Below are 57,671 nucleotides of genomic sequence, written 5' to 3' on the forward strand. Positions count from 1 at the left end.
CCGGTACAGATGGCCGCCGATATTGCTGCCAAATTAGTCGTAGAAGCACCGAATGGCGCGCTCAGTACAGAAAAAGGCCGGTCACACCGATCAATGGGGCCGGTTCTGGCTCGTAACCGGAAGCGCGCAACACAGCCAGACCGGAAAGGTTTTGCGAAGCCATGGTGACGAGGTAAAGCGGCACCGCAAGACCGGCAATGGCGCTCAGTGTGAATTCGGGCGTGATCAGGGTAAGGGTCGAAAGCTCGGGCGCGGGCAAACCGCCGACCCGCCCGGTCGCAAATGCGGCAATACCGCCGCCGATAAGCACGGCAAGAACCGACATGGCCGGATTGACCAGCCGCAACACGAAAAATGCCGCGATCAGCGGCACGATCAGCCACGGATCGATGGGAATAGTCTTCACCGCGCCGATGGCAAACGTCACGACAATGCCAGCCAGCATTCCCGAAGCGACAGAGGCCGGTATTCTGGCGATAAGACGCATTAGCGGCTTGAAAAGCGCGGTGGCAACCAATAGCAGACCGGTGACAAGAAACGCACCCACTGCTTCATTCATCGAGAAGCCGGAACTGGCCGCGATTAAAGCGGCGCCGGGTGTCGACCACGCCGTAATTACCGGCATTTTCGTGCGCCAGGAGAGCCATCCTGTCTCAACTGCCATGGCCAGGCAAATGGCTGTAACCCAGCTTGCCGTCTGCAACTGCGTGGCGCCGACCGCAGCGGCTGCCGCGATGATAATGGCGAGCGTGCCGCCGAAGCCGACGATTGCGGCAACGAAAGCGGAAATGGGGATCGAGAGGCGCATATTCACTCTACCGTGCCCGTTCAGTCATGGTAGCGACGGCATGCAGCATCAGATCGAGGTCTTGCGGCCGCGATAGACGGTGATCGCCATCTGGAATAAGCGACAATGTCACGTCATCGACGCTCAAGAAATTCGCAAGTTTCAAGGCATGGCTTACCGGTACGTCCTCATCCGAGCGGCCTTGCAGGATATGCACAGGGCAGTGCGTCGTCAGGGCTTTCGTCATCACCAGATTGCGACGGCCATCCTCGATCAGCGCGCGCGTATAGATGTAAGGTTCATCGGAATAGTCGGATGGTTCCTCAAAAAATCCGCGTTGTTCAAGCGATTGCTTTTGCGCATTGGTCAGTTCCGGCTCAATGAGTTCGGCTGTGAAATCAGGGGCCGGTGCCAGCAATACGAGCCCGGCGACGCGCCCGGCATTCGCCCTGTTCAATTCCTGCGCCATGCGCAGTGCAATCCAAGCGCCCATGGACGAGCCGACAAGGATCTGCCGGCCTTGCGTGAAATTTTCGAAAACGGCGAGGCTCTGGCTCAACCATGACGAGATGGTGCCGTCGGCAAAATCACCGCCCGATTCACCGTGACCGGAGTAGTCATGGCGCAGGAAGGCATGCTGTTGCCCGTTCGCCCACGCCGCCAATGTCTCGGCCTTGGTGCCAAGCATATCGGATTTGTAACCGCCCAGCCACATGACCCCCGGCGTTGCACCTGTTGTGGCACGGTAAGCTATCGAAACCCCATCGACATCAAGGAAATCTGGCTTTGCGATGCTCATGATTGGGTTCCCACAGACCTGATTTCTTGCGAAGTGCGTCTTGTCGCATAAGCGTGACAGGTCGAACAGTCCCGCAATCAACCTTCAATTGGCTCAGCGCAAAGAGTGTTGATTGGCTTGGCGTGGCGGTCTTGAAGTTCGCTTCATTTGATTTCGACGACACTGATACGAACTTCAAACCCCAAAACCACATTGGAATCATAGATTTGCCAGTGTGGTTTTGGAATTTGAAAGTCGTACAGCGTCCCTCGAACAATGAGGCGATTTTCGGATTCCGGTCACTAGTGGTTCAATTCCGACATTTGCATCCGCCTCGTGGACACGCCCGAGCAAATGTCTGAATCAAAGAAACCACTAGCAACTTATTGACTCTCGTGGAACTTTTGAATTTGGCATTTGAACGAGAGGCTGATGGAAGTAGGGCGCAAATGTCAAATTCGTTCCACTAGGGTGATTTTCTGCATGTGCTATGCTATTGACTCGCGTCGCGCCTTCCCCACATTGCGCGCCACGTAGATGAACCCACAACCCTGTCTATCAATAGATCGAGGAGATCACGACCATTCGCAGACCATTCAAAGCGACCGCCCCCGTCAAGGAAGGCCCACGCGCAAACACTGACATTCGTGTCCCACGAGTCCAGCTCATTGATGCCGAAGGCGAAAACCGCGGCGAAGTTTCCATTAACGACGCATTGCTGCTCGCCGAAGAGGCAGGGCTCGATCTCGTTGAGATTTCTCCGAACGCTAACCCGCCTGTCGCAAAAATTCTTGATCTCGGCAAATTGAAATATGCCAGCCAGAAAAAGGCTGCCGAGGCACGCAAAAACCAGAAAGTCGTTGAGATCAAAGAGATCAAGATGCGGCCGAATATCGACAGCCATGACTATGAAGTCAAAATGCGCGCCGTGCACCGCTTCTTTGAAGAGGGCGACAAGGTGAAGCTGACGCTTCGGTTCCGTGGCCGTGAAATGGCGCATATGGAGCTGGGTATGAAGCTCCTTAACAAAGTGCGCGAGGAAGTGGCTCTGATCGCCAAGGTAGAGGCCGAACCTAAACTCGAAGGCCGGCAGATGATGATGGTGCTGGCTCCCCGCTAGCGCCATCCGGACCAGTCAGTCAAAACCGATCAGATGTTCCTCCTTCTGGTAGGGTACTTTGGTGTGGATAAACGTGATGTTCGATCGACGCCAAAGTGAGATATTGCGCGATGATAGAGGTTATTCATGGATGTTGAGACCGTGACCCAGCAGGCTAAGCCCAATTTGAGCAACTACCAGCACATGCGCCGCATGATGTTGGCAGCACTCATCATCGTGATGTTTGCTTTGCTTCTGTTCGGGCAATCGACATTCGCGCCGACATCGATGGTTCATGAGACCATCGAGATGGTGGGCATACTGATGATATTTCTGGGTATCATCGGGCGCTTGTGGTCAACGCTCTATATTGGCGGACGAAAATCGGAAGAAATTGTCACCGGCGGCCCTTATTCGATCACGCGAAACCCGCTTTATGTATTCTCGACGCTGGCGGCTGCCGGCGTCGGCGCGCAAATGGGGTCTTTCACTGCCACAATTGGCTTCGCCCTGTTGTGCGCGCTTGCATTTCATATCGTCATTTTGCGCGAAGAGCGGTTCCTCAACGAAATACTCGGCCCCCTTTCAGGGCCTATGCCGCGCGCGTCCCGCGCTTCATCCCAAAACTTTCGCTTTATGCGGAGGGCGATACCGGTAGCTTCCGGCCGCGCCTCTTGCTCAACACCTTGCTCGACGGCTTGGTTTTTCTCGTCGCTCTTCCTGTATTCGAATTGATCGACGGGGCGCAGACATCAGGCATATTGCCTGTGTTGTTCAGATTGCCGTAACGCACCTGCGCACACACGACCTTTGGTCCCTCGCGCCAAGCAGAAAATCCTGAGCGTTTACGCGATTTGTTAAGTCGAGAGGCTCTACATATTCGCTGGATACCAGTATTTTGCATCATCGGCACTGCGGCCGATGATGACAAAATTGTTGGCGAAAACCCGATAGGGCGCGCTCCAGTCTCCATCCGGCCATTTTACCCGAATTTCGGCACGCTCGGCCGTGCCGACGCCGACATGAATGAAACCGGAGTGGCCCGATGCCTGTCCGCCGCCGACCTGGACGCTGCGAACATAGGTCTTGGTTCCCGACTTCACATAGATCAGCGCACCGACGGCATTTGGGTTCGCGCCTTTCTGTTGAAGTTCTATCTCGACAAAATTCCCCATTGGCCGGGGTCGGCTATCCGTAACCTGTCCATTGGCCATCGCACCCAGATTGCGAAACAGACTTGCCTTCTGGCTTCGGTTGATGACCAGAAGATCAAGCATCCCGTCCATGTTGAAATCCTCGACGATTGCGCCGCGCCCCTTGGTCGGCAAGGCGATGCCCGCAACGTCGCCGCCCTCGGCAAAAGTTCCGTCCCACTGGCCAAGCAGCAGATTGTCGGGGTCGTTAGACGCGAAATCGGGCATTTGCTCTACATTTCCTTTGGCGATGTAAAGGTCGAGCAATCCGTCATTGTTGAAGTCGGCAAACTCTGAATGCCAACCGGTCGAAGGTTTTAGATCTCCGCCCGTATAGGGTCGATAGGCCGTAGCACCCTTGTCATAGGCGATATCTGAGTAAACGGGCCGGTCCTCGCCTTCTTCGTTGTCGAGTTTCTGAAGTTTGGTATCGCCCATCGACGTTAGCGCATATTCGGGGATGCCGTCACCGTCGATGTCGCCTTCGGCAATGCCCATTCCCCATATCGACAGATGTTGCCAACCATCTGCTTTGCCGTAGATCTTTGCCGGCTTACCGGGGTCTATCTTCCATAATTGCTCTTCGCCGCCGCGATAATATTGCCGGTCATTGGTAATTCTGAGCGATGGTGTTCCAGAGCGGTTCCAGTCCGTGAACAGCATCGATAGTGCGCAATAGCCGGGCTTCAACGCCGAAGGGTTGGTGTAGTCGGGTTTGTCGTCAGATTGCGGGCGGGCAAGCACATTGTCCTCACATGTACCCCAAGGCGAACCGGGGCCGCGCGGTCAACGTAATTGCCGAAGGCCAGCGTCGGAAATGTGTTGCCCTGTTCCCACGTCGCGGCGAATGACGTTGTCCATGCGCGCCCGCCATCCAGCGTGAAGAGCTTGTTTGCCTTGGAGAACTTGCAATCCGGCGCGCCGCGCAAGATGATATTCTCGCCAAGGCGCAACAGCACCAGATCGCGGTGGCCGTCATTGTCTATATCGAGTGCATAGGCGCCAAGAACATTTGTCAGGTCTTTCTCGCTGATGTCGATAGCTGTCTGGACGAAGTGCAATTTACCGCCTGGGCGGCTTTCATTGACATAGAGCGTCGAAGCGCCTTTGCCGCCCGCAAGGAACACATCCGGCAACCGGTCGCCATTGCAGTCAAGCGAGGCACCGCCACCACCGACAAAGAACTCCCAGGGACCGGTATAGGAGTGGTCAATACCGGCGGCGAGCGCCTCCTCATGCATTTTGGGAATATCGTTGATCGGCTTTTTCGGCACCGCCTCGTTGGCACTGGCGTTCGCAACGGCAAATGCTCCAAGGCAGGTAAGCCAGATAGCCGTAATAAATGAAACCCGGCTCATTGCGTCACCTTATCGGGGTTGATGACCAGTGTTTTCAAAAATGCGATGATGTTGCTGCGTTCCTCGTCGGGCAAGGCGATATAGGCGTCGCGTGCCGCGCGACCCTCACCGCCGTGAGCGCGAATAACGGCGTCAAGCGAGGTCAGGTCGTTACGATGCCCGTAGGGGCCGGTGGAGCCCACGCCCCATAGACGGGCAGTCAGGAAAACATTGCGTTCGACAAAGCGTTGCGCCAGCAACTCGTTACCAAGCGTCGCCACCTGCTGGTCGGCAATCGTGTGGCGTTTGAGATCGCCGAACAGCGGAACCATGACCTCCCCCTTGTCATTTCGGGGCAAGGCTTTTGCCCAATCATAAAGCCCAATATCGTATATGGCCGGTTCCGCCACATCATCGTCACGCAATGTGCCGGCCATATCCGATGGTCCGGGGTCTTCAAACTTCAGCGACTTCAATGGCAATGACGGCTTGTGGCAGGCCTCACAACCGATGGCGGCAAAGCTGTGGCTGCCCTTGTCTGCCGCCACCTGCCATGCGCGGTCGGCGGGCTTCATCACGGTTGGAACCGGCAGCGTCGCCTGCCAGGCAACCAAAGCAGACACGTCGCCCTCAAGAATCTCGTCTTCATGACCATCACCGTCATGATCGCGGGTGCCGGTCCAGCGGACGCCAAAGCGCTCTTCCGGTTGCATGCCGTGATGCTGGTTCAGTGCGTTGATGGTGAATTGACGCAATGATGTCATCACACCTTTCTGGCTGAATGGGCGAACGACCAGATCGTCATCGACGCCTTGCACGCCATCGAGATCAACGACCCCGTCGGCTGCAGCGGTAATCTTGCCATAATCGATCCCCTTGCTGATCAATGGCGCGGTCACCGGCTTTCCCGTCAGATGTGCCGTGGCGATCGCCTGCTTGCGGATAGCCTTAAGATCGGCGGTCATCTCTCGCGCCAGAAGTTCAATAAGACCGGCACCGAAAATGTGATTGGTGCCGCGCTCGTTGGAAAATTGCGGATCGAGACTGTCGAACTCGGCGCTTTCAAAGCCTTCGGACACAAACACATTGGTGACGAAATCTCCCGCCCCGCCAGCTACGGGTTCATTGTGGCATGCAAAACAGGAATTTGCCTCCATACCATGCGTGCGGCTAAAGGGGTTTTCCGGCGGATGCTTGCGCTTGGTCGGAATGATCGCCTGGGTGGCGAAGGGCCGGCCGACACCATCTGCCTCGGTAAATTGTCCGGTAAACAGATGCTCGCCCTGCTGGCGCAACGCGTTCAACTCGGTCAGATCAAGCACGCCCTTGATTTGCGCCTGATCTACATGCTTGTCGATGACGCGCTCCGACCAGGGATTGGCCTGCCCTTCACCCACCTGGCTGATGCTGATACACGCCGCAACAAGTGCGAAACGCAGAAATATCCCTGTATTGTTGCGCATCAGATACGGCTCCCGCAGTGGTGGGCGTTTGTCGTCCAGACTTGTGCCTCGACGAATTTGTGCAGCTTTTGGGATATTTGTGCAAAACACAATGCGGTTTGAAAATGGAAGCGGCAAACGACCGATTATTCCCCGGTCTGGCCTGTCTCCTCGACGCTTCTACCCGCGCCGTGCTTTATACTATCATCGTGATTTAAGCGCTTCCATAGAGCGGTACCAATGTACCGCTGACCGCTTGATTTGCTGGAGAAACGAGGTAGGCGACAGCTTCGGCAGCGGCCTCCAGGCTCACCCATCTGGTGAAATCGGCCTTCGGCATGCTGGTTCGATTCGCCGGTGTGTCGAGTGTTGAAGGGGCAATAGCATTGACCAGAATGCCCTTGCCTTTCAGTTCTTCGGCAAGCGCCACAGTCATTGCCGCAACGGCGGCCTTGCTGGCCGTATAGGCAACCTTGCCGGCCCCGTATCGCGGGTCGAGGCCGGGTCGAGCCGAGACATTGACGATACGTCCCGCCGTTTCCGATGTCAGCATCGAGCGAACAGCAGCGCGGCAGCAAAGAAAGGCTGTGTGGACATTGGTGTCCATCATTTCGGCAAATGCAGCTGCTTCCGTTTTTTCGACAGGCGCCATGCCAAAGCCGCCGGCAAGATGGATTGACGCCCAGAGATCAGGGATGGTTGCATAGTAAGCGTCAACGGTGTCCGCATCGGCGAGATAGACATTATTCGTAAGCAGGACGCGACTGTCTTGCGCGAACGGAAAGTGTGGCGGGGCAGCGGCATGGCTGTTTGGAACGTGGCAAATCGCACCGGCATCGAGTAATTTGGCAACCACTGCGCTGCCGAGCGCGCCGGTTCCGCCGGTCACGACTATCTGCTTTCCGGTAAGTGTACCTGTCATCGTCAATGAATCTCGCTGTTGAGGTCAAGCTTAAATAGTTGCTGGCAAAGCGTCGCGCCTTTCGCGCGCTCACTCAACCAAAATCTCGATCAGGTAAGGTTGTTTCGTATTTCGCGCGCATTTAAGCGCCTCGGCAAGAGCGCCGATATCGTCGATTGTCTCCGAGGCTAACCCATAGGCATCGGCCAATTTGCCAAAATCTGGCGGTGCCGGCGACACGCCGACAGGCTCGACGCCGACGTCAAGCATCGAGGTTTCAATCTCGCGATATCCTCGATTGTTCCAGATGACAAAGATGACTGCAGCACCAATATCAATTGCGGCTGCGATCTCTGGCAGCGTGAACTGAAAGCCGCCGTCGCCCGTCAGGCACACAACAGGCGTATCAGGTTCAGCCAGTGCGGCACCGATTGCGGCGGGCGGGCCGTATCCCAATGCCCCGAATCCCGTGGCAGCATTTAGCCAGCCGCCTGCCCGGTCGTGATCATAGTAGAGATTGGCTGCATAGATGGGCTGTGTAGAATCTCCAACGATAATTGAGCCGGGCAAAGTGTCGCGGATCGTTTCCACGACATTTATCTGTGCCTGCATCGCAGGTCCGATTTCGGCCAAAGCAGCTTGTCTTGCCGCGCCAGCGCGCGCCACACCATCTGCTCCACGGCAATCGCCAAGCTCGCGCACCAGCGATTCGAGCGCAGTTGCGCAATCAGCGCGTATGGAAATCGTCGCAGCACGCCGCTCAAGCTGGGCGGCATCAATATCGATGCGAATGAGGTTATGCGGCATCGCAAACCCACCGTTTCCATACATGTCGAAATCAGTCGGCCCAAATTCCGTGCCGGCGGCAACAACCAGGTCTGAAACGGCAATCAGTTCACGCACTGCATTCAGGCTGGGGCTCGCCGGCACGCCCAACTCATGGCCGTGCATGAGGCCGCGCGCATTGGTGGTTTGGACAACGGGGGCGGAGATAAGTTCGGCAAGCCGTGCGAGCGGACGGGCAGCAGCTTTCGCGCCACCGCCGACAAGAATGAGCGGACGCCGCGCTTCAGTGATAAGCATCGCCGCTTTCGTGATCGCAGTCACGTCGGGTGTCGGCGCACTTTTGGTTGCGGGTGATGGTGCCATACTCCCGGCCGGCTTGACCATGACATCGGTTGGAATTTCGATATGGACCGGGCCGCGCCGCGATGAAGAGAACAATGAGAATGCGCGAGCGAGGACGCGCGGCAACTGCTCGGCTTGCGTGATGCGCTCTGAAAACAGCGCCACAGTTTCCATCATGGCGTGTTGATCGGGAAGCTCGTGAAGATATCCAAGGCCGCGCCCCAGCGTCGGCATGGCATTGACGCCCGAGATCACCAGCATCGGCACTGAATCGGCGCGCGCCTGTGCCATTGCCGTTATCGTGTTGGTCAGGCCTGGCCCGGTGATGACAAAAGCCACGCCGGGTTTCCCGCTGATACGCGCATAGCCATCGGCCATAAAACCCGCACCTTGCTCGTGGCGCGGGGTTACATGGCGAATTTTTGAGCGCGCCAAACCCCGGTAGAGTTCAACCGTATGCACGCCCGGTATGCCGAAAACGGTGTCGACATGATGCGCCTCGAGCAGGCCGATCAAAGCCTCGCCAATTGTGGTCATGCAAACCTACCTTTTGTTCAAAAGCAGGAGTCTCGGGGTCGGCGACACGCCGTCAACCCCGCAACACCGGTCGTGTCAGGCAAGTCGGCCCGCCTTCGCAAGCGACGCAAAGTGCGTCCGCCTCGAATGCCGAGACCGTACAGCCCGCGGCTTCCATCGCCGCAATGGTCTTGGGAAAGCCGGAAATGGCGATGACCTGGCGCGGCGAAGTTGGCAAGACATTGAGATTGAGGCCGTTCGATGCGGCGAACTCGCCAGCATCACCTTCGACCAGCCTGATGCCCCGCGCTTTCAACATCTGATAAAACGGTGCAGGCAGCAGTGGTGCATGAACCAGCGCCAGATCATCAGCGAGAGGGCTGATGACGGACATCAGATGCAGGCAGGCATCTTCACCGTGCCAAAGTGGCAGGTCGAAGCCGTGAACCGAAATTCCCTTCGGCGACAGCATGTTAGTAAGCTGTTCAATGCCTTGTTGATTGGTGCGCACACCACGCCCAACGGCAAGAGTATCGGCATCAACCCACACACAATCACCACCTTCCACCGTTCCCGGTGCCTCGATACGTCCCAATATCGGGACACCCATGCGCTCATAAGCAATTTCATGCAGCTTCGGTTCGGGTTCGCGCAACGCCTTGCCCATTGAAAGCAGAATTGCGCCATGGTCGCTCACCAGCGAGGGGTCGTGAGTAAAGACCGAATCGGCAAGGCCGTCGTCAGCATCGGTCAGCCATTCGATCTGCGCGCCTGACGCAGAGATGAGCGCGGCAAGAGCGTCATGCTGGGTTGCGGCTTTGCCCGCATCGAAGCCAGGTCCGTAGTGCCATTGTTGAGCTTGCGCGTGGCGCATGGCACTGGAGGCCGAGCGCATCAGCACCAGTTTAAGCGGCGCGGCCATGGATTGCGAACCGTATGATCTGCTCAAATTTCTCTCCCGGGAGATTTTGTTTCGTCCAATAACCACCGGATCAAGCCGAGATCAATGGCTCACAATCACGCGGGTTGACGGCGGTGGCAAGAACGGTCCATCTTGAGTAAGGGATAGTCGCACAGTGATGGGTAATGGGTAGTATTCTCCGACACCTACAAGATCAGTTGCCTTGCGGGGTAGCAAGGCAATGAATACTGAAAACGTTTCATTGGCAAACGACAAGACGACACAAGATGGTGCCGCCGAAGCCATTCATGTCGAGAACCTTCACAAGAAATTTGGTGAATTGCATGTGCTGAAAGGCGTATCGCTGTCGGCGCGGGACGGCGATGTCATTGCCATAATTGGCGGCAGTGGTTCCGGCAAATCGACATTGTTGCGCTGTATCAACTGCCTGGAGAACCCAACCAGCGGCATCATCCGTGTCAATGGCGAGGAGATTCGTCTCAAATCGGACAACCACGGCAATACCCATCCCGCTGACCGCAGGCAGATTGAACGCATTCGTTCGCGACTTGGTATGGTGTTCCAGAGTTTCAATCTTTGGAGCCACATGACGCTGATCGAGAATGTCATAGAGGTTCCAATCCATGTGCTTGGCATCAAGCGCGCAGATGCGATTGTCGAGGCCGAGCGATTGCTGGCGCGCGTCGGCCTGGCGGAGAAACGCGACGTCTACCCAGCCTTTCTGTCCGGCGGGCAACAGCAGCGCGCAGCCATAGCGCGCGCACTGGCGATCCAGCCACAAGTCATGCTGTTTGACGAACCGACGTCTGCGCTCGATCCCGAACTGGTCGGCGAAGTCCTCAAGGTGATTGGCGATCTGGCTCAGGAAGGGCGCACCATGGTGCTGGTTACCCACGAGATGAAGTTTGCTCGTGAGGTCGCCTCCCATGTTGTCTATCTTTACAACGGCCTCGTTGAGGAGGAAGGCCCGCCATCCGAACTGTTTGGTGCACCCAAATCCGACCGCTTGAAGCAGTTTCTGCAAAATGTAGGGTGATCCGGGCGAACAGGAAAACAGTCTACATGTAACGAAAAACATCAGGGAGAAGCGAACATGAGAACATTTTTCAAGGCGGCCGTCGCCGCAGCAGTCATATCGATGGCGGGCGCATATTCTGCGAGCGCCGAGCAGATCAAGGTCGGCTTTTCACCAGAAGCTTATCCGCCTTTTTACACTCAGGATGCATCCGGCAAGTGGGCTGGCTGGGAAGTCGAAATTTCCCAGGCTATCTGCGATGCGGCCAAGCTTGAATGCGAGCTGACGCCGATCCCTTGGGATGGCCTGATCCCGGCGCTGAAAACCAAGAAGATCGACGCCATCATGAATTCCATGTCGATTACGGCGGAGCGCAAGAAGGAAATTGACTTCTCCGACAAATACTACAACACGCCAACCGCCGTGATCGGAGCCAAGGGCGAGACATTCGATGCGACGCCGGAAGGCCTCAAGGGCAAAATTCTCGGCGTTCAGGTCTCCACGGTTCATGCCGCCTACGCCAAGAAGCACTTTGCGGATAGCGTAGCCGAGATCAAGGAATACCAGACGCAGGACGAAGCCAATCAGGATCTCGTCGCGGGCCGTATCGATGCCACGCAAGCCGACTCGATTGCACTGGACGCTTTTCTGAAATCGGATCAGGGTAAGGCTTGCTGTGATCTCAAGGGCTATGTCGCTCCTGATCTGGAAGTGCTTGGCCCAGGTGTCGGCGCTGGCGTTCGCCAGGGTGACACGGAGTTGAAGGACAAGCTCAACGCGGCCATCAAGGAAATCCGCGACGATGGCAAATATGCCGAAATCACCAAGAAGTATTTCGACTTCGACATTTTCGGTGACGACTCGCAGTCAAACTGAGCCAGATAAATATGCGCAAACCATACGCGGTGTCCGTTGCGACACCGCGCATGGTTGACGACGAACCGGCGGCCATTTCCTTCAAGAGCCAACACCGCCGTAAGATCGGGGTTAAGCTGATAGACGCACTCATTCCAGCCGCAGCAAGCGGTGTGGTAGAATTGCTGTCCTACAATCCCCCAGGCTGGGGCGGCAATCTGCTGCGGGGCTTGGTGAGTTCGGTGGAGATTGCGCTTGGAGCATTCGGCCTTGGCTTGCTGATCGGCATTGGCGGAGCCTATGGCAAGCTTTACGGTGGCCCGGTGGTGCGCGACCTGTTTGGTATTTATACTACGGTGGTGCGCGCCGTTCCTGAACTCGTCCTCATTTTGATGCTCTATTTTGCCGGCACGGATCTAATCAATCGCTTGCTGGTCGTCTTTGGCCATTCGCCCATTGATATCAACGGATTGATCGCAGGTATCGGCGTTCTCGGCGTCGTGCAGGGTGCCTATTCAACCGAGGTTCTACGCGGTGCAATCCTTGCAATTCCGCAAGGTCAGATCGAAGCGGCGCGGGCCTACGGCATGTCGCCGCGTTTGCTGATGCGGCGCATCACTTTGCCGGCTATGCTCCCCTTTGCCATACCGGGTCTGGCTAATCTGTGGTTGATCGCCACCAAGGATACGGCCCTTCTGGCCATTGTCGGCTTCAACGAGCTGACCCAGACAACGCGGTTGGCGGCAGGAGCTACCAAGGCGTATTTCACATTTTTCCTGGCTGCCGGCGTGCTCTATCTGATGTTGACGCTCTTTTCCAACGCCATCATTTCACGGGTCGAACGCTGGGCGCGCCGCGGCATGCCGCCTCTGAAAGAGGTGCGCTGATGGCAGATATTGGCGTGAATGCGAGTGTCGTTCCAAAACCGAGAGGCTGGCTCCAACCACATCGCATCGTGATGATCTTGATCGCGCTGGCTGGCGTGCTGGCCGCCATCTTCTTCATGCGTTGGGACTGGTTGCCAGCCTATATGCCTCTTGCCATTCAGGGCATCTGGCGCACAATCTGGCTCCTGGTGGTTACGTCAATTCTTGGCATCGCGCTTGCCATTCCACTGGGGCTTGCCCAGGCGGCGGGCCCTGCGGTTCTTGCGGTTCCGGCAAGAGCATTCTGCACCGTCATACGCGGTACTCCGCTTTTGTTGCAGCTTTGGCTGCTCTACTTTGGGTTAGGCTCGCTATTTCCTCAGATTCCGTGGATTCGCGATTCGGTTCTGTGGCCATATCTTCGGCAGGCATGGCCCTATGGCGTTCTTTCCCTGACGCTCTCTTTTGCCGGCTATGAGGGCGAGGTGATGCGTGGTGCGTTTGCCGGAGTGCCACGTGGCCAGCTTGAAACCGCACGAGCCTTCGGCATGCGCAGATGGACAGCGTTCAGGCGTATCTGGTTGCCGCAGGCCTTGCAGCGCGCCTTGCCGACGCTGGCTGGGGAAACTGTCTTGCAGCTGAAGGCAACCCCGCTGGTTGCGACAATCACGATGGTCGATATCTACGCCGTTGCCTCGCGTGTGCGGCAGGATACTTTCATTACGTATGAACCCCTGCTCCTGCTTGCCGCGGTTTATATGGCGGTCACCGGCATCATCGTGCTTGCTTTTCGATGGTTCGAGGTGAGGATTCCCAACAAGATCGGTTAGGATTGTTGAATATCGGGCTTGGGATGGTCCGAAGGTATCGGTCGAACAATTGCGTCTTGCGTTGCCCGTCGGCGCATTAGGGCCCGTTCGGTGATACTCAACAGGCCCTACACCAGCTGAAGTGGCAAAGCGTCGCGCTATTTGTCATTTGAACGCTGGCCGCTTCCACCTAGGGTCAGGACCCATTAATCTGGTTGGACTGGTATGAGCAAATTTGTTCGGATACGAGGAGAAAGCCCGCAGGAAACCACCCGGTTTTCAAGGGCTTGCGACGCTGTAGGCGGGCAAATTTGCCATATCCTTGCGGACGGCGAAACGGCTGCGACCTGCGTCGTCGAACCGCTCGACCGGGGGTAGACCCCGCTCTTCGCGCTTCTCCTTGCATCTCATTGCCGTTTCAGCCGCCATTTCAATCACATTAATGAGTCCTGACCCTAGTTTAACCGCAAGATGCAATACTGAAGGTAATCTCATGCAACTCAGTCTCGAACAGGCGACAGGTCTTTGTCGGATGGCCGCACTTGGGGTCGGTGCCAGCGAAGAAGTTGCCCGCTCATTGTCCGAAGCTTCTGTTGCTGCTGAAGCCGAGGGCTATGCGTCCGTCGGTCTGTCGCATTTCATCGACTATCTGGAAGCCATGGATAGCGGACGCATGGACGGCACGGCCGAACCTGTCATTACCAGACCGGCGCTTGCAGTCTATCTGTCTGACGCGCGCGGCGGTGCGGCACATACCGGTTTCGACCGGACAATCAATGACCTTGCCAAGGCTGCACGGCTGTTCGGCGTGGCGATTTTTTCCCAGAACAATGCCTTCACATGCGGGTCGCTTGGGTATTTTACCGGCAGGCTGGCAGCACAGGGCCTTGTTGCCATTGCTGCGGCAAATGGCCCGGCGCTGCTCGCTGGCTCAGGCTCGGTCAAGCCCGTCTACTGCACCAATCCACTGTCATTTGCGGCCCCCTCGGCGAATGGGCATTCGCTGGTCATCGATCAGGCTTCCAGCGCGACAGCTTTCGTCAATATCCGCAAGGCTGCCGAAGCAGGCGAGACAATCCCAACTGGGTGGGCCATTGACACCACGGGAAACGCCACGACTGATCCGTCTGCAGCAATGAAGGGTGCGCTGCTGGCATTCGGAGGACAAAGAGGCGCCAATATTGCTTTGATGGTAGAAGTGTTGTCAGCGGGCCTTTCCGGCGCCAACTGGTCGCTTGATGCTCCCTCCTTTTTAGAAGGGACACGAAGCCCGGGAGCTGGGTTGTTTATCGCCGCTATCGCACCGAATCTGCTCGCCCCTGATTTTGAGAAACGTCTGCGCAAACAACTCGAGCGGTTGCGTCGACATTATGGCGTGCATATCCCCGGTTACGCACGAGCGGAAGCGGCTGAACGGGCGACAGCGCGCGGCCTCAGCGTTTCAAAGATAATTATCGAACGTATCTCCGAATTTGCGTCTCGCTACTCTGCGTGATGGCAAAAGACGGCATGGTCGGATATTTCCCATGTGAAGGCCGCCAGCGACCACCGATCGCACTTTGCCTTCTGCGCGAAACCTATTATGAAGCGGTCACAGTCAAATCCCGGATAAGCCGCTTGAGCGCATAGTCGGAGCCAGTCATGACAGAAATCCTGCAGACGCCAAAACTCGTCGTCATTTTCGGCGGCTCAGGTTTTATTGGCCGCCATGTGGTCAGGGCGCTAGCCAAACGAGGTTACCGCATACGCGTTGCCTGTCGGCGTCCCGACCTCGCCGGTCATTTGCAACCGCTAGGCAATGTCGGCCAGATCCAGCCGGTGCAAGCCAATTTACGCGTACGCTGGTCCGTGGACCAGGCCGTGCAGGGTGCCGATCACGTTATCAATCTGGTTGGCATACTGCATGAAAGCGGTCGCCAGAAGTTCGCCGCGGTTCATGAGTTCGGAGCTCGCGCGGTCGCCGAGGCTGCCCGCGCTGTGGGCGCTGGATTGACCCATGTTTCGGCATTGGGCGCGGATTTGAATTCCGCTTCGAATTACGCCCGCACCAAGGCACTTGGTGAAAAAGCGGTTCTCGATACGGTGAAGGATGCCGTAATTTTTCGCCCGTCAGTGATATTTGGGCCGGAAGACGAGTTCTTCAATCGGTTCGCCAGCATGGCTCGTTATTCACCGATGTTGCCGCTGATTGGCGGCGGAGCAACAAAGTTCCAGCCGGTATATGTCGGCGACGTTGCCCAAGCTGTGGCGCGTTCGGTGGATGGCACCGTAGAACGCGGCAACATCTACGAGTTGGGTGGCCCGAATGTTCTCACCTTCAAGCAATGCATGCAGGAACTTCTTGCGGTCATTGATCGAAAACGCCTGCTCATGCCGGTGCCGTGGTGGCTTGCCGATATTCAGGCGTCGATCCTTGGATTGTTGCCCAACCCTCTTCTCACCCGCGATCAAGTGACGCAACTGCGCTCGGATAATGTAGTGTCAGACGAAGCGATCCAGTCGGAGCGCACTTTTGCCGGGCTTGGCATATTGCCGCAATCGACAGGAACAATCCTGCCAAGCTATCTCTGGCGTTTTCGCGCGGCGGGCCAATTTCAGCGCAAACCTGCGGCCTGATGGGTTCGCCGGTTCATTTTATATGACCTGCCTGAAGTGCTGAAGTCGGGCTCATCCGACGACGAATAGAGCGGCGAGCCCGATGATGCCGACAATCAGCCGCCACCAGCCAAATAGCGCGTAACCGTGGCGTGAAACATAGGCCAACAGGCCGCGCACGACGATCACGGCCATGATGAAGGCGGCGACAAAGCCAATCGCAATGATCGGAAAATCGGCAGCAGAAAGGACGTGCCGGTTCTTGTAGAGGTCAAGCGTGAAGGCACCCATCATGGTAGGAATGGCGAGAAAGAACGAGAATTCAGCGGCCGCGCGCTTGTCCGCACCCAGCAGCAATGCACCGACGATGGTCGCGCCGGAACGCGAGGTTCCAGGGATCATTGCCAGGCATTGAAACAGCCCGACCTTGAGACACAGCGACAGCGAGAATTCGGAAGCGGTGTTATATTTTGGCTTGAGATCGAGCCGGTCGATCCAAAGCAGGACAATGCCGCCGAGAATCAACATTATGCAGATGAGTTTGGGTGTCTCGAACAGTACGGATTTGATGAAATCATGCGCCAGCGCGCCAATGAACGCCGCTGGCAGAAAAGCAATGAAAACACCGACCATAAGCCGCACTGCCGGCTCATTTGGCAATTCCGGTGGCAAAAACAGATTAGGCCGCCGCCGCCGCAGCGTCGAAATTACCAATTCATATGCGCAACCGCCAATCCAGACGATCGAGGCGAGCACGCCAATAATGGCATCACCAACCAGCTTGAACATGTCGGGGCGCGTGAGAAAAGCCCAGAACCGTCCGGCATAGACGCTGAGAATTGCGAGAATGGCGCCAAGCTGAATCAGCACTTCGAATGCCTTGCCTGTCGATTCAAAACCCAGAAAATGACCGGCAAGAAGAATGTGGCCGGTCGATGAGACCGGGATAAATTCTGTCATGCCTTCGAGAAGGCCAAGCAGGAGTGCTTCGATAATCGTTTGGCTGTCCATGAATTTGTCGACCTCAGCATTGCTTGTCACGAAGCCGGACTCACCCTATAGGTCGCAGCACGTTGACTGCCCGTTTGATCGGGCTACCAAGCCTTACCGACGTGGCGGACGATTCGCCAGTATGCTTTTGTAAACATGAGACCATGCTAACGCTTTTTCATCATCCAATGTTCGCTTCCTGCCGGTTTGTACGCCTCGCATTCGGCGAGTATGGCGAAGAACTGGCACTTGTCGAAGAAACGCCCTGGACACGGCGCAAGGAATTTCTTGCGCTAAATCCTGCCGGAACCCTGCCGATCCTGCTGGCGGAAGGCGACGTTCCGATAATCGGCGCTTCGGTAATAGGCGAATATCTGGACGAGACCCGTGGCATCCTCAAGCGGGAAAAACGCCTGCTTGCCGAAGACCCGATGGAGCGCGCCGAAATTCGCCGCTTGACCGACTGGTATCTCAACAAGATGGAGAATGACGTCACAAAACATCTGGTACGTGAAAGGGTTTTGAAACCGCTCATGTCAGATGCGGCCGGCGGTGGCTCTCCCGATTCGACTGCAATTCGTACAGCGCGAGCCAATATTCGCCAGCATATGAAATACACGAACTGGCTGGCGGGTACCCATCACTGGCTGGCTGGCACGCGTCTCACCTACGCTGACCTTGGTGCCGCAGCCACACTTTCCGTACTCGATTACCTCGGGGAGATCGAGTGGCGTGACTATGGCGCGGCACGCGAGTGGTACACGCGGGTAAAATCACGGCCATCTTTCCGTCCTCTGCTGTCTGACAGGGTCCGCAGCCTCTCGCCGGTATCGCATTATGCGGACCTCGACTTCTGACGCCCAAAAGCTGCGCGCCCTGATAGATCGCGAGGCGGCGCGTGCGGGCTTTGATGTGGTTGCTGTAGCAGCACCTGATTCAATTCCACTGGCGTCATCACGTCTCGCCGAGTTCGTGACAGACGGCTTCCACGGTTCGATGGGCTGGATGGAAGAAACGCTCGAACGGCGCAGCGAGCCGAAAACGCTGTGGCCTGAGGTCCGCTCTGTCATCATGCTTGCCATGAATTATGGGCCAGACCATGATCCCCGCGCGATCCTGTCGCAACGCGACCGCGGCGCGATATCGGTCTATGCACAAAACCGCGATTATCATGATGTCATGAAAGGTCGCCTCAAGGAGATTGCCGGAAAAATCGTCGCCAGGGCAGGGGGCGACGTGAAAATCTTTGTCGATACGGCGCCCGTCATGGAAAAACCGTTGGCCGAAGCGGCCGGCATAGGATGGCAGGGCAAGCACACCAATCTGGTGAGCCTTACGCATGGGTCATGGCTCTTCCTCGGCAGTATCTTCACGACTGCCGACCTTGTTGCAGATGAACCCGCGGCGGACCATTGCGGATCGTGCCGCGCTTGCCTCGATGCTTGTCCGACCGATGCTTTTCCTGCGCCATATCGGCTCGATGCGCGTCGTTGCATCTCCTATCTCACCATAGAAAACAAAGGTCCGATCCCGCACGAGTTCCGAGAAGTGATAGGCAATCATATTTATGGTTGCGACGACTGCCTCGCGGCCTGCCCGTGGAACAAATTCGCCCAAACCGCATCTGAGGCCAAACTTTCGGCGCGTGAGGATTTGCGTGACCCATCACTTGCAACATTGTTGACGCTTGATGATGCGGCATTCCGTGCGTTCTTTTCAGGATCGCCGGTGAAGCGCATAGGCCGCGATCGATTCATACGCAATGTGCTGATTGCCGCCGGGAACTCCGGCGAGACAAGCTTCACCGGGCAAATAACCAAGTTGCTCGACGATCTGTCGCCTTTGGTGCGAGGTGCTGCGGTTTGGGCGCTCTCGCGGCTCGTCCCCACCACTGCTTTTCTCATCCAGGCCAGGGACGCGCTCGAAACAGAAAGTGACGATGCTGTCCGTGCCGAATGGGCGCAGGCGATAGAAGAACTCACTGACAGGGAAAGAGCGCGTGACTGTTGAGAAGGTCTTTATTTTTGGAGCGGGTTATTCCGGCAAGGCCTTTGCCAAGGCAAGATCGGGCTCCACCTTTATTGCCGGAACGACAAGAGCGCCCGAAAAATTTGAAGCTTTGCAGCAGGTGAGCGTTCAACCGCTTCTATTCGATGCCACCTTGTCACCCGAAGTCATCGTCGCACTCGAAAGCACCACGCATCTTGTCGTTTCGGTAGCGCCTGATGAAGCCGGCGATCCGGTGCTGAATGCTGCCCGCGCAACCATTGTAGAACAAATGCCGGCCCTGCGGTGGATCGGTTATTTGTCGACTGTTGGTGTTTATGGCGATCATACCGGGGCATGGGTCGATGAGACGACACAATGCAAGCCGGTCTCGCGCCGCTCGGTGAAGCGCGTAGCGGCGGAACAAGAGTGGTTGGCGCTCGGGCAGCAAACCGGATGTCCCGTTGCCGTGCTGCGTCTTGCCGGTATTTATGGGCCGGGGCGCAATGCCTTGGTCAATCTTGCCAATGGCAACGCCAGACGTCTGGTCAAGCAAGGTCAGGTTTTCAACCGCATCCATGTCGATGATATTGCCGGTGCACTTTGGTATCTGGCCGGGGAAGAGCGCGGCGGGGTCTTCAATGTGACTGACGACCTTCCCGCACCGCCGCAGGATGTTGTTACCTATGCAGCCGGTCTGATGGCGGTCGAACTACCGCCCGAGATCCCGTTCGAGACCGCAGAACTGTCGCCAATGGCACGCTCCTTCTATGGCGAGAACAAGCGCGTCTCCAACGCGGCGTTGAAGGCGGCCGGCTACAGGCTGCGCCATACTGACTATCGCGCCGCGCTTGACCACATGTGGTCAACGGATAGCTGGAGTGGAGGAACACCGCGCAGCCCGATCAAAGAGGGATAATCGCGACCTGATGATCGCCATGATATGATTCGCGCTCAGTTCTGGCGATTCGAGGTCCGCGGAGGTCCAATTCGATGATGACAACAGTTAGATCAATTCTCGGCAAGAGCGCACGTTTGCTAGCGTACATTGCAGTCATATCTGCCCTGTCGGGGCTCTATGTTTCGTCTGCTGGAGCTGCCGAATTGGCTAAGAACCTTTTCGGTGGCGAGAAATTACCGGCAGCAACTCCCCCTCAATCTATCGGGTTTTATTCCAAGGGTTGCTTGGCGGGCGGTGTGGCGATTGCCACCGATGGTCCCACCTGGCAGGCAATGCGGCTGTCGCGCAATCGTCGCTGGGGTCATCCAAAATTGATTGCCTTGATAGAGAAGCTTTCGCGGGATGCGGTCGCCGACGGTTGGCCCGGACTTCTTCTTGGCGATTTTTCGCAGCCGCGTGGTGGACCGATGCTAACCGGACATGCGTCCCATCAAATCGGGCTTGACGCCGATATCTGGTTCACACCGATGCCGGCGCGCCGACTATCAGCAAATGAGCGCGAGACGATGAGTGCGACCATAATGGTCGATCCGAAAACCCATCTTGTGAAGGACAGGCTCTGGACACCAGCCCATACCCGCTTGCTGAAGCGCGCGGCGAGTTATTCCGAGGTCGAACGTATCCTGGTCAATCCGGGAATAAAAAAGAAACTGTGCGATACCGTCACGGGCGACCGCACATGGTTGCGCAAGATCAGGCCGTTCTGGGGTCACGATGCCCATTTTCATCTTCGCATCGGATGTCAGAAAGGATCGCCGGGATGCAAGCGGCAGGCGGCAACGGCAAAGGGAGACGGCTGTGACAAATCCCTTGCCTGGTGGTTCACTGAGGAGCCTTGGCGGCCCAGCAAAAATCCAGGTGCACCCAAGGCGCGCGATATCATGACAATGGCGAACCTTCCCAAGGCCTGCCGCGCTGTACTTGGGGCACCAGACCCTGTTTCCATCGCTGCTGTGACCTATCCGGTTGATGATGGCGCGCCTGCTCTCGCGGCGGCAACGGATGGTCTTCCGTCAGGTCTCAACGCGTTTGCACCCACACCCACAACCGGAGCACCGCTACCGGGCGCACGGCCAGGTGGCTGATGGCATGCTGAATTCCGGTGCGCACCGGCAAATATGTTTGAGAAGCAATTTCCCTTTCGTGGATACTGGTTTAGGACCAATCGGCCAGATGACGGTCGAGGCGAACGGTAGCGGGACGAGGGACATCAATGGCGCATGCAGGCGTTGACAAGGTCACACTCAGGTTTCCAATTCTGATTGGCGACATTGGCGGCACCAATGCCCGGTTTTCTGTTATTCTGGACGCCGAGGCAGAGGCTTCTGAACCGCAAATCGTCAAGACGGCTGACTTCGTCACGATCGACGATGCCATCAAGGCTGCTGTCCTGGATCGTTTTCCTGAGCGACCAAATTCAGCCGTCCTGGCAGTTGCAGGGCCTGTTGACAGCGATGAAATTCCACTCACGAACTGCCCCTGGATTGTCAAACCAAGACAGATGTTCACCTCGCTGGGCCTCAGTGACATTGTGGTGCTCAATGATTTCGAGGCGCAGGCGCTCGCGGTGGTCGCTCTCGGTGACGAGCATATGGAAAAAATTGGTGGTGGCGAGCCGGAACGTCAGGCCGGACGTGTCGTTCTGGGGCCGGGCACCGGGCTTGGTGTTGCCGGGTTGATCCATGCGTTCGGTGGATGGATACCGGTTCCGGGTGAAGGTGGTCATATGGACATCGGCCCTCGCACGCCGCGCGACTATAACATTTTTCCGAATATCGAGACGATTGAAGGGCGGGTATCGGGGAGCAGATTTTGTGCGGACGCGGGCTTGTCAATGTTTACAGGGCTATTGCCAGGACTGACAATAAGCCATCGCCATTGAACGCGCCTGAAGATGTGTCGGCGGCGGCGCTGGGAGGTAACGACGAAATCGCGCAAGAAGCGCTGTCGCTATTCGCCACATGTCTTGGTCGGACGGCTGGAGATCTTGCATTGGTATTCATGAGCCGTGGCGGCGTTTATCTGACCGGAGGAATAGCGCAGAAGATCATCCCGGCGCTCAATGCTACCAATTTTCGCCAGGCGTTTGAAGACAAAGCGCCGCACAGCGAATTGCTTTCAACCATTCCCATTTACGTCGTTACACATCCGTTGGCGGCTCTGGCCGGACTTGGCGCTTACGCCCGCGCCCCGTCGAAATTCGGTGTCGAAGTGTCGGATCGTCGCTGGCAGGCCGTCTGACCTCCTGGCTCAGGTGGAAAAGTTTCGCTGTTCAGACCATAGGCAAGCAGCCGCCATGACGTTAATAGACCGAGTGGAACCCTCACCGGCGGGTCACCGAATTCGCGACAGACCCTTACTCGCTATCGCTTATTCACTATATTGGAAGGCTGGCAACAAAGCGCGTGAGAACGAGACATTGCCTTGAATGACGGAATGGCAGACTTGAACCAAACACCTGGAGACAATACCGGCGCGGCTTCGTCCGAGATCGTTGCAGTTATTCGGCGCATCATCGCCGAGAACGGCCGTGATTATCTCTGGTCTTACGCATTCGCCATCTTCTGCCTCGTATTGGTGGCGGCAACGACGGCATTTACCGCATGGATCATGCGCGATGTCATTGATCAGATTTTCTATCGTCAACGCGGTGATCTGATCACATTGATCTGCGTGTCTATTCTGGCGGCCTTCGTGATACGTGGCCTTGCCAGCTATGGTCAGGCCGTAACATTGGCCAGGATCGGTAACAATCTGGTGGCGCGCTACCAGCGCCGCATCTTCGATCACCTGATGAAACTGGGTGTCGGGTTTTTCAATGAAACACGCTCCGGCAGGCTCGCCGCCCAGATCAACGAAAACGTCAACGGTATTCGTGATCTGCTGAGCATGACTTTGACCTCCATCGCCCGTGATGCGGTCTCGCTTGTCGGCCTGGTCGCTGTCATGATCATGCAAGATCCCGTGCTTTCGGCGCTCTCATTATTGATCGGGCCACCCTTGATCTATGCGGTGGCCTATCTGATGCGCCGCTTGAGGCGGGCGACGCGTGATGCAGTGCAGATCAATTCCCGATTGATCGGTGCCATGCAGGAGGCAACACAGGGCATAGCCATCGTCAAGGCGTTCACCATGGAGCAGGAACTCGCGCAACGTATCAGCGGACTTGTCACCTCAGCCGAGGAGAGAGCCAATCGCATTGCCCGCGTGTCGGAACGGCTGACCCCAATTTCGGAAATGCTTGCTGGCGTTGCGGTTGCCGGCGTGATCGCCTATGCAGGCTACCGTGCCACCGTAAGCGGCCAGCCGCCCGGATCGGTGTTCTCGTTCATCGCCGCCCTGTTGCTTGCCTATGATCCCGCGCGCCGTCTGGCGCGGGTGCAGGTGGGCATGGAGCGCTCGTTGGTCAACGCACGCATGATCTACGAGTTGCTCGATCTCGAGCCGCAGCAAAGCGATGCGCCCAGTGCTGCGCGAGCACTGGTGAAGGACGGTGAAGTTCACTTCAAGAATGTCACCTTCGGTTACGGGGCAGGTGTTCCTGTTCTCAACGGTGTGAGTTTTACAGCCGCTGCCGGTAAGACGACCGCCATCATTGGCGCGTCTGGTGCTGGTAAAACCACGCTGGTTGCTTTGCTGCAACGCTTCTACGATCTTGATGGTGGCGCCATCGAAATAGACGGGCAGGATATTTCCAAGCTTACCAAAAAATCCCTGCGCCAATCCATCGCCTATGTATCGCAGCAACCCTATCTGTTTGAGGGTACTATTCGCGACAATATCCGCTATGGCCGGATGGAGGCGTCCGATAATGAAATCGAGCTTGCCGCCAGCCAGGCGGAAGCAGACGGATTTATCCGCCAGCAGCCGCAAGGCTACGACACACCGGTTGGTGAAAATGGTGCGACACTATCGGGCGGTCAGCGCCAGCGCGTGTCTATTGCCCGCGCCATAGTAAGAAATGCGCCAATCCTGCTTTTGGACGAAGCGACATCAGCGCTCGACAATGAATCGGAAGCACGGGTCCAGCAGGCTCTGACGGAAATCATGCATGGGCGAACCACGATCGTCATCGCCCACCGCCTGTCCACGGTCGTCAACGCCGACCACATCATCGTTCTCGAAGAGGGTCAGTTGGTCGAGGAGGGAAATCATGCCTCGCTCATGGCCAATCCACACAGCGTCTACGCCCGGTTCCACCGGTTGCAGGGCAATAAGGGGTTGGGTCTGGTGGATGACAGCAAGGGCAAAGGCGCGCCTGCAAAGCGCAGCCGAGCGAAGAAAACGGCCGGGGGAAGTGCATGAGTGATATGGGGCTTGTCGTGGTGGGTGCCGCTGGCCGAATGGGTCGGGAATTGATCCGCGCCATCAACGCGATCTCTGGCGCGCGCGTTTCAGGTGCCATCGAACAGGCCCATTCGATAAATCTGGGCAAGGATGCCGGCGAGTTGGCCGGGATAGGATCTATCGGAGTGACAATCGGCAGCGATCCACTCTCGGCTTTTGCCAAGGCGGATGGCATCCTCGATTTCAGCACGCCAGCGGCAAGTGTCGAATTCGCGGGCTATGCCGCCCAGGCGCGTATTGTTCATGTCATCGGCACCACGGGCTGTTCTCCTGAAGACGAAGAAAAGATTGCGGCCGCTGCGCGCCACGCCACCATTGTGAAGTCCGGCAATATGAGCCTCGGCGTCAATCTTCTGGCCATATTGGTCGAGCAGGCGGCGCGCGCGCTTGAGGGCGACGACTTTGATGTAGAGGTCCTCGAAATGCATCACCGTCACAAAGTCGATGCACCATCAGGAACGGCATTGCTGCTTGGTGAGGCGGCAGCGGCAGGACGTGGCATTCCCCTTGCCGGTAACGATGTGCGCGTGCGCGATGGGCACACGGGAGCCCGCAAATCAGGATCCATCGGCTTTGCCACATTGCGAGGCGGCTCGGTAGTTGGCGACCACTCCGTTGTGCTCGCCGGAACGGGAGAAACTATTACACTTGCACACCATGCGCAGGATCGTGCCATCTTTGCTCGTGGAGCAGTCAAGGCGGCCTTGTGGGCCCACAGCCGGAAGCCTGGCCTCTATTCGATGCGCGATGTGCTGGGCCTGAATTGACGAAGATTGGCCCAAACACTTGAAGGAGCAAATATGTCGAGAACTCTCGTACTCGTTCGCCACGGCCAGAGCGAATGGAATCTGAAGAACCTGTTCACCGGATGGCGCGACGTTGACCTGACCGAGCAAGGGCACACGGAAGCCAGAGCTGCGGGCCAAAAGCTGAAGGCACGCGGCATGAAATTCGACATCGCTTTCACGTCGGTGCTGAAGCGTGCTGAAATAACCTGCCAGCATATTCTTGAAGCGGTTGGACAAAGCGACCTAGAGACGATTCGTGATCAGGCATTGAACGAGCGTGACTATGGCGATCTCTCTGGTTTGAACAAGGATGACGCGCGCAAGAAATGGGGTGAGGAGCAGGTGCACATCTGGCGCCGCTCCTACGATGTTCCACCGCCCGGTGGCGAAAGCCTGAAAGATACAGGTGCGCGTGTATGGCCTTACTATTTGCATGACCTTCAACCCCACGTGTTGCGTGGTGGCACGGTTCTGGTTGCCGCTCACGGGAATTCGCTGCGCGCACTAATCATGGCGCTGGATGGTATTTCAGGCGAAGAGATCGTCAATCTGGAACTCGGCACCGGTGTTCCGATTATCTATAAATTGAACGCAGATTCGACAGCCGCCTCCAAGGAAATACTCAAGAGCTGAGCGCACGACGCAAGGTTTTATCTTGGCAAAAGTGGCCGCGCGGTTTTGTCTGACTGGAATCGTGAGATGCCGTTGTGCTGCGTCCACTTCTGGCCATGCCAATTTCTGTTCGCAAATTCAGCTACATGCCGGTTCTGATTGGGTGGCAATTGGAAAAAGCGCGTTGACACCGCCAACTGGCCCGCTTACATGAGCGCGCACCAGCCCAGATGGCGGAATTGGTAGACGCGCACGGTTCAGGTCCGTGTGCCGCAAGGCGTGGAGGTTCGAGTCCTCTTCTGGGCACCAAATCCCGACTGCCAACGGGATCAATAAGTTAATCCTTTTCAGACGGTTGCACTCACCCAACTGTGTTACGATCATGCTTTTCAGTCCGGTGAAACGCAAAGGCACAATCAATCATCAATTTGCACAGCGCATTCCCGCTGACCTGAAATCCCATGCGTTAGCATGAGGCTGCATATCCCAGTGAGCAATGACATTTTGCCAATCACCGTATCCCCAAAGGCAAAAGCCATACGGTTTTCGTTGAGGGCCTCAGAGTCGACAGAGGTGAAGGCAGGACAGGCGCAAGCTATCGCCTATCTGGAGACAGTATGGCAGGCTCTTCGTGCTGATAAAGCCCTGCCAGTTAGTCTCAGGCAATCGGTTACTTTAGCGGGAGTGGCGTTTCGTTTATGTCAGCCCCAGCGCGCGGGCGCGCATCGCCCCTTAATTTCACTCGTCTTCTAACTTTCTCATAGATGAAGTATGCGAAAGTTAGAAAATCTTGACAAATGACACTCCATATCTAACTTTCTCGTAGGCTATATACGTGAAAGTTAGAATTATGATTTATCTCGTTGGCGAAAATCTCGATAAAACCCGCGCTCACTATCAGGCCGAAACCGGCAAGATCGTGCAGCTCATGCGCGGGATCTACGCCGATATCGGCGACGATATCGACGAAACCGTCCTGCGTCATGCTGTCCGCATTGCCCATTATCTTTATCCAAAGGCCTATCTGTCTGCTGCCAGCGCCGTTTTGCTCGCGCCAACGCGCGATGGTCGTCTGTATATCAGCGGACCGCGCTCGCAGCGCACCCGCATCAGGACTCTCGAAATTGTCCAGAATGCCGCTCCCTATCATCCTTCGACAGCTTCAGCTCTCATTGAAGACGGACTCGGAGAGTTCAGAATCGATGTTTCTTCGATGCGCCAGCGCTTTCTTGAAGCCTTTCGTATCCGCAGCGAACATGCCGCTTCACTGTATGAAACCAGCCGTGCTGAAATCGCACAGCGCCTGATCGAAGAATATGGCGATCCGAAAGGCGCTGCCGATGCCCTCTGGACGCTGGCCCGTGAAAATGAATGGTATCGCGAGGGCGAACAAGCTGAGCGCTATCTCCTGAAATCACCGGTAACATTCGAAGTGCGCAATGAAGCCGCGCTGGATTTTGTCGTCGCCTGGCACGGCCAGCCGATCAGTCAGTTGCGCCATGATGGGTTTGAATGGCGCTGGAAGGCTGAAAAGGGATTCGACTTGCCGCTGGTACAACAACGGATTCCCGGTAAGCTGCCGCCTTTTATCCTCTCGCTCTTGCCCGAAGGTTGGCTAGAGCGTGTCCTGAAGCAAAGCGACGAACGAGCGCTCCTGCGCTCGGGCAAACGCTACATCTCCAATATTACAATCAGCGCGCAGGCTGCAGACCTAAGCGCATTGCCTGCCGATATTCTTGCCAGCCGACTAAGCGACTTTAGCCAAGGCGGCATTTTTACCGGGACTTATGCAGGACCGGAACGCAGCACAATTGAGCAAAGTTTTGCAGAGAATCTGGCGCGGGTGTATGCCAATCCGGATACGCCCCGTCTGTCCGGTGTCCAGATCAAAGCGCCGATGTTTTTAGGTGAGGACGGCAAGCTTGTTGCCAGCACCGGACTGCCATTCACGCATATTCTCAAACCAGCAGGGACGAGCGGCTTTCAGGCATTGCCGATTATTGAATATCTCGCCATGACGCTTGGCCGCGCTGTCGGGTTTGAAGCGCCGTCGATAGCCTTGAGCGCGATGCCGGACGGCATGCCGCCCGCATTGATCGTTGAACGATTTGATATTCGCATTGCAAAGGATGATCAGCGGCGTCTTGCGCTCGAAGATTTATGTTCTGTTCTCGGCCTTCCCCCGGCGGCAAAATATGACGGCACGATAGAGCGCATTGCGCGGGGGGTGCGTCCCCTCTCCACATCACCGGAAGATGATCTTCTGCTTATCTTGAAGCGGGCGCTGTTTGCGTGGCTGATTGCCGATGGCGATATGCATCTCAAGAACCTCGCATTGCTCAAGATTGCTGCGCCGGATGCGCACAGCTTTGAAACCGTAAGGCTTGCACCGCTCTATGATGCCGTAACCACGCAAGTCTTCCCCGGTCTCGAACATGACCGGATGGCGCTCAAGCTTAATGGTAAGGACAACCGGCTTCGCCGTGCTGACTTCGTTAAAACGGCTGTCACAGCGGGATTATCCGCGACCGCCGGCAATGCAGCGATTGACGATATGCTGGCCCGCTTTGCGGAGGCTCTGGACAAGACGATCTTGCCGGACATTTTCGGGCTTGATGAACCATTGATAGCCAGTGCGAACAAGATGCGCGCTATCTGCATAGAACGGCTTTCGGGTTTTTCCTGAGTTTTTGGAACCAGTGATTAGCGTTCGTCGCGAACCCGGCCGTTAAAGCTCTCCACGAATCCGTTTTGCATCGGCTCGACCGGCCAAAACCAACCGTTCTGCCGCTTACACAATAGGGCGATTCCGGCAATTTCCTATGGTGCTGAAATTCGGCAGGGACTTCATAGAACAGGTCAAGACTACTTTGCACAGTATCATGAAGTGGGAGATGCGTCTTTTCTCTGCTGATACGATTGTGAAATTGCGCCGAACCGTGACCCTTGGCTGTGGAACATCATCCAACCGTTTTCGCTAAGTTTTCGGTCGCTGGCAGAGGGTGCGGCCAATGCAGTTTTCGTTCTTACGAAAATGTCAATTTATGGTGCTAAATCAGCACGATAAACTCAATTTAATGCCAGATTCCCGGTTGAATGAAAATTCACAGCCTACAGCAGTGTTCGTCTAAAAATCTGGATTTCTCAGTGCACTGATGATCAGCTCTCAGCTAGCACGAAACGCGCGGGCGTGTTCGGGCGCAAAGTTCAGCCCGAAAACGTCGTCTGTCGCAGTTTCAATCTGTCCTGCGGGATGACGAGCGGTGATCGTCTCTCCAGCTTCTGTTCTAAACAATAGCGATGCGTGCGCGCCGTGGTAAATTGCATCCTGCCTACGCACGGTGATGTCGCCATCCTCTATACGGGGATTTACTCGCATACGCTCCGGTCGCACCGACACCAGCGTCCTGTCCCCGACGGACAAATTATTCGTATTGGCAGCCAGCACCTGAACACCGCTTTCGAGTGTCACCAGAGCTTGCTCATTCTCGGTTCGAATGACCCGCCCTTTCATCATATTGGTATCGCCGAGAAACGACGCGACAAAAGCGTTTGCAGGCTCCTCATAGAGTACCAGCGGGTCCGCAATCTGTTCGATACGACCCTCATTGTAGACAGCGATCCGATCTGACATTGTCAACGCTTCGTCTTGGTCATGGGTAACGAAGACGAACGTCACGCCCAGATTTTGATGTAAATGCTTCAATTCAATCTGCATCTCCTCTCGCAGCTTCTTGTCGAGCGCACCGAGTGGTTCATCCATCAGAACGATGGACGGTTCGAATACCAGAGCGCGCGCCAAGGCGACCCGCTGCTGCTGGCCGCCTGAAAGCTGCGACGGGCGTCGTTTGGCAAATCTGGCCAACTGGACCAGTTCGAGCGCGGCAAGTGTGTGCTTTGAAGCTTCTTCGTTGTGAATTTTCCGCATCTTCAGCGGAAAGGCGACGTTCTCAAGGACACTCATATGCGGAAACAGCGCATCGTTCTGGAAGACCATCCCGAAATTACGCTTATGTGCCGGGATGGACGTAAGTTCGCGGCCGTCATGCAGGATCTGCCCGGCTGTAAGTTGCTCAAACCCGGCAAGCATCATCAGTGTCGTGCTTTTTCCAGAACCCGATGGGCCAAGCAGTGTGATGAACTCCCCTCGGCGAATGGTGAGATTCATGCCGCTGACCGCCAGAACCTTGCCATCATAAGTCTTATCGATGTTGCGGAATTCAACGAACGCGTCGGTATCGGCGCTCATATGCTGCTCCTCTTGTTGATGATCTGCCCGAGCCGTTTAGTCAATGACTTCTCGCGTCGCTCCTAAAGCCCGTCCAAATCGTACAATCATGAGATCGAACTCCTCGTCGGTCATAATGTAGGGTGGACATAAGGCGATCGTGTCCCCCATGTTGCGAACGATCAGCCCTTCCAACAGTGCATTCTGTTCAAAGATCCGCCCGACTTGCCGATCACTCGGGAATGGTTGTCGCCGAGGCTTGTCAGCAATAAGTTCAATGCCCGCCAGGAAGCCTTTGCAGCGGATGTCGCCGATCATTGGATCGTACCGGAATCGCGCGAGTGCGTTTTCGAGCTGCTTTCCACGACGCGCCGCAACGGAGGGTGCATCCATCTCATGATAGACCTCCAGCGCCGCGAGTCCGACGGCTGCGGCGGTGGGATGGCCGGAATAAGTGTAGCCGTGGCCGAAAACGCCAAGCCGGTCGGTCTGAGTGGCAATCGCCTCGTAAACGTGGCCGGATAGGGCCACTGCCCCCATCGGGATGTAACCGGCTGTCAAACCTTTCGCCATCGATATCAGATCAGGAGTAGCGCCGTAACTCTGCGCCCCAAACCAGTGGCCGGTTCGTCCGAACCCGCAGATCACCTCATCCATCAGAAGCAGAATGCCATGGTCGCGCAGGAGTTCGGCGAGACGCGGGAAATATCCAGCCGGAGGTGTCAGAACACCACCCGCGCCAACAACCGGCTCGGCGATCATCGCTGCGATACTCCCCGGTCTTTCGCGCTCGATGATGTCTGCGACCTCCGCGATGAGGCGATCACAATATTCCATTTCGTTCTCACCATCTTCTGCATGCCTGTAAAAACTTGGACAGGACACATGCAAAACATGGTCAGTGAATGGAAGACCGAAGCCCTCCTTCATGTGCTGCAGTCCTCCGACCGCCGCTCCGAAAATGGATGACCCATGAAAGGCACCATTTCTCGAAATGATCTTGTTGCGGGCAGTCTCGTCACGGGCCGCATGATAGTACCACGCAATCTTCACCATGGTATCGATCGCCTCGGAGCCCGAGTTGACGAAAAAGACGCGAGCATCCTCCATCGGCGCGATTGCCGAAAGCTCCTGTGCAAGGCGCGCGCAGGCGTCGTTGCTGCGGTGATTGAACGTATGGTAGACGGGCAGGCATGCGAGTTGCTCCTGCGCAGCAGCTGCCAATTTCTCGTTGGAAAAGCCCAGATTGGCGTACCAAAGACCTGACATTGCTTCCAGATAGTCGCGGCCATCCACATCCGAAACAAAAACGCCCTGCCCTTTGGTAATCATCAGGGGCGCACGTTCGAGATGAGCAACAGCATTTGTCTGCGAATGAAGGTGGTACTTCTGATCGAGTGCACCGAGGTGTGCGGCATAGTTGGTCACGACATTCGGCCTCTTGTTCCCCATCGCGTCAAATCTCGAGGTGGGTCTTCATTGATTGACAATATAATATATTATACATTATAATCGTCAACACAATTCTGGAGGCAATTTTTAATGACCGATACCGATCACGCGCACCGTCCATCAGGTACCGGTCCAATTTCCGTTGGGAAAATCAGACAACTTAAGGAGCGTGCATTATTCTGCAGGTTGGAGACGGTTCGGCTGATCTCGATTGCGAAAGTGGGCCACTACTCTTCCGTTTTTTCGTGCGCGGAAATATTTGCAGCCCTTTACTACGACACGATGCGGCTGAAGCCAGGTTCACCCGACTGACGGGGACGGGACCGCTTCACCATGGGAAAGGGCCACGCAGCAGTTGGCCTCTATCCGCTACTCGCTGATCTCGGCTTCTTCGATAAGTCGCTTCTGGACGGATACACCAAACTCGGCAATCCGCTAGGTGATCATCCCGATATGCGAAAAGTCCCAGGCGGCGATTTCAGTTCCGGCTCTATTGGCCATGCTGTCTCGGGTGCGCTCGGAATGGTTTTGGCCGGACGCGCTCTGGGAGAGGATTTTCACGCCTTCGCACTCGTTGGCGATGGTGAGATGCAGGAGGGGCAGGTCTGGGAAGCTGCATTGAGCGCCGCACACCACAAGGCATCCAATCTTACGGTGATCATCGATCGCAACGGCTATCAACTCGATGGCGACGTGGATGATGTGATGGGGATCGAGGATTTGGCCGCAAAATGGTCTGCCTTCGGATGGGAGGTTCATCGCGTCGATGGTCATGACGTTGAGGTGCTTGCAACATTGCTGCGCCAGGTTCGCAACGACAAGCAGCGCTCGCGCCCCTGCTGCATCATAGCCAAAACTGTGAAGGGCAAGGGGATCAAGTATATGGAAACCGAGCCCGGATGGCATCTGGGCTATCTGGCCCCCGAAGACGAAGCTCTCGCCACGGCGGAACTGAAAGAAGGAGCGGCCCTGTGAGCGGACCTATCAGCAAGGATAGCTGGCAGTATCGCCAGCTCAATGCATTGAACCCTGGGCTCCAAACTCTTTCGGACGGGCTGGAAGGATTGGTTAAAGCCGAACATCCGGTGATCGCCTGTACGGCAGACCTGCAATATTCGAACGGCCTTTCGAAATTCGCCAAGAGTCATCCAGAACGCTTTATCCAGTTTGGTATCTCGGAGCAGAACATGGTCTCCGCTGCTGCTGGTATGGCCGCCGCAGGAGCAATGCCGTTCGTAGCAACCTTCGCTTCATTCCTGGGGCTATTGTGCTGCGAACAGATCCGCACCGACATCGCCTATTCCGCTCTGCCTGTGAGGTTGGTCGGACACCACAGCGGTATTTCCCTCGGTTTCTACGGCACGTCCCACCACGCTACGGAAGATCTTGCAATCATGCGTACCATTGCAGATCTTACAGTGGTTGCCCCGGCCGACAACGCACAGCTGCTTGCTGCAATCGCGGCATCTGCATACTATCCGCAACCCATCTACTTTCGGATCGGGCGCGGACGCGATCCCGATGTCTATAAGACGCAAGACGCATTTTCTTTCGGCCAAGCCATCGAGCATTATGCGGGCGACGATCTGATGATCATCGCCACCGGCTCGATGGTTCACCCGTCGCTGGAGGCCGTTCGCACACTACGCACAGAGGGTCGATCGGTGGGCTTCATCGACATGCACACGATCAAACCGATTGATCGAAAGGCCATTCTTGCTGCAGCCAACGATAGCAGCCGTATCATGACGGTCGAGGAGCACAATGTTCTCGGTGGCTTGGGCGGTGCAGTGGCAGAAGTGCTTGCAGAAGAAGGAACTGGTTGTCGCTTGATACGCCACGGAATCGATGACGAATACAGCTTGATCGCTCCGCCAACACATCTTTACGCGCATTATCGCCTGGACGGAAAAGGCATCGCCGACCGCGCACGGGAAGTGCTCGTCTGAGACAATAGCAGTCCATACTTTTCACGCCCGGCTGCTTTACGCGGTTGTCAATCACGTTTAGTATATAATACTTTATGAGGCGCACCGAACGAACCGCAGAAGAATAACTTATGGCCCGACTCAGCCCTTCCAAGACCGAGAAGCTTTCCACACGGATTCATAAGGAGTTTCAGGACTTGTTGATTGCCGGTGCTTTCAAGCCGGGCGAGAAATTGCGCGTGGCGGAACTCGTCGAACAGACCGGCACGAGCGTAACCCCGGTTCGCGAAGCACTGATACGCCTGGTGAGCGAGAATGCAGTGGAAATGTATTCGCCCCGGGCATTTGCGATACCCACCCTTTCACTAGAGCGCTACAGGGATATTCGCGCCATGCGCATTGCTCTGGAAGGCACCGCCACGGAGACGGCCACTCAACACCTGACACCCCGCGAAATCGACCGCCTCGAAGAAATACACGACGCCTTTGTGCGATCGGAGCAAGCACACGACGACAGGTCTTCTCTACGCAACAACCGGGAATTCCACTTCCGAATCTACAAGGCGGCGCGGATGCCACTTCTACTCGACACGATAGAAACGCTTTGGGCGATGATGGGACCGATACTCAATGTATTCTACGAGAAGATGGATTCTGGCTATGCTGGCGCCGAAGAACATCTCAACATAATTGCAGCCCTGCGCGCTGGCGACGCGAAAGCCGCCGGCAAGGCAATGCAGGCGGATCTTAGATGTGGCGGTGCCAGCATCGAGCCATATATCGCGGAGTTCGAGGCTACGAGCATGGCTGCGACAAAATAGCGTCAAACGCTCACCAAAAGACATCAGCCTGCATACCGCACCGGAGTTGTGAATTCCGGATCATCATGAAGCGCCCAATAGGCTTCGCGCAGCCGTCGTGTAAGTTGTCCCTCTCCCCCAACTCCAACCAATTGGTCGTCCAGCATGTGAATTCCGAGCACTCCGCCAGAGGTGGATGTGATGAATATTTCGGCGGCGGCCCGGGGGCCGCTTCGGTGCCTGCGGCGCTCCCGGTGTCGGCGTCACCTTTTTCCCATCGATCACGACATGACGCTGGTCTATGCCGCTGACGGCACGGATTTCCCACCGCGTGGGGTTCTGGGCGGTGGCGATGCGCCGCCCTGCGTAAGCGCAAAGAGACTGGCGAACGGAGCGCTTCATGAGCTGCCCGCGTTTCATGAAGAGGTCTGTCGCGCGGGTGAGGAAATCGAGTTCGTCGCCTGCGGAGGTGGGGGCTACGGCAACCCACCCGAACGCGATCCGGAAAGGGTCTTGGACACGATTAACCGCGGATGGCTCAGTCCAGAAAGAGCGCACGAAGCTTACAGCGTTGTCGTCCGTATGGATCAGGCAACGGGCGAGTACACACTTGATGAGGAAGAGACACGGAAAATGAGGGCGAGCTGAAGGCCAGCCCTGACCTTCTGGACTTTTGCAGAAGCGGCCCAATCAGCCCAAAATACCCGCCGTCTCGCCGCCATCGATGGGAATGATCGCACCATTGATGAAACTGGCGGCAGGCGAAAGCAGCCAAGTTACCACCTCTGCCACTTCCTCAGGCAACCCTAAACGCGCTGCAGGGATCGTTCCAGTGACGGCTTCCAGACGCTCCGGGTCGTCTAAGATCCTTTGCATCATACGGGTTCTGATCTGCCCGGGGCAAATTGCGTTAAACCGGACCTCATTGCCATATTCCAGAGCAAGTGCCTGGGTAAGCCCAATCAGGGCCGCTTTCGATGCCGTGTAGAGCGAGAGATCTTTTTGCCCCACCATTCCTGCCACTGATGACGTTGTCACCACGCTGCCGCGGCCCGCGCGCAATCCAGGCAAAGCTAGGTGCGTCATCACAAACACACTACGGCTGTTGACTGCGAAAATGCGATCCCAGTCAGCCGTGCTTGCATCTTCAAACGCCTTACGCATCGACATGCCGGCATTGTTCATCAATCCGTAGAGCTTTCCTTCACCGATCTCATGTGCCCTCGAAACAACTGTCTTGCAATCCGCTTCCACACTGACATCACAGCGAATGAATTCCGCTCCGGATGTGTTGTTTGAAATTTCAATCCCCGCAGCTTCGTCGCGCCCTGTGAAAACGACTGTCTGCCCCCTTTGAGCTAGCATTTCCACGCACGCGCGGCCAATGCCATGCGTGCCTCCAGTCACGATCACGACTTTTGTCGATTTCATACCCGCTGTTTCCCCCGGGCAAGTCGAGCGGAGACCAAATCCAGTTTCTCGAGCGTTTCCGTTGTTTCCGCGGAACCGTGCATTGTGCTGATCATCATATTGCGCGGCCGAATATCCAAATGCCTTCATCCAGCAAAGCACGATGCAGCAGCTCTAGCAAAGCTGCGTCGTGGCTGAAGGTATCGCGGTACCGCTGCGGTGGTTGATTTGCAGCAAAGATCGACAGGACGGAACCGTGACCGTCCGCGCAAAGCGGAAGACCGCGCCCGCCTGGCCAAGTTTCCGTATCCCACATGTCGGCCCAGCTCGCAGGTGCCTTCTTCAGCTTGTCGCCATCGTAGCTCAGTACCATTGACCACACGAAAAAACCGACCCCGCAGTCACTCGACTTGGCATGCGTCATGAGAGCATTTGCTATTCCAAGCGCTTCGACGGAGATATTTTCCAGAAGTCCCTCGTCGCAGGCGAGAACCATTTCGTTTTCGTCCATCTGGACCACGTCCCAAGTGACACTGCCCGTCTCAACCATCGATTTGATTTTCGAGATGCCACCATCGTAGGTGTCTTCCTGAAGATCGATACCCGTTTCCTTCTCGAAAGGCTCAAAATACGACGCGCGCTGCGCTTCCTGCAGTGCGCCGCCGAATGCCGTCACCGTGAGAGTTTCTGCCTGTACGGCGGTAACGGCGATCAATGTCCCAAAGACCGCACCAATGATTGATTTCATAAGGAATCTCCGATTGTTTCACCTATAAAATATCATATATTATAATTCTGTCAAGCATTGTGAAATATCGAAGCCTGGGAGACCAACCAAGCCTCAAACTACCTACCTTTGAAATCATCCTTCGGCTGGCGCTTCAGCTTTCGGCAATTGCACTGAAAACCACGGCACAGAACCCCAACAAATTGGAGCCCGGTTTTAATATTCACATCTCGGATCCACGTTAACGGAAAAGTTTGCGCAGCGCCGCGTAGGAGCCCCCACACTTCCCGGCCCCCACTTAATCCAGCTGCATAACTTGTGCCCGCGTCGATTCATGGCGCTTTGAGCGCCTCACGGATCGCGGTGACAGCGTCGTGGAGCTTGTTGACATTGTCGTTGGGTTGGCTGTTGGTTTGGACCGTGACGAGGATGCCGTCATCCTCGAACCAGACGTAGAGCGTGCGGTAGCCAAGCGTCATACCCTGGTAGAACCAGAACGGCCCGTCGGGCGTCAGCTTCTTGACGAGACCGAGCGCGTAGCCCTCCGGATCTTCGGGCGTCAGCTTGTCGATGGGTTCGCCGGTCTTGACGGAGATCAACGACAGCCATTCGGCCTGCTGCTTCGGCGGAACCACCCGACCTTCGAAGACCGCGCGCATCCATCGGCTCACGTCGCGGGCATTAGAGATGGCACCGCCGGCGGCCTGGGCCCAGGAGGTACTATCCTCACGCACGTCGCGACCGATCAGGGGCTGGTTCCATGTCTCCTTGCAATCGGGCGGCTGGTACTCGGCGCAGGCGGTGTTCTCGAAATAGCCATGCGCCAGACGGGCGATTACCGCGGGCGGATAGGTCCCGGGCGAATAGAACGTTGAATGCAAGCCCTGCGGCTCGAGGATCAACTCGCGCAACAGGTCGGGATAGGTCGTGCCCGCCGCCTTGGCCGCAATCATCCCAGCCAGGATGAAGTTGGTGTTGGAGTAGTAATAGCCCGTGGTTGCGGGCAGGTCATTGGTGGCGGAGGGATAGGCGGCCTTGACGAGTTCCTCAGCCGTCAGATTGCGCTTCGGCTCCTCGACCCAGGTATGCGAGATAAATTCGGTCTCTGAATAGCTCGGGATGCCACTGGTCATGTTCAGGAGGCGCCTGATGCTGACATCGCCCCATGCGGGATACTGTGGCAGCCATTTTCCGACCGTGTCGTCGATTGACAGAAGCCCTTTGGCTTCTAGCAGTAGGATCACCGCAGCGGCGAAAGATTTAGAGGTGCTGCCCATGGCAAAAAGTGTGTTCTGGTCAACCGCCGGATCCTCGGGCGCGTGGCCAGTCGTGCCGGCGAAGGCCTCGATGTTCGGCCCAGGGGTGCCTAGGCTGACATAGGCCGAGATGCCGGTCACGCCCTCGATCGGTGCACGTTTTGCCAACCAGCCGTTCAGCGCCGCCTGGACGCGCTCGGACTGCGTCGTCGCAGCGTCGGCCAGCGCGCCGCCCGCAAACAACATGGCCGCGCCAACGGCGGCGCACATAACTAATTTCATGATTTTTTCTCCACTGGACCTCTACACCCGTCGTCGCGACCTGGGAAGGATTTTCGTTCTGCTGTGCGGCCAGCCCGGTCTGCCATCGACTCTGGGGGAAAGAAAGTGGTACGGCACATTATGACTATGGTCTATATCTGATCGACTTGTATGAGTCGCATGCCATAGGGCCTAATGGATCGACGTCCTGAGGACGAAAACTACGTTCGCAATGAAGAGGGTCCTGTGCAGTCGCTGATCCACCAGGCGCACCAACTGATCGAGCATTACGGTCTCGCCGCACTATTCATCTCGTTGACCCTTGAAGCGTTCGGGCTTCCTGCACCGGGCGAAAGTGCAATGATCCTGGCGAGCGCTCTTGCGGTCGAGGGGCAGTTCAGTGTTTTGGGTGTCTTCGTCAGCGCGTGGCTCGGTGCAGTGCTCGGCAACACCATAGGCTACGTGATCGGACGGCACTTTGGTGCACCGGCCATGCTTGCCCATGGTGCCCGTCTCGGCCTGACAATCGAGCGCTTCGAGATGCTGAAGGGTGCCCTGCACCGTCACGGAATAGCAGTTCTGGTCGTGGCTCGATTCTTGCCGGTGGCACGTCAGACTAGCGGGATGATAGCCGGCGTTGCCGGCGTGCCCTGGCTGCTCTTCGTCCTGGCCGACTGCGCCAGCGCCGCGATCTGGGTCGGGTTCTGGACCTACCTGGCCTACAGCCTCGGCTCCGATACGGCGGTGATGCCCTATCTTTTTCACCATGTTCGCTGGGTGATCGCCATAGTGGTTCTGCCGGTGCTGATCACCTTCGTCATTCTTGGGTTCCGCCAGCGACGGGTCAACGTCTCCCCGACCAAGAGGAACCTGTAGCCGCCCAGCGAGCCCTCGCCCCACCCTCGAGCTTCTCGCGGACTGGACCGTCGCTAATTGCTCATTGCCCTCTTGAACGGCTCCCTGATGTATACAAGACTTGCCTCTTAACAGAGGGATGGCATCGTCAATGACAAAGACGACGAGTAGTGAATCAACCGGAGGTACCGATGCGTATACCGGGTTCAATCTTGACATGACTTCGGGAAGTGGCGTCTCGGCGCACCTTGATCGCCGTGTCTCGCAGATCCTGGGCGACGTCTACCGGTCCGAGGTCTGGAAGACGATCATCTCGCCGGACACCCCGCCCTCCACCGTTCGAGATATCATGTCCGAAGTTCACCTGGGGGTTCTGTCCTTCCAAAAGGATGTTCTGGAAGCTTCGCTGGCGGCGATAGGTCAACTTCCGCACGACCTTCCCGTCGACATGGTCAAGCAACTGGTCAATCATCAGATCGACGCGTTCGACCACCGCGAAATTGTTCTGAGTGACTATGGCGACTTGGGCCGCGACGAACATGCTACCACTTCGCAAATGAGGTCACCGACATCTTTCGCGATTGCAGCGGTTTGGCGGATGATCGTTCACGAGAGGAATCCATTCCTGTATCTGGGGGCGCATTATTTAATCGATGCCGTTTCCTTTGCCGTTTCGAAGCGTGTCGTCGGTCATCTGGAAGACCGCGCGGACCTCTCGTTCACGGTCGACTACCTGAACCATCACGCGGACGAGGGCGAGCGGCATGACGAGCATATGCGCGAGATCATCGCTCTGGTCGTCGATCGTCGCCCCGAAACGGCAGCATCGATTACGTGCGGCTTTGAATACCTGGCAGAGGTTTACCCGCTCCGGCATTGGAGCGCGGCCATGCAGTACGCAGCCATTAGACCAAGCGGGGCGTAGCATTTGATCAGATTCGAGGTCGTCCTCGCGGATACGGACACCCTGCGGCGGCAAGCGTTTCGGTTCCGATATGGTGTATATATGAGCATGCCGGGAGAGGTGCAGCCTTACGCCGACCACGAGACCTGCACGCTCACGGAGCCTATGGACCGATACGCGCTGATTTATTTGGCCCTTCTTGACAGTGAGATCATCGGAACGATTCGCGCCAACAGGGCCTCCGATCCAGAGGCGAGCTATCTTAGAAAGGTCTACCGGATCGACGATTTCGGCTTCGCGGATTTGAGCCGGGTCCAATTCACGTCGAAGCATGTCTTTGCTCAACGTTATTGGTCATCGATCTATCCCTCGCGCCTCATGGTCCGCTACGGCGAGCTCAGCTTCGAACGCGGCGTGGAGGTCGATTTTATTGACGTCAACAAGCCCCTGATCGGCATGTTTAGCCGGATGGGCTACTTCTCCTACCAAGGCTATATATTTCACCGTTATTACGGAAGCGTGCAGCCCATGTTCCTTGCGCTCGACACGATCGACTACCTGAAGTCCATCGGCAGTATCCTGCACCGCCCGGCCAGCCGTACGCTGACGGATAACTGCTACGGGGGATACGAACTTATCCGGCGTCATGCCACGAGCCCGTTCGCCCAACGCCCTCGCAAGGCATACGAGGAGTTGATGACGCCATCATCGTGACGTTGAGGTCGCGCGGTTGACCGCACATTGGTTCATGAGCCATGACGATACGCGGGAAGCCGAATGCACGCTGGTGTTGACGGTGCCAAACTACAACTCAGCGATGGCCTCGCCATCTCTACGCACGGCAAACGTCACACCCTTCAGCTGCCCGTCAGCAGCCGAACCTTCGATCATGCAGTTTTGAGCCTTGCGCCGTCGGGGACCAAGCCCTGCTCCAGAAACCTCCACAGCGCGATGGCCAGTTTCCGAGCGAGAGCAACGACACCGACCTTGCGGGACCGCCCGGCCTTCTCAGAGAAGCAGCGCCGGTACCACCTCGCGAGTTCGCTTTGTGGTTGATAGCGCAGCCAGCACCAGGCAAGCTCCACCATCATTACACGCGCGGGCTTGTTGCCAGCCTTGCTGATGCCCTGATCACGTGAGACCTCACCACTGGCATAGTGCGCCGGAGCCAGGCCAAGGTACGATGCAAGATTCTTTCGGTTTTTGAATGACCGGTGGAAGACTTCCGTAACGAGTGTAGTCGCACCTCCTTCACCTACGCCGCACAACCGTGTGAGCATCGTGATTTTTCCGGCGTTCACCATTGGCTGTTCCCGAGCGACAGCTGCCGAGCGCTCGGCTTCGAGCGCTTTGATTTGAGATGTCAGCACTTCCAGTCGTTCGAACTGCCTGGTGAGTTCGCGTAGGAGGAAGGGGCCGAGAGAGCGGCCATCGCCTGTCTTCACCTGGATCAGCCACTGACGCCATCTGCCTCCCCACAATCCGCGCACGTTGCGGATGCCCTGCAGGTTCAATAGTCCGCGAATGCGGTTGACGTTGCGAGTCCGTTCCTTCAGCAGCTGAGTCCGCTCGCGCGTAAGCCGTTTTGCATCTTCTTCCTCCGGCGTTGGGATCCGTACCGGTCGGCAGACGGATTTGTCGCCGAGCAGGAATGCCTTCAGCACGAACGCCATGGATTCGACATCGACCCTATCGGTCTTCACACGTCTTCCTCGACGTGAGACGAGAAAGCTCGACGCATCGAGCACAATCGTATCGATGCCACGATCGATCAGGAACCGTGCCAGCCAGAAACCATCTTATCCTGCTTCAAAACACACGCGCAGTTGCACGTTCACGTGGCCTGCGCCGATTGTCTTTTCCACGATCTTGTTCAAGGCGCCCAAGAGCCCGTCAGTGTCGCCGCCACTAACTGGGATCGTTACGATCTTCTCGCTTCCAGGAAGAAGCGCACCCACCAGCCATTTGCCGCGGCTGAGTTCCAGCGCCACGTAGCACGTGGCAGTTTCCATGTTAATCTGCTGACTGTTCATGATGATCCTCCTTGCAAATATCCTCTTGGAAGATCGAACAATCGGCCTTCGCGGAGAACCTGCACAGGATCTACAACGAAGTCCGACCACACAGTGCCATCGGAAACCAATCGTTGATATCACTGTTAAACTGTTTCGGCGTCACTCCGGCGGCCTGAGCATTGACCCCGGAAAATGTCCCAGCCGGGTGGTCCAAATTCGGGGAGCACTTCAAAGGGGCTCAGGTCTGATGCCAAAAATGGTGCCCAGAGGCGGATTCGAACCACCGACACGCGGATTTTCAGTCCGCTGCTCTACCAACTGAGCTATCTGGGCTTCCGTCCACAGGATGGCAGAATTTCCATCTGTTGAGGATGTCGCAGGATACCAAGGCACCCTCCGAAAGCGGATGGGTTATAACACGAGAATCCGCCCTGTCCAGCGCCAGCCTGGCGATTTCGTCTCGGTTGTTCCAACAAGGAGAAAACACCATCCAGCATACGTCAAGACGATGCGTCAAACAGGTGCACTAAGTGCAATGACCAGCTTGGATAACGAAAGACCCAAAAACTATTCCGTAGGGTTGAAGGGGTCGGCAGTTGTGTCTTCTTCGTCATCACGAATCGGAATGGCGTATGCGCCTTTTAACCAGCGATTTAGATCGACATCCTTGCAGCGCGCTGAACAAAACGGAAATGTCTGGCGTGCCGATGGTTTGCCGCATTCGGGGCAAGGGCGCTTTGGCCGCAATGGCGTAACAGATGCAGATTTTGCGGCACTCATGACAGGTCACCGGCCGGCCAATCGGCGTGTGTCTTGAAGCCTTCGCCACCAAGAAGCGCCACAGTTTCGTAGAGCGGCAGACCGACCACATTGGTATAGGAGCCGACGAGCTTAACGACAAACGAACCGGCTATGCCCTGCACGCCATAGCCACCGGCTTTGCCGCGCCATTCACCTGAGGCCAGGTATTTTGCTATTTCCTCGCGCGACAGCCGCTTGAAACGAACTCTCGTCTCGACGAGGCGCTGGCGAATCTTGCCGCTGGGTGTGATCAGGCAGACCCCCGAATAAACGCGATGAGATCGACCCGACAGCAGTTGCAGACAGTTGGAGGCCTCCTCGAAGGTCTCGGCTTTCGGCAAGATACGGCGACCAACTGCAACCACCGTGTCGGCGGCAATCAGAAAAGACGACGTTGACCCAGATTCTGCCATGAGAGACGCAAACGCTTTTTCCGCCTTCAGCTTGGACAGTCGCCTGGCCAACGAGCGCGGATGTTCTGCGCGCAACGGCGTTTCGTCGACATTGGCTGGACATACGCGGTCCGGCTCAATACCTGCCTGTTGCAACAGTTCAATCCTGCGCGGTGAAGCCGATGCAAGCACAAGCTTCTGCAATTTGCTCTCAGCCATTCAGCCGGGCCCTGATCGATAATTATTTGAAACGATAAGTGATACGGCCCTTGGTCAGGTCATAGGGCGTCATCTCGACCAGCACCTTGTCGCCGGTCAAGACGCGGATGCGGTTCTTGCGCATACGACCAGCAGTGTGGGCGATGATCTCATGTTCGTTTTCGAGTTTAACCCTGAACATGGCATTCGGCAGCAATTCCGATACCACGCCCGGAAACTCGAGGACTTCTTCCTTCGGCATTCGTTACCTTTTCTTGGATGACACTTTCAGCGCATTCGTCTGAAATCGCGCGGAACCTATATGATAAACGCGTCTTTGTGAACACGCTTAATCTGCCTTAGTTTTTACGTCTATTGGCGCGAAACGGCAAATGATTCGTGCCTTCAGGCGTTCGCGAACATCTCGGTAGGCTGCCAGAATCTGTTCACGCGGCCCCGTTATAGTCGTGGGATCGGCCGTTGGCCAATATTCTACATCAACCGCCATCGACCTGGTAAACTCAAGTGCGGTATGGTGTGCTTCCGGTGCCAAGGTGACGATGAGGTCGAAATAGGCATCCTCCAGGTCCGCCATGGTGCGCGGATGCCAGTCCCCCAGCGAAAGGCCATCTTCGGACAGAACGGCATCCACAAATGGATCGCGATCACCGCTGCGAACGCCCGCAGACGCCAAAAATACGTCTGGAGCTACCAATTGGCGAGCCAGCGCTTCGGCCATCGGCGAACGCACCGCGTTCATGCCGCACATGAAAAGGATGGAACTGACCAAGAAGGTTCAACCTCGCCAGTGAAGAACGCAAACCAGCGTAAACAGCCGCCGGGCGGTGTCGAAGTCGATTTCTATCTTGCCCGAAAGCCGATCCAGAAGCGTCTGTGAGCCTTCATTGTGCAGCCCACGCCGCCCCATGTCTATCGCCTCAATGTGGCTGGGCGTGGCCGAGCGAATGGCATCGTAATAGCTCTCACAGATCATGTAATAGTCTTTGACGATCCGTCGAAACGGCGTCAGCGACAGAATATGGGTCACGACGGCCCCGCCATCTTCACGGTTGACCTCGAAGACGAGGCGGCTTTCGGCTAATGAAAGCCTCAGCCTGTAAGGCCCGCTTTGTTCATCGTTTGCCGGGTGGAAGCTGTTTTCCTCGATGAGATCAAAGATCGCTACCGCACGCTCATGCTCGATATCAGGCGTCGAACGGCCGATCGATTCGTCGAGAACGACGTCGATCAGTTTATTGCAGTTCTGATCCGAACTCGACATCTATGCCTACATGTTCAGCCGGATGGAGACGGATCTGGCGTGGGCATCGAGCCCCTCCGCTCCAGCGAGTTTGATGGCGGCAGGTGCCAAAGCACTTAGCTGCTCGGGACCAAGCTTGAGAATAGAGGTGCGCTTGACAAAATCGAGCACTGAAAGGCCCGAAGAGAACCGGGCCGAGCGCGCTGTCGGCAAAACATGGTTGGAGCCGCCCACATAGTCGCCAATAACTTCCGGCGTATGGCGACCCAGAAATACGGCCCCGGCGTTGCGCATGCGTGCAAGAAACGCTTCGGGGTCGTCGATTGCCAATTCGACATGTTCCGCCGCAATGCGGTCAGCCAATGGCAGCGCGTCATCGATTGTCGCAACCTCGATGATTGCGCCAAAATCGCGCCAGCTTGCTGCGGCCATTTTAGCTCGTGACAATGCCGGCAATTGTCGTTCGACCGCCTCTTCAACCGCTCTGCCAAAAGCGGCACTGTCGGTAATCAGAATCGACTGCGCCGATGCGTCGTGCTCGGCCTGAGCCAGCAGATCGGCTGCGATCCAGTCGGGATCGTTGTCGGCGTCAGCGACGATCAGCACTTCGGAAGGTCCGGCGATCATGTCTATGCCGACCGTGCCGAATACCTGCCGCTTGGCTGCCGCCACGTAAGCATTGCCGGGTCCTACGATCTTGGCTACCGCTTTGATGGTATCCGTTCCGTAAGCCAGAGCGGCAATCGCCTGCGCTCCGCCAACGCGATAAATTTCGGACACCTGGGCAATATCGGCGGCTACGAGAACCAATGGGCTGATTTGACCGCCGGGTGCCGGCACAACCATGACGATGCGCTCAACGCCGGCCACCAGAGCCGGGACCGCATTCATGAGAACCGAACTTGGATAGCTTGCAGTGCCCCCGGAACGTAGAGGCCAACTGCTTCCAATGCTGTCCAGCGTGAGCCGAGTTCCACGCCGATTTCATCTGAATAGCGGTCATCTTTCGGTATCTGTCTTGCGTGATGCGACCTGATACGGTCGCGCGCAAATTTCAGAGCCTCCACAGTTGCAGGCTCAACAGCATCATAGGCGGCGGTGATTTCGGCCTTTGACACAGCAATGCCGAGATCGTTCAGGTCAGCCCGGTCGAATTTCTTCGTGTAGTCGATCAGCGCAGCGTCACCCTCAGCACGCACACGAGCAATTATATCGCGCACAATGGTGTCTACGTCAGCCGATGCCTCGCGCTTGGATGCCAGAAAAGTGACAAAGCGCTGCTCGAAATCAGAATCTGACCGGCAAAGCGTAATGGCCATCGGTATCTATACCTTATGGACAGGGCGGGATGCGGCCTGCCATGCGCCGCCAATATCGGCGAGGCGTGCTTCGATGCATTCGACATCAAGCATCACCGTACCTCCTCCCGAAAAAACGAGTTCCACAATGCCTGCGGGAGGGGTCAATGGAACAAAGCTGATGGCTAGTAAGGACAGCACATCATCGGGTTTATTGCGCGAAATACCGCTTGTCTTGGCGCCAAGCACGCGGTCGAAATGAAGAACGCTTTGCCGACGTTCGTGATTTCGCTTGAATAAGCCGGTCTTCTTTTCCCAGGCGAACCGCTTTATCACCAGCACAAAGCGTTTGTTGGCGGGCAGGAATTCAAGGTCGCTGACTTTCATCACGGCGTCTTGAACGTGAGCCGAGATGACGTTCAGGTCCTGTTCGTCCAGCGCGACGAGCTTGAGAGCGTCCATTTCGATTTCGCACCTGCGAAGGTTTGTGTTTGACCTTTTGTTAGGCGGTCTTTTGAGCCTGCGCAACCGCGATAAGAAATCGCAGCGCGATCAGCCGGTGATCCGTTCGATCACCGCTCCGCAGCCCGATAGCTTTTCTTCCAGACGCTCGAAGCCGCGATCCAGATGATAAACACGGTTGACGATGGTTTCACCCTCGGCCGCGAGACCGGCTATGACGAGGGAGACGGAAGCGCGCAGATCTGTCGCCATCACCGGTGCTCCCTTCAATTTCGAAACGCCGTCGATAATGGCGGTCTGCCCCGAAAGCGTGATATGTGCGCCAAGCCGGGCCAATTCCTGCACATGCATGAAGCGGTTTTCAAATATCGTTTCAGTTATGTACGATCGGCCTTTGGCCATGGTCATCAACCCCATGAACTGCGCCTGCAGATCGGTTGGGAAGCCGGGAAAGGGCTGGGTCGTTACATCAACCGGGGCAATGCCCGCGCCATTGCGTCTGACACGGATGCCGGAATTTGTCGTGCTGATCTCGGCACCGGTCTGACCGATAATGTCGAGCGCGGATTGCAAAAGATCAGGCTGTGCGCCGTCAAGAAGAACGTCGCCACCGGTCATGGCGACCGCCATGGCATAGGTCCCGGTCTCGATCCTGTCGGGAACGACACGCACGCTTGCGCTGGAAAGCTGATCGACGCCATCAATCGTAATTGTCGATGTCCCTGCGCCGGAAATCTTTGCGCCCATCGCGTTGAGGCATTCCGCAAGATTGACGACCTCAGGCTCACGCGCGGCATTTTCCAACAGGGTTTCGCCGCGCGCCAGCGAAGCCGCCATCAACATGACATGAGTGGCACCAACAGAAACTTTCGGAAAAACGAAACGATTGCCTCTAAGGCGATTTTTGGCCTTTGCATTGACGTAACCATTGTCAACATCGATATCGGCACCGAGCGATTGCAAACCTTCGATGAAAAGATCGACAGGACGCGTGCCGATTGCGCACCCGCCGGGCAAAGAGACCTTGGCTTGTCCCATGCGCGCCAGCAGCGGCCCAATCACCCAAAACGAGGCACGCATCTTGGACACCAACTCATATGGAGCAGTAGTATCGACGATATCGCGCGCCGTGAAATTGACCGTACGGGAATAGCCCTGGCTCTGCTTTTCGCGGCGACCATTGACGGAATAGTCGACGCCATGATTGCCGAGTATGCGGATAAGCTGTTCCACATCCGCCAGATGCGGCACGTTTTCCAACGTCAATGTACCCTCGGTCAGCAGCGAGGCAATCATCAGGGGCAGGGCTGCATTTTTCGCGCCTGAAATCGGAATGGTTCCGGTGAGCTCGTTACCACCGACTATTCTTATGCGGTCCATTGATGGGTTTTCCTACAGCCGGTGTAGCCAGCGTTCAATCGATTGAGTCCGGCCCATCTAAACCATTGGTCGGCTGCGTTCAAGAAATTGCGTCGGCTCTTGCGTCTGAGCAACGAAATCCAATCACCTCGTCGGCTTTTCTGTAGCCGCGCCAAGCCCATCAGGGCGCGCATCAGCCTCGCCTGTGCGGCGGGACCGCGACTGCGCTTTTCGCTTCTGCAAATTGGCGCGCAAGGCATTCGCCAGACGTTCGGCGCGCTCGTCACCGCTTTTCTTTTGTGGCTGCTTCTGTTCCGGCATTGGCACATCCAGTTTCAGGAATATAGGAAGCTGCTATTATGGCAGGTACGTGTCGGCAAAGTCGACATTAGAGCATCGGGTGGCTAAATGGGAACATTCTGCCGCCCGATGCTCTAACAACAAGCCATAGATACCTTGCACTTGCGCATGCGTTGTGGCAGAAGTCCGCCGCATCTGTGTTGCTGCCGTAGCTCAGCTGTAGAGGACCCTCTTGGCAAGGGGAAGTTCCAGGGCTAAGGCGGTTGAAACTAAAGGGTTCTTCCAGAGCCCGGCTGACTTGGGGTAACGCTCGAGGTAGTTATCTGGATAAAGATCGGCTGTGGTAGCTCAGTGGTAGAGCACTCCCTTGGTAAGGGAGAGGTCGAGAGTTCAATCCTCTCTCACAGCACCATTTTGATTAATAATATCAAGCCCAAAAATGGCACCAAGCCCGACCATATTCAGGGATGGTGGCGTTTCAGCCGTGCTCAGGTAACCTTCGACGAACCGCCTGATCGCAGAATTTCGTCAGCATTCGATTATTCTTGCGGCATCATCAAAACTCTTTGATGCACTCTGCCGTGCGCGCCACCCCTTCTTCGATCCGATCGACAGGGATCGAGGAATAGGCCATCCGAAAGAACCTGCAGGGCTGGTCTGACTGCGAAAAAAATGGTGAACCTGATTCGATGAGCACACCATCAGCACGCAGCCGCTGTGCCAGTATATCGGCGTCAGTGTTCGCCGTCCCCTCGATCCAGAACGACGTGCCGCCGAAATTGGCAACGCCCGCTATCTTCAATCCCACGCGCTTCAGCGTGGCTTCCATGATTTCATGTCGGCGAGAATATTGATCGCGCATTCGCCGTATCACAGCATCGTAATGTCCCAGTGCCAGAAAATAGGCAGCCGTGCGCTGCAAATGGCCGGATGGATGGCGCAGCATCAGTGCGCGCAAGGCGCGCGCTTCGCGTATGACCGGTGCCGGGGCGACCAGATAGCCGAGCCGCAGGCCAGGGAAAAGCGACTTGGAAAAGCTGCCCACATACAAAACCCGCCCGCGCCGGTCGAGAGATTTGAGCGCCGGCGAGGGTGGTGCCAGAAAGCTCATCTCAAATTCATAGTCGTCCTCGACGATTATGAAGTCTTTCTGGTCGGCGGCATCCAGCAATTGTTGACGCCGCTCCATGGGCATCCGCGCTGCCGTCGGTGCCTGGTGGCTGGGGGTAACGAAGACCGCATCTACCCGTTCAGGAAGTAGCTCTGGTGACAGGCCGTCCTTATCGACGTCGATCATCGTGACTTTGGCACCGCTTAGCCGCAACGAAGCATATATTTCAGGATGGCCGGGATTTTCATAGACGGCGTGCATCCCTCGTTTGAGAAGAAGCTGAATGGAAATCCACAAAGCGTTCTGCGCGCCAACAGTAACCAATACCTCATCGGCCTGTGCCTTGATGCCACGGCGCGGAAGCGTGCGCGAACAGATGTAGTTCACCAACTGAATGTCGTCAGCCGCCGCAAAGTCACCGGCCATCAGTTCGAAATCGCCGCGCCCAAGTGCACGCCGCGTACAATCGCGCCATGCGGCGAGATCAAACAGCGACATGTCCATCTGTCCATATATGAACGGAAAAGGGTAGCGGCGCCAATCGAGTGGCTTGACGATCGGTTTGGCTATCGAGAACCGCGATTTGAGCCTCGCGTCCCAGTTGACGTTCTCGTTCAGTGCAGCGGGTTCTTCTAACCCGATCCGCGCTACAGGGGCGCTTAGCGACACCCGGTAGCTGCGGCGCACAGACTCTATGTAGCCCTGCGCTGCCAATTCCTGATAGGCAAGTGTCACAGTGATGCGCGAAACCTGCAGATATTCAGCCAGCTTACGCGTTGAGGGCAGGCGCGCTCCCGGTAAGAGCCGACCAGAAAGAACACCGGAAACAAGCGTTTCACGTATTTGCGCTTGAAGATTTCCGCGAATGGTCTTGTCGAGAAAGAAAACGGCCTCTGAGATGCGCGGTGCGGGAGCCTTCACTGTTTTTGTCACCATTTGGACTCATCTAACTTTCCATTTGGATATATCGTGGTTCCGCAATTCTATCTACGGTTTTCGTGTTGATTCAATGCATCCAAAACCAAGAAACAATGGCATGAATCGCTGTCGGTTTTTAATTGGCACAAGCACAAGTTGCTCTCCGTACATCACGGCACCGCCACATCGATGGCGCGTCTCTGCGTGGGGGTATGGCTTGAGCGCGATGGAACTTTGATGCTGGTAGCGACCTGCTCGACCATCGCTGGGGCGATGGTGTCATGTATTCTGCCCTGGCAGAACGTCGAATGGTCCAGTTGGTGGCTGGTAAAGGGCAAGCGCTCGACCTGCTGATCTTCTCCTCACCGCTCCAAGGCCACGGCGTTTTGACCCCGTTCCGCCGGCTCGGCCAGCGTGCCATGTATCACTGGTACTACCTCAAAGATGAAAAGCTTTAGCAACGGCACGTTCGACGCATAAGCGACCTGCAAAGAAAGGAATGCTCCAATGAAAATGACGACAGAAGAGGCTTTCATCAAAGTCCTGCAGATGCACGGTATCGAGCATGCGTTTGGAATTATCGGTTCGGCCATGATGCCGGTGTCCGATCTGTTCCCCAAGGCCAGGATCAGTTTCTGGGATTGCGCGCATGAAACCAATGCTGGCCTCATCTGCGACGGCTATAGCCGCTCTACCGGCAAGATGGCGATGGCTATTGCGCAGAACGGTCCTGGCGTCACCGGTTTCGTCACCGCGGTCAAGACGGCCTATTGGAACCATACGCCGATGCTGCTGGTGACCCCTCAAGCGGCCAACAAGACCATAGGCCAGGGCGGGTTCCAGGAAGTCGCTCAGATGGCTCTGTTCGAGGACATGGTGTGCTATCAGGAAGAAGTGCGCGACCCTTCACGCGTCGCCGAAGTCTTGAACCGTGTGATCAGCAAGGCGTGGCGCGGATGCGCGCCAGCCCAGATCAACGTCCCTCGCGATTTCTGGACGCAGGTCATCGATATAGACCTGCCGCAAATTGTTCGCCTGGAACGGCCATCGGGCGGAAAGGTGGCGATCGCAGAAGCCGCGAGGCTTTTGTCCGAAGCCAGGTTTCCGGTCATCCTCAATGGAGCCGGCGTCGTGATCGGCGAGGCTATTGCCGAATCAGTCAAACTTGCCGAGCGTCTCGACGCGCCTGTTTGCTCCGGCTATCAGCACAATGACGCATTTCCCGGCAGCCACCGCCTGTCGGTTGGGCCATTGGGCTATAATGGTTCGAAGGCCGCGATGGAATTGATCGCCAAGGCCGATGTGGTCTTGGCGCTGGGCACTCGCCTCAATCCGTTCTCGACGCTACCCGGATATGGCATCGATTATTGGCCGAAGCAGGCGAAGATCATTCAGGTCGATATAAACTCCGACCGCATCGGTCTTACCAAGAAGGTGAGCGTTGGTATTTGCGGCGATGCAAAGCAGGTCACGCAACAGATATTTGAGCAGCTTGGCGCAACGGCAGGCGACGCCGGCCGCGAGGAACGCAAGGCGCTGATCCACCAAAGCAAATCCGCATGGCTGCAACAGCTTTCCTCGATGGATCACGAGGATGATGATCCAGGTACCAGATGGAACCACGAAGCTCGTAGCCGTGAAAGCGATCTGATGTCACCGCGTCAGGCGTGGCGGGCTATTCAGGTTGCGCTTCCCAAGGAAGCCATCGTTTCCACCGACATCGGCAACAATTGCGCCATCGGCAATGCTTATCCGACTTTCGAGAATGGACGGAAATATCTTGCACCCGGTCTGTTCGGCCCCTGCGGTTACGGATTTCCGGCAATCATTGGTGCCAAGATCGGTTGCCCGGACGTCCCGGTCGTTGGCTTCGCAGGCGACGGTGCCTTTGGTATTTCGATGAATGAAATGACTTCGATCGGGCGCAAGGAGTGGCCCGCCATTACCATGGTTGTGTTCCGCAACTTCCAGTGGGGGGCGGAAAAGCGCAACACCACGATCTGGTACGACAACAATTTTGTCGGCACCGAACTGAACCGTGACTACAGCTACGCCGACGTGGCCAAGGCTTGCGGATTCGAAGGTGTTTCCGCCAGAACGCAGGAAGAAGTATCAAACGCCTTGCGCAAGGCCTGTGAAGATCAGGCGAAGGGCAAAACGACACTGATCGAAGTGATACTCAACCAGGAACTTGGTGAGCCTTTCCGCCGGGACGCCATGAAAAAGCCCGTCATGGTGGCTGGCATTGATCCGACTGACATGCAGCCACAATCTGGCGCGTAACAAACATTCACAAGCGGAGGCCGCGAATGCCGCCTCCGTTCACCGCCAGAAACGATGACATGAATGACGAAACAAGAGACATCGGGAGAGACTTCGACCTCACCACCTGAGACATTCACGCGCGCAAGCAGCATACAGAGATGAACGGGGTCAAGAAATGTCAGCGGGATAGACAAGGTGATTTCGAACGGCGACTATCATGCCAGCCAGTTCATCAGCAGTTCAGTCTTTTCTAAAGATAATTCGCCCCAGCCAACCGGTTACCATGGCCAGGCTCACCGAAAGCAGACCGTAGAATAGGCCGTGATTGTGCGCGAGACGGAAAACCGCCTGCTCGAAGCCGGACTTGCGGATTTCAAGTTGTGCCGAACTTTCCTTCACAAACAGTCCGCTCTTGAACAGAAATGCGCGCGCCTTATGCGTGCCCACCTGCACGTCGGGCGCTAACCGAACGGTTGCGCGAAACAGATTTTGCGACAGGAACTGTACGCCGCCGACATTTTCACTATACAGGCCGGCCGCGGATTTGCGTTCGCGTAAAGCGGCCGTAAATTCGTTTATTGTTACCGGACTTTGATTTGGATCGGCCGGCTGCATGTAAATGTTGTTCGCGCCAAGCGACAATTGCTTGTAGCTGACCGGATCCGTAATGTCTTGCATCGGGCGCGTTGTTGCGACGGCATAGGAGGCCGGGACATTTTCGAACGTCTCGGATTCAAGGTTCATCCAGACGCCGAGAACACGATCTTTGCGACGCACCACGATAGGGCGCGCCGGTCCCTCAAGCACGACGATCACGTCGTAGCGCCCCTGGCGCGCAACTTGCGGATCGGCGTCTTCGAGAGAGCCGAAGATGGTCAGGTCGGCCCCGGAAAAGCCCGCGGTAATCGACACATTGTTGGTGGAAAGGCCAATCTGGATGTTCTCCTGATGTGGGGATTGCGCACTTGCAGAAACATGCGCTGCGATCAGCAGGGCAATGGACAGAGCCGTCGATGCCTTGAACCCGGCCATATCAGGTTAGCCCGCTATTGCTGAGCGAATAGAGATTGGGGGTGTCACAAATAGGTCGATGGCCAGGCGGATCGCCACAGCGAGAACCAGAAGCGCCAGCAGGGCACGAAGCTGTTCGCCGCGCAGCCTCTGCCCGGCTTTCGCGCCATATTGAGCGCCTGCTACGCCGCCGACCATTAACAGGAAGGCCAGCATGATATCGACGGTATAGTTGGTGGATGCATGGACAAGCGTGGTGTAGGCCGATGTGAAGATGATCTGGAACAGGGAAGTTCCGATGACGACATTGGTCGGGACGCGCAACAGGTAGATCAAGGCTGGAACCATGATGAAGCCACCGCCGACGCCCATGATCGACGACAGGAAGCCGATGATCGCACCGATGGCGATAACGGGTATGACGCTGACGAAGAGTTTGGAAGCACGAAAGCGCATCTTCAGCGGTAGTCGGTGAATCCAGTTGTGCTGCCCGGGTTTCCTCTGTGTCCCACTTGCACCGCCTCGCGTGGCACGTAGTGCATTGACACTCTCGACCAGCATCAATCCGCCGACACTGCCTAGAAGAATGACATAAAGAAGCGATATGAAGAGGTCGAGTTGGCCCATACTGCGTAATATGGAAAAGACATAGACGCCACCGGTTGAGCCGACTATGCCGCCCGCTAGAAGCACCCCGCCGAGCTTGAAATCGAGCGTACCCCGCTTCATGTGCGACAACGCCCCGGAAAACGAAGAGGCGATCACCTGATTTGCGCCGGTGGCAACGGCGATGGCCGGGGGAATGTTGTAAAAAATCAGCAGCGGCGTGATCAGGAAGCCGCCGCCGACCCCAAAGAGGCCCGACAGGAAACCCACTGCCGCGCCCATGGCCAGCAATACGAAGATATTGACGGAAATTTCCGCAATCGGGAGATAGATGCCCACCCGTCTGTCTCGATTAATTCTGCGCTTTGGCGAATACAGTCCCTGAGCCTGTATAACACCAAAAAGCTAACCTGTTATTGCACCAGCACGAAAAGACTGCGCGATGCGGCCGAAATAAAAGCCATCTCAAGCAGTTAACAGGTAATTTCGCAGAAAAAGCAATCGCGCAAGCGCCAACCTTTTCTCTATTTGCGCGCGAGCAGTGCTTTTACGAGCGATTCATCCACATTGCCGGTTGGCTTCATGTCGTGGTCAGTCTGGAATGCAATGATCGCGTCTTTCGTTCTTGCGCCCATCACGCCATCTGCGGTGCCAGCCGCATAGCCATTTTTGTTGAGAATGAGCTGGATGTTTTTGACCGCCTTCTTCATGTCGATGCTGGCGGTCGTGGTAGGGGCGTCCTGCCATTCCGCGGGCACCTCGAATGAATTGGCAGCCGGATCGAGCGGTTTTGCTTTCCATAGTTCGGTTGCCGCACGTGCACGCTTCAATTGCTCTGGCCGAAGTGCATTCGCAATTTCGTCACGCTTGGCGGCGGCATCCTTGTCCCCACTCTTGGCGACGAGGGCAAACCATTTATATGATTCTTCGAGGTTCTGCGGCAAGCCAACGCCCTTGGCTGTCAGGATGCCAAGATTGAACTGGCTGTCCTTGACGCCGAGTTCGGCTGCCGCCTGGAACCAGCGTGCTGCCGCTTCATTGTCCGCCGCACCATCCGTGGCCATCGCAAAAAGAACGGCCAGGTTATGCATGGCGCTGGCGTTGCCTTGCTCCGCTGCCATTTGATACCAGGTCTTCGCCTTCTGGATATCGCGTTTGACGCCGAGACCTTTCTCATAGAAATTTCCGATGCGGTATTCTGCCGGAGCAAAACCGATATTTGCTGCCTTCTCATACCAGTTCGCGGCTTTCGCCATGTCTTCCTTGACACCACGTGCCTCTGCATAGCGTGAGCCGATCTCGAAAAGCGCCTTGGCATCGCCACTGGCTGCGGCGTCACGCAAAGCCGTCGAACCGACTTCGCTGGGAATGTCGATCCTGGCAACAGTCGGCTTCGCCGGGGAAGCCATCGTGTCAACCGGCTTGGGCATATCGGGTGCCGCATTTGCAACGTCCGTCGATGCGGAATCTGTCGTGTTGGGCTGCATCGTATTTGGATTGCTGGCCAGATCGGAAACATTCGGCCCCTTTACGGCAGCGTCGGAAGCATCGGTGGCGGCAGCAATGTCGTCTTTTGTTTCATCGCCGATCGGTTGCACCTGTTGCGCGGTGCGGGCGGCTGGAGCTTCCATAGGTTTTACGGTCGCCATATCCGCCTTCGGCCCATCTGCAATATCTGCTTGTACGACCTCCTGGGTCAGTTTTGGCGCTTCGTCATTACCTGCCACCTGAACCGGATCAGACAGGAAAGCTTTGCCAAGTTGCAACCCGGCCAATGCTAACATGATCGCGCCTGCTGCCATAAGGATCGGCTTGCGGCGCGCCTTCAAGAGATCACCAATGCGCAGCGCTTTGACCGGGCCGCTGATCGTCGATTGACGCTTCAGCGTTTCGGCCTCGGCTGCGGCGGCCTGGGCAGCACGGCGCGCGGCGGCGATAAAATCTGACTTGGCCGCAGCCGTATCATTGGGTCGAGCCGTCTGGCCGCGTTCATCACGCACCCGCTTCATAATGGCATTCAGATCTGGTGCGCCGGAACCAGGTTCCAGCGGGCGATTGATCTGTGCTGGCTCAAGCGCTTCGTCGAGTTCGACGGCAGGCGCCTCGATACTGGCCGTGGAGCCCGCCAAAACCGCTGCTTCGGCGTCCTTGTTGCCTTTGAATGCGCGCGACAGGCCGCTGAATATGGATTTCTTGCTCTCCGGCTCCTCTTTGCTTTCCGACCGACCAGCTTGAAGCGCAGCCGTGGCGGCCTCCGAGGCTGCTTGCGTCGGTGTCCGCTCGCCGACTTCGCCTTGAATCGTCGCTGCGACCAACTCCTCGCCCTCGCCACTGTCTTGTGGCATCGGCAGGGGTTCGTCCATATCCAATTTGGGTGCGTGTTCCACGGCTATCTTTGCTGGGTGCAGGGCCGGGCGCGAAGCATCACTGTCATCGGAGCTTTCTGCCGCACCGGTTTCAAGAGTTCCAAGGCGATCGACGATCTTCAATAGCGTGTCGTGAATAGCCTCGAATGTCCGTGAATTGCGGTCATCCGAGCGTCGTGTCAGCGTCTCAAGCGTCTTCAAATCATCTGCCAAACCGGTGACCGCCGCCGTGTTGGCGTTGGAACCGGCCATCGATTTCACTGCCGATTCAGCGGCCTCGCGGGCAGCTTCCAATATGGTCTCGCGTGTGCCGGAAATCGAGGATTCGATCTGGCTGAGGCGCGGTCCAATATCCTCGAAGGCCGGTAATGGCACACCGGGTTGTGAAAGATGAGCCGACAGGCCGGAAACCTGTGCCTCCAGGCTGCGGATGAGATCGGGGTCGATGCCCGCGAATTGGGTGGCCGACATGTCCAGCCGGTTCGAGATGTCATCAAGGCGCGATTCAAGGCTGTGGATCGCTGCCTTGCCTTCGCTATTATCAGTGCGCGTTTCCAGTCGTGCCGCAAGCGCCGTGAAGCGGGCATCCATGGCATCCATGATCCCGGTGGTGTCAACGGTATCGTGCGACATGTTCTTGTCGAGACGATCAACGACCTCGTCAAGGCGTTGTTCGAGATCGCGGAACAGCATATTGCCCTGCTCAATCGCATCGCCTTGCCGGCGTTCCATCATGCCCGACAGGACGTCAAAGCGTTGGTCCAACCCCTGAAAGATGTAATCTGCGTCCGGCATTGTCGGCGCATGGTCAATCTTGTCGGCAATCAGTGCGATCTGGCCGGCAAGGCGTTCCATCGCCTGTTCAGGCAATTGACCGCGCGTGGCCAGTTCGTCGACCCGACTCGACAAGGTGTTGAGTCGCTCGATCACCTCACCGGACGGACGGTCTTCGGCAACTTCCTCGATCTGCTGGGCAAGGGAAGCAATACGCTTTTCTATCCGCTCGAATGTTTCTGGATCGAAAGCGTTGGCCTGGGCGGCGACAGTCGATGCAACGATAGCGCGCGAAATTTCGTCCAGCCGCTCGTCGATCACACCAAATGTTTCGCTGCCGCGATTGGTCTGCTGACTGGCAAAATGATCGACGGCACCGGCAAGCGTTCGTACCTTTTCTTCAAGTGAGCGAAGCGACAGCGATTCGGGAAGATTGTTGACGGCATTGCCGATCTGCTCGAGGCGCTCGGTTAGCTTGGTGATGCCGACATCGTCGGTTGGTCTGCCTTCATTGGCTCCGATCCGATCTTCCAGCGCAGTCCAGCGTCGGTCAAAATCATCCCATCTGCGGTCAACGGCCTGAACGCTTTCGTTACTTGCCAGCGTGTCGATAGCTGCTTTGACCTGCTCCAGTTCCAGCCGAAGCATGTTGACGCCTCTGTCGTCATTCTTTTCGGCCAGTGTCTTGATGGAATCGGAAAGCCGTTCAAACTCGGTGCCAAGTTCGGCACCGCCCTTGGCCGGAGATGATGACGTGTATGCCTTCTCAACATCCTTGCGAAGTGC

General features: G+C 56.6%; 51 protein-coding genes, 3 tRNA genes and 6 pseudogenes (2 of these 60 cut by a window edge). 29 read left to right on the forward strand and 31 right to left on the reverse strand.

The window, feature by feature from the left end; translation table 11 throughout:
• A pseudogene (locus AC0L7S_RS07110) lies at positions 1-808 on the reverse strand (benzoate/H(+) symporter BenE family transporter) (it extends 334 nt beyond the left edge of the window).
• A 7-nt stretch (positions 809-815) separates the two neighbouring features.
• Positions 816-1,586, reverse strand: coding sequence for an alpha/beta hydrolase (locus tag AC0L7S_RS07115; RefSeq protein WP_473473700.1), 771 nt, complete (start codon positions 1,584-1,586; stop codon positions 816-818).
• A gap of 562 nt (positions 1,587-2,148) precedes the next feature.
• Between AC0L7S_RS07115 and infC the strand changes: the two genes are divergently transcribed.
• Positions 2,149-2,685 carry a translation initiation factor IF-3 gene (gene infC, locus AC0L7S_RS07120; protein ID WP_473474209.1) on the forward strand — a complete coding sequence of 179 codons (537 nt, stop codon included), beginning with the start codon at positions 2,149-2,151 and terminating at the stop codon, positions 2,683-2,685.
• A 126-nt stretch (positions 2,686-2,811) separates the two neighbouring features.
• Positions 2,812-3,452 (forward strand): annotated as a pseudogene (locus tag AC0L7S_RS07125) (methyltransferase family protein).
• Between the two features lie 84 nt (positions 3,453-3,536).
• Here AC0L7S_RS07125 and AC0L7S_RS07130 read toward each other — a convergent pair.
• The 6 genes from AC0L7S_RS07130 to AC0L7S_RS07155 all read right to left on the reverse strand — a co-directional run bounded on the left by AC0L7S_RS07130 (position 3,537) and on the right by AC0L7S_RS07155 (position 10,103).
• Positions 3,537-4,601, reverse strand: a complete 1,065-nt coding sequence (locus AC0L7S_RS07130; RefSeq protein WP_473473701.1) for a CRTAC1 family protein — start codon at positions 4,599-4,601, stop codon at positions 3,537-3,539.
• Entirely contained in the window at positions 4,544-5,215 is a 672-nt protein-coding gene (locus AC0L7S_RS07135; RefSeq protein WP_473473702.1) for an FG-GAP repeat domain-containing protein, read from the reverse strand. The genes AC0L7S_RS07130 and AC0L7S_RS07135 overlap by 58 nt, the downstream gene beginning before the upstream one ends.
• Entirely contained in the window at positions 5,212-6,657 is a 1,446-nt protein-coding gene (locus AC0L7S_RS07140; RefSeq protein WP_473473703.1) for a cytochrome c family protein, read from the reverse strand. Before AC0L7S_RS07140 ends, AC0L7S_RS07135 begins: the two co-directional genes overlap by 4 nt.
• Positions 6,658-6,850: 193 nt before the next feature.
• Positions 6,851-7,558: an SDR family NAD(P)-dependent oxidoreductase gene (locus AC0L7S_RS07145; RefSeq protein WP_473473704.1), complete on the reverse strand. Its 708-nt coding sequence runs from the start codon at positions 7,556-7,558 to the stop codon at positions 6,851-6,853.
• Positions 7,559-7,627: 69 nt separating this feature from the next.
• Complete coding sequence (locus AC0L7S_RS07150; RefSeq protein ID WP_473473705.1) at positions 7,628-9,202, reverse strand: 5-guanidino-2-oxopentanoate decarboxylase; 1,575 nt, start codon at positions 9,200-9,202, stop codon at positions 7,628-7,630.
• A 52-nt stretch (positions 9,203-9,254) separates the two neighbouring features.
• Positions 9,255-10,103: a dimethylarginine dimethylaminohydrolase family protein gene (locus AC0L7S_RS07155; RefSeq protein ID WP_473474210.1), complete on the reverse strand. Its 849-nt coding sequence runs from the start codon at positions 10,101-10,103 to the stop codon at positions 9,255-9,257.
• Positions 10,104-10,323: 220 nt separating this feature from the next.
• On the opposite strand from AC0L7S_RS07155, the gene AC0L7S_RS07160 reads away from it, so the two are divergent.
• The 6 genes from AC0L7S_RS07160 (at position 10,324) to AC0L7S_RS07185 (ending at position 16,264) form a co-directional block, all read left to right on the forward strand.
• Positions 10,324-11,139 (forward strand): ABC transporter ATP-binding protein, encoded by an 816-nt coding sequence (locus tag AC0L7S_RS07160; protein WP_473473706.1) that lies wholly within the window; start codon positions 10,324-10,326, stop codon positions 11,137-11,139.
• A gap of 57 nt (positions 11,140-11,196) precedes the next feature.
• Positions 11,197-11,994: a transporter substrate-binding domain-containing protein gene (locus tag AC0L7S_RS07165; RefSeq protein WP_473473707.1), complete on the forward strand. Its 798-nt coding sequence runs from the start codon at positions 11,197-11,199 to the stop codon at positions 11,992-11,994.
• Positions 11,995-12,125: 131 nt separating this feature from the next.
• Positions 12,126-12,860, forward strand: a complete 735-nt coding sequence (locus AC0L7S_RS07170) for an ABC transporter permease (protein WP_473474211.1) — start codon at positions 12,126-12,128, stop codon at positions 12,858-12,860.
• Entirely contained in the window at positions 12,860-13,669 is an 810-nt protein-coding gene (locus AC0L7S_RS07175; RefSeq protein WP_473473708.1) for an ABC transporter permease, read from the forward strand. Before AC0L7S_RS07170 ends, AC0L7S_RS07175 begins: the two co-directional genes overlap by 1 nt.
• 472 nt (positions 13,670-14,141) lie before the next feature.
• Positions 14,142-15,143: an Ldh family oxidoreductase gene (locus AC0L7S_RS07180; protein ID WP_473473709.1), complete on the forward strand. Its 1,002-nt coding sequence runs from the start codon at positions 14,142-14,144 to the stop codon at positions 15,141-15,143.
• 146 nt (positions 15,144-15,289) lie between these two features.
• Positions 15,290-16,264: a complex I NDUFA9 subunit family protein gene (locus AC0L7S_RS07185; RefSeq protein ID WP_473473710.1), complete on the forward strand. Its 975-nt coding sequence runs from the start codon at positions 15,290-15,292 to the stop codon at positions 16,262-16,264.
• Positions 16,265-16,315: 51 nt separating this feature from the next.
• Here AC0L7S_RS07185 and AC0L7S_RS07190 read toward each other — a convergent pair whose 3' ends face one another.
• Complete coding sequence (locus tag AC0L7S_RS07190; RefSeq protein WP_473474212.1) at positions 16,316-17,254, reverse strand: undecaprenyl-diphosphate phosphatase; 939 nt, start codon at positions 17,252-17,254, stop codon at positions 16,316-16,318.
• Between the two features lie 143 nt (positions 17,255-17,397).
• Here AC0L7S_RS07190 and AC0L7S_RS07195 point away from each other — a divergent pair, with 143 nt between their 5' ends.
• The 10 genes and pseudogenes from AC0L7S_RS07195 to AC0L7S_RS07240 all read left to right on the forward strand — a co-directional run bounded on the left by AC0L7S_RS07195 (position 17,398) and on the right by AC0L7S_RS07240 (position 28,613).
• Complete coding sequence (locus tag AC0L7S_RS07195; protein ID WP_473473711.1) at positions 17,398-18,090, forward strand: glutathione S-transferase family protein; 693 nt, start codon at positions 17,398-17,400, stop codon at positions 18,088-18,090.
• A complete protein-coding gene (queG, locus tag AC0L7S_RS07200; RefSeq protein WP_473473712.1) occupies positions 18,071-19,243 on the forward strand; it encodes a tRNA epoxyqueuosine(34) reductase QueG in 1,173 nt (390 codons plus the stop codon). The genes AC0L7S_RS07195 and queG overlap by 20 nt, the downstream gene beginning before the upstream one ends.
• Entirely contained in the window at positions 19,233-20,138 is a 906-nt protein-coding gene (locus tag AC0L7S_RS07205) for an SDR family oxidoreductase (RefSeq protein WP_473473713.1), read from the forward strand. Before queG ends, AC0L7S_RS07205 begins: the two co-directional genes overlap by 11 nt.
• 74 nt (positions 20,139-20,212) lie before the next feature.
• Positions 20,213-21,265, forward strand: coding sequence for a penicillin-insensitive murein endopeptidase (mepA, locus tag AC0L7S_RS07210; protein ID WP_473473714.1), 1,053 nt, complete (start codon positions 20,213-20,215; stop codon positions 21,263-21,265).
• Between the two features lie 128 nt (positions 21,266-21,393).
• Positions 21,394-22,421: pseudogene (locus AC0L7S_RS07215) on the forward strand (glucokinase).
• A 195-nt stretch (positions 22,422-22,616) separates the two neighbouring features.
• A complete protein-coding gene (locus AC0L7S_RS07220) occupies positions 22,617-24,485 on the forward strand; it encodes an ABC transporter ATP-binding protein (protein ID WP_473473715.1) in 1,869 nt (622 codons plus the stop codon).
• Complete coding sequence (dapB, locus tag AC0L7S_RS07225) at positions 24,482-25,294, forward strand: 4-hydroxy-tetrahydrodipicolinate reductase (protein WP_473473716.1); 813 nt, start codon at positions 24,482-24,484, stop codon at positions 25,292-25,294. Before AC0L7S_RS07220 ends, dapB begins: the two co-directional genes overlap by 4 nt.
• Before the next feature lie 33 nt (positions 25,295-25,327).
• Entirely contained in the window at positions 25,328-25,948 is a 621-nt protein-coding gene (locus AC0L7S_RS07230; protein ID WP_473473717.1) for a 2,3-bisphosphoglycerate-dependent phosphoglycerate mutase, read from the forward strand.
• A 203-nt stretch (positions 25,949-26,151) separates the two neighbouring features.
• Positions 26,152-26,236: transfer RNA gene (locus tag AC0L7S_RS07235), tRNA-Leu, on the forward strand.
• A gap of 541 nt (positions 26,237-26,777) precedes the next feature.
• On the forward strand, positions 26,778-28,613 hold the full coding sequence (locus AC0L7S_RS07240; RefSeq protein ID WP_473474213.1) for a type II toxin-antitoxin system HipA family toxin: 1,836 nt from the start codon (positions 26,778-26,780) through the stop codon (positions 28,611-28,613).
• Positions 28,614-28,630: 17 nt separating this feature from the next.
• Here AC0L7S_RS07240 and AC0L7S_RS07245 read toward each other — a convergent pair whose 3' ends face one another.
• From AC0L7S_RS07245 to AC0L7S_RS07255, 3 genes are all read right to left on the reverse strand, one after another.
• Positions 28,631-28,726, reverse strand: a complete 96-nt coding sequence (locus AC0L7S_RS07245) for an integrase core domain-containing protein (protein WP_473473718.1) — start codon at positions 28,724-28,726, stop codon at positions 28,631-28,633.
• Positions 28,727-29,093: 367 nt separating this feature from the next.
• Positions 29,094-30,176: an ABC transporter ATP-binding protein gene (locus AC0L7S_RS07250; protein ID WP_473473719.1), complete on the reverse strand. Its 1,083-nt coding sequence runs from the start codon at positions 30,174-30,176 to the stop codon at positions 29,094-29,096.
• Between the two features lie 36 nt (positions 30,177-30,212).
• Positions 30,213-31,607 (reverse strand): aminotransferase, encoded by a 1,395-nt coding sequence (locus tag AC0L7S_RS07255; protein ID WP_473473720.1) that lies wholly within the window; start codon positions 31,605-31,607, stop codon positions 30,213-30,215.
• Positions 31,608-31,934: 327 nt separating this feature from the next.
• Between AC0L7S_RS07255 and AC0L7S_RS07260 the strand changes: the two are divergent.
• From AC0L7S_RS07260 to AC0L7S_RS07275, 4 genes and pseudogenes are all read left to right on the forward strand, one after another.
• Positions 31,935-32,582: pseudogene (locus tag AC0L7S_RS07260) on the forward strand (transketolase); the annotation flags it as partial.
• A complete protein-coding gene (locus tag AC0L7S_RS07265; RefSeq protein WP_473473721.1) occupies positions 32,579-33,556 on the forward strand; it encodes a transketolase family protein in 978 nt (325 codons plus the stop codon). The pseudogene AC0L7S_RS07260 and the gene AC0L7S_RS07265, both read left to right, overlap by 4 nt.
• Before the next feature lie 110 nt (positions 33,557-33,666).
• Entirely contained in the window at positions 33,667-34,356 is a 690-nt protein-coding gene (locus AC0L7S_RS07270; RefSeq protein WP_473473722.1) for a GntR family transcriptional regulator, read from the forward strand.
• A gap of 180 nt (positions 34,357-34,536) precedes the next feature.
• A complete protein-coding gene (locus AC0L7S_RS07275) occupies positions 34,537-34,983 on the forward strand; it encodes a hydantoinase B/oxoprolinase family protein (RefSeq protein ID WP_473473723.1) in 447 nt (148 codons plus the stop codon).
• A gap of 42 nt (positions 34,984-35,025) precedes the next feature.
• Here AC0L7S_RS07275 and AC0L7S_RS07280 read toward each other — a convergent pair whose 3' ends face one another.
• The 3 genes from AC0L7S_RS07280 to AC0L7S_RS07290 all read right to left on the reverse strand — a co-directional run bounded on the left by AC0L7S_RS07280 (position 35,026) and on the right by AC0L7S_RS07290 (position 38,010).
• On the reverse strand, positions 35,026-35,766 hold the full coding sequence (locus tag AC0L7S_RS07280; RefSeq protein ID WP_473473724.1) for an SDR family NAD(P)-dependent oxidoreductase: 741 nt from the start codon (positions 35,764-35,766) through the stop codon (positions 35,026-35,028).
• A 94-nt stretch (positions 35,767-35,860) separates the two neighbouring features.
• Positions 35,861-36,493, reverse strand: a complete 633-nt coding sequence (locus AC0L7S_RS07285; protein WP_473473725.1) for an extracellular solute-binding protein — start codon at positions 36,491-36,493, stop codon at positions 35,861-35,863.
• A gap of 311 nt (positions 36,494-36,804) precedes the next feature.
• The gene (locus AC0L7S_RS07290) at positions 36,805-38,010 is read right to left on the reverse strand and encodes a serine hydrolase domain-containing protein (protein ID WP_473473726.1); all 1,206 of its coding nucleotides are present in this window, start codon (positions 38,008-38,010) and stop codon (positions 36,805-36,807) included.
• Positions 38,011-38,235: 225 nt separating this feature from the next.
• Between AC0L7S_RS07290 and AC0L7S_RS07295 the strand changes: the two genes are divergently transcribed.
• The 4 genes from AC0L7S_RS07295 (at position 38,236) to AC0L7S_RS07310 (ending at position 40,649) form a co-directional block, all read left to right on the forward strand.
• Positions 38,236-38,865: a DedA family protein gene (locus AC0L7S_RS07295; protein WP_473473727.1), complete on the forward strand. Its 630-nt coding sequence runs from the start codon at positions 38,236-38,238 to the stop codon at positions 38,863-38,865.
• Positions 38,866-38,995: 130 nt separating this feature from the next.
• Positions 38,996-39,769, forward strand: coding sequence for an iron-containing redox enzyme family protein (locus AC0L7S_RS07300; protein ID WP_473473728.1), 774 nt, complete (start codon positions 38,996-38,998; stop codon positions 39,767-39,769).
• A gap of 81 nt (positions 39,770-39,850) precedes the next feature.
• Entirely contained in the window at positions 39,851-40,462 is a 612-nt protein-coding gene (locus AC0L7S_RS07305; RefSeq protein ID WP_473473729.1) for a hypothetical protein, read from the forward strand.
• A 16-nt stretch (positions 40,463-40,478) separates the two neighbouring features.
• Positions 40,479-40,649, forward strand: a complete 171-nt coding sequence (locus tag AC0L7S_RS07310) for a hypothetical protein (protein WP_473473730.1) — start codon at positions 40,479-40,481, stop codon at positions 40,647-40,649.
• Here AC0L7S_RS07310 and AC0L7S_RS07315 read toward each other — a convergent pair.
• The 12 genes and pseudogenes from AC0L7S_RS07315 to AC0L7S_RS07370 all read right to left on the reverse strand — a co-directional run bounded on the left by AC0L7S_RS07315 (position 40,636) and on the right by AC0L7S_RS07370 (position 47,855).
• Entirely contained in the window at positions 40,636-41,535 is a 900-nt protein-coding gene (locus tag AC0L7S_RS07315) for an IS110 family RNA-guided transposase (protein WP_473474214.1), read from the reverse strand. The genes AC0L7S_RS07310 and AC0L7S_RS07315 overlap by 14 nt on opposite strands.
• 12 nt (positions 41,536-41,547) lie before the next feature.
• Positions 41,548-41,781 (reverse strand): hypothetical protein, encoded by a 234-nt coding sequence (locus AC0L7S_RS07320; protein ID WP_473473731.1) that lies wholly within the window; start codon positions 41,779-41,781, stop codon positions 41,548-41,550.
• Positions 41,782-42,020: 239 nt separating this feature from the next.
• Positions 42,021-42,096, reverse strand: a tRNA-Phe gene (locus tag AC0L7S_RS07325).
• Between the two features lie 234 nt (positions 42,097-42,330).
• Positions 42,331-42,543: a DNA gyrase inhibitor YacG gene (gene yacG / locus AC0L7S_RS07330; RefSeq protein ID WP_473473732.1), complete on the reverse strand. Its 213-nt coding sequence runs from the start codon at positions 42,541-42,543 to the stop codon at positions 42,331-42,333.
• A complete protein-coding gene (locus AC0L7S_RS07335; RefSeq protein ID WP_473473733.1) occupies positions 42,540-43,175 on the reverse strand; it encodes a Maf-like protein in 636 nt (211 codons plus the stop codon). Before AC0L7S_RS07335 ends, yacG begins: the two co-directional genes overlap by 4 nt.
• A gap of 22 nt (positions 43,176-43,197) precedes the next feature.
• A complete protein-coding gene (gene infA / locus AC0L7S_RS07340; RefSeq protein WP_195164597.1) occupies positions 43,198-43,416 on the reverse strand; it encodes a translation initiation factor IF-1 in 219 nt (72 codons plus the stop codon).
• An 87-nt stretch (positions 43,417-43,503) separates the two neighbouring features.
• A complete protein-coding gene (locus AC0L7S_RS07345; protein ID WP_473474215.1) occupies positions 43,504-43,923 on the reverse strand; it encodes an arsenate-mycothiol transferase ArsC in 420 nt (139 codons plus the stop codon).
• Positions 43,924-43,950: 27 nt separating this feature from the next.
• Positions 43,951-44,436, reverse strand: a complete 486-nt coding sequence (locus AC0L7S_RS07350) for a UPF0262 family protein (protein WP_473473734.1) — start codon at positions 44,434-44,436, stop codon at positions 43,951-43,953.
• A gap of 6 nt (positions 44,437-44,442) precedes the next feature.
• Positions 44,443-45,734 (reverse strand): annotated as a pseudogene (gene hisD, locus AC0L7S_RS07355) (histidinol dehydrogenase).
• A gap of 6 nt (positions 45,735-45,740) precedes the next feature.
• Positions 45,741-46,175 (reverse strand): DUF2948 family protein, encoded by a 435-nt coding sequence (locus AC0L7S_RS07360; RefSeq protein WP_473473735.1) that lies wholly within the window; start codon positions 46,173-46,175, stop codon positions 45,741-45,743.
• A 90-nt stretch (positions 46,176-46,265) separates the two neighbouring features.
• Positions 46,266-47,555, reverse strand: coding sequence for a UDP-N-acetylglucosamine 1-carboxyvinyltransferase (gene murA, locus AC0L7S_RS07365; protein WP_473473736.1), 1,290 nt, complete (start codon positions 47,553-47,555; stop codon positions 46,266-46,268).
• Between the two features lie 123 nt (positions 47,556-47,678).
• Complete coding sequence (locus AC0L7S_RS07370) at positions 47,679-47,855, reverse strand: hypothetical protein (RefSeq protein ID WP_473473737.1); 177 nt, start codon at positions 47,853-47,855, stop codon at positions 47,679-47,681.
• A gap of 316 nt (positions 47,856-48,171) precedes the next feature.
• Between AC0L7S_RS07370 and AC0L7S_RS07375 the strand changes: the two genes are divergently transcribed.
• A tRNA-Thr gene (locus tag AC0L7S_RS07375) sits at positions 48,172-48,246 on the forward strand.
• Positions 48,247-48,390: 144 nt separating this feature from the next.
• Here AC0L7S_RS07375 and pdxR read toward each other — a convergent pair.
• Entirely contained in the window at positions 48,391-49,881 is a 1,491-nt protein-coding gene (gene pdxR / locus AC0L7S_RS07380; RefSeq protein WP_473473738.1) for a MocR-like pyridoxine biosynthesis transcription factor PdxR, read from the reverse strand.
• Positions 49,882-50,132: 251 nt separating this feature from the next.
• On the opposite strand from pdxR, the pseudogene AC0L7S_RS07385 reads away from it, so the two are divergent.
• Positions 50,133-50,321: pseudogene (locus AC0L7S_RS07385) on the forward strand (FAD-dependent oxidoreductase); the annotation flags it as partial.
• A gap of 49 nt (positions 50,322-50,370) precedes the next feature.
• Complete coding sequence (gene xsc, locus AC0L7S_RS07390) at positions 50,371-52,146, forward strand: sulfoacetaldehyde acetyltransferase (protein WP_473473739.1); 1,776 nt, start codon at positions 50,371-50,373, stop codon at positions 52,144-52,146.
• Between the two features lie 222 nt (positions 52,147-52,368).
• Here xsc and AC0L7S_RS07395 read toward each other — a convergent pair whose 3' ends face one another.
• From AC0L7S_RS07395 to AC0L7S_RS07405, 3 genes are all read right to left on the reverse strand, one after another.
• Positions 52,369-53,160: a TIGR02186 family protein gene (locus AC0L7S_RS07395; protein ID WP_473473740.1), complete on the reverse strand. Its 792-nt coding sequence runs from the start codon at positions 53,158-53,160 to the stop codon at positions 52,369-52,371.
• Positions 53,161-53,166: 6 nt separating this feature from the next.
• Positions 53,167-54,084: a sulfite exporter TauE/SafE family protein gene (locus AC0L7S_RS07400; RefSeq protein WP_473473741.1), complete on the reverse strand. Its 918-nt coding sequence runs from the start codon at positions 54,082-54,084 to the stop codon at positions 53,167-53,169.
• Between the two features lie 185 nt (positions 54,085-54,269).
• On the reverse strand, positions 54,270-57,671 hold the 3' portion of the coding sequence (locus AC0L7S_RS07405; protein WP_473473742.1) for a peptidoglycan-binding protein. The gene runs 435 nt beyond the window's last position; only the last 3,402 of its 3,837 coding nucleotides appear in the window; its start codon lies beyond the right edge, outside the window; its stop codon occupies positions 54,270-54,272.

The sequence above is a fragment of the Mesorhizobium sp. G2-6-1 genome (assembly GCF_055809095.1).

What these genes read in the sequence shown, in the direction of transcription:
- AC0L7S_RS07115 (WP_473473700.1), bottom strand. Translation starts at nt 1,586, where the DNA reads ATGAGCATCGCAAAGCCAGATTTCCTTGATGTCGATGGGGTTTCGATA.
- AC0L7S_RS07135 (WP_473473702.1), bottom strand. Translation starts at nt 5,215, where the DNA reads ATGAGCCGGGTTTCATTTATTACGGCTATCTGGCTTACCTGCCTTGGA.
- AC0L7S_RS07140 (WP_473473703.1), bottom strand. Translation starts at nt 6,657, where the DNA reads ATGCGCAACAATACAGGGATATTTCTGCGTTTCGCACTTGTTGCGGCG.
- AC0L7S_RS07145 (WP_473473704.1), bottom strand. Translation starts at nt 7,558, where the DNA reads ATGACAGGTACACTTACCGGAAAGCAGATAGTCGTGACCGGCGGAACC.
- AC0L7S_RS07150 (WP_473473705.1), bottom strand. Translation starts at nt 9,202, where the DNA reads ATGACCACAATTGGCGAGGCTTTGATCGGCCTGCTCGAGGCGCATCAT.
- AC0L7S_RS07155 (WP_473474210.1), bottom strand. Translation starts at nt 10,103, where the DNA reads ATGGCCGCGCCGCTTAAACTGGTGCTGATGCGCTCGGCCTCCAGTGCC.
- AC0L7S_RS07160 (WP_473473706.1), top strand. Translation starts at nt 10,324, where the DNA reads ATGAATACTGAAAACGTTTCATTGGCAAACGACAAGACGACACAAGAT.
- AC0L7S_RS07165 (WP_473473707.1), top strand. Translation starts at nt 11,197, where the DNA reads ATGAGAACATTTTTCAAGGCGGCCGTCGCCGCAGCAGTCATATCGATG.
- AC0L7S_RS07175 (WP_473473708.1), top strand. Translation starts at nt 12,860, where the DNA reads ATGGCAGATATTGGCGTGAATGCGAGTGTCGTTCCAAAACCGAGAGGC.
- AC0L7S_RS07180 (WP_473473709.1), top strand. Translation starts at nt 14,142, where the DNA reads ATGCAACTCAGTCTCGAACAGGCGACAGGTCTTTGTCGGATGGCCGCA.
- AC0L7S_RS07185 (WP_473473710.1), top strand. Translation starts at nt 15,290, where the DNA reads ATGACAGAAATCCTGCAGACGCCAAAACTCGTCGTCATTTTCGGCGGC.
- AC0L7S_RS07190 (WP_473474212.1), bottom strand. Translation starts at nt 17,254, where the DNA reads ATGGACAGCCAAACGATTATCGAAGCACTCCTGCTTGGCCTTCTCGAA.
- AC0L7S_RS07195 (WP_473473711.1), top strand. Translation starts at nt 17,398, where the DNA reads ATGCTAACGCTTTTTCATCATCCAATGTTCGCTTCCTGCCGGTTTGTA.
- queG (WP_473473712.1), top strand. Translation starts at nt 18,071, where the DNA reads ATGCGGACCTCGACTTCTGACGCCCAAAAGCTGCGCGCCCTGATAGAT.
- mepA (WP_473473714.1), top strand. Translation starts at nt 20,213, where the DNA reads ATGATGACAACAGTTAGATCAATTCTCGGCAAGAGCGCACGTTTGCTA.
- AC0L7S_RS07220 (WP_473473715.1), top strand. Translation starts at nt 22,617, where the DNA reads ATGGCAGACTTGAACCAAACACCTGGAGACAATACCGGCGCGGCTTCG.
- dapB (WP_473473716.1), top strand. Translation starts at nt 24,482, where the DNA reads ATGAGTGATATGGGGCTTGTCGTGGTGGGTGCCGCTGGCCGAATGGGT.
- AC0L7S_RS07230 (WP_473473717.1), top strand. Translation starts at nt 25,328, where the DNA reads ATGTCGAGAACTCTCGTACTCGTTCGCCACGGCCAGAGCGAATGGAAT.
- AC0L7S_RS07240 (WP_473474213.1), top strand. Translation starts at nt 26,778, where the DNA reads ATGATTTATCTCGTTGGCGAAAATCTCGATAAAACCCGCGCTCACTAT.
- AC0L7S_RS07250 (WP_473473719.1), bottom strand. Translation starts at nt 30,176, where the DNA reads ATGAGCGCCGATACCGACGCGTTCGTTGAATTCCGCAACATCGATAAG.
- AC0L7S_RS07255 (WP_473473720.1), bottom strand. Translation starts at nt 31,607, where the DNA reads ATGGGGAACAAGAGGCCGAATGTCGTGACCAACTATGCCGCACACCTC.
- AC0L7S_RS07270 (WP_473473722.1), top strand. Translation starts at nt 33,667, where the DNA reads ATGGCCCGACTCAGCCCTTCCAAGACCGAGAAGCTTTCCACACGGATT.
- AC0L7S_RS07275 (WP_473473723.1), top strand. Translation starts at nt 34,537, where the DNA reads ATGAATATTTCGGCGGCGGCCCGGGGGCCGCTTCGGTGCCTGCGGCGC.
- AC0L7S_RS07280 (WP_473473724.1), bottom strand. Translation starts at nt 35,766, where the DNA reads ATGAAATCGACAAAAGTCGTGATCGTGACTGGAGGCACGCATGGCATT.
- AC0L7S_RS07285 (WP_473473725.1), bottom strand. Translation starts at nt 36,493, where the DNA reads ATGAAATCAATCATTGGTGCGGTCTTTGGGACATTGATCGCCGTTACC.
- AC0L7S_RS07290 (WP_473473726.1), bottom strand. Translation starts at nt 38,010, where the DNA reads ATGAAATTAGTTATGTGCGCCGCCGTTGGCGCGGCCATGTTGTTTGCG.
- AC0L7S_RS07300 (WP_473473728.1), top strand. Translation starts at nt 38,996, where the DNA reads ATGACAAAGACGACGAGTAGTGAATCAACCGGAGGTACCGATGCGTAT.
- AC0L7S_RS07305 (WP_473473729.1), top strand. Translation starts at nt 39,851, where the DNA reads ATGAGCATGCCGGGAGAGGTGCAGCCTTACGCCGACCACGAGACCTGC.
- AC0L7S_RS07320 (WP_473473731.1), bottom strand. Translation starts at nt 41,781, where the DNA reads ATGAACAGTCAGCAGATTAACATGGAAACTGCCACGTGCTACGTGGCG.
- yacG (WP_473473732.1), bottom strand. Translation starts at nt 42,543, where the DNA reads ATGAGTGCCGCAAAATCTGCATCTGTTACGCCATTGCGGCCAAAGCGC.
- AC0L7S_RS07335 (WP_473473733.1), bottom strand. Translation starts at nt 43,175, where the DNA reads ATGGCTGAGAGCAAATTGCAGAAGCTTGTGCTTGCATCGGCTTCACCG.
- infA (WP_195164597.1), bottom strand. Translation starts at nt 43,416, where the DNA reads ATGCCGAAGGAAGAAGTCCTCGAGTTTCCGGGCGTGGTATCGGAATTG.
- AC0L7S_RS07345 (WP_473474215.1), bottom strand. Translation starts at nt 43,923, where the DNA reads ATGTGCGGCATGAACGCGGTGCGTTCGCCGATGGCCGAAGCGCTGGCT.
- AC0L7S_RS07350 (WP_473473734.1), bottom strand. Translation starts at nt 44,436, where the DNA reads ATGTCGAGTTCGGATCAGAACTGCAATAAACTGATCGACGTCGTTCTC.
- AC0L7S_RS07360 (WP_473473735.1), bottom strand. Translation starts at nt 46,175, where the DNA reads ATGGACGCTCTCAAGCTCGTCGCGCTGGACGAACAGGACCTGAACGTC.
- murA (WP_473473736.1), bottom strand. Translation starts at nt 47,555, where the DNA reads ATGGACCGCATAAGAATAGTCGGTGGTAACGAGCTCACCGGAACCATT.
- AC0L7S_RS07370 (WP_473473737.1), bottom strand. Translation starts at nt 47,855, where the DNA reads ATGCCGGAACAGAAGCAGCCACAAAAGAAAAGCGGTGACGAGCGCGCC.
- pdxR (WP_473473738.1), bottom strand. Translation starts at nt 49,881, where the DNA reads ATGGTGACAAAAACAGTGAAGGCTCCCGCACCGCGCATCTCAGAGGCC.
- xsc (WP_473473739.1), top strand. Translation starts at nt 50,371, where the DNA reads ATGAAAATGACGACAGAAGAGGCTTTCATCAAAGTCCTGCAGATGCAC.
- AC0L7S_RS07395 (WP_473473740.1), bottom strand. Translation starts at nt 53,160, where the DNA reads ATGGCCGGGTTCAAGGCATCGACGGCTCTGTCCATTGCCCTGCTGATC.